The following is a 57,343-nucleotide window of genomic DNA, read 5'->3' on the forward strand; positions in this document are numbered from 1 at the left end:
GGGTGTCACGCACTGGATCGCCGACGAATGCCCGGACCGGCTGGCCGAACTCCTGGCGGATTGGTTCGCGGCACACGACGACTGAGCCGCACGGCGGGTCTCAGATGGCCGCGACCACCTGATCGCCACCCAGTCGTTTCGCCTCGTACATCGCGTCGTCGGCGCGCTCGAGCAGCCCGTCGAGGTGACCGCCGGTGCCCGACTCGGCGGTCGCGACACCGACGCTGGCGGTGACGGACGGTTCGGTGGTGGTCGCGATGGCGTTGCGGATGCGTTCGGCGACCGTGCTGGCCTCGGGCCGGGCCAGCACATCCACGACGAGGAACTCCTCACCGCCGAGCCGGGCCACCACCGCCGCGGTGGCCACGCAGTCCCGGATGCACTGGGCGGTGCAGACCAGAACGGCGTCCCCGGCAAGATGGCCGTGGGTGTCATTGACCGTCTTGAACCCGTCCAGGTCGATCCACAGGGCGCTGAGGGGACCTGTCGAACCCCCGTCGGCGACCATCCGGCGCGCGACCTCGTCGAGCCCGCGCCGATTGGTCAGCCCGGTCAACGGATCACTCAGCGAATCGACGAAGCTGCGCTGCATGATCCAGAAGCCGTAGTGCAGCAGCGGCAGCAGTCCGATGCTCACCACCAGAGCGATGCCGCCCTTGCTCACGGCGAACCAGACGCCGTCGTGGCCCTGCTGGATCGCCAGCCACGTCGACAGCGCGGTGATGGTCGCGATCACCAACAGGATGTGCCAGACATGCACCTTCGGCGTGTGGAAGAACGCGATGTACGCGCCCATCATCGCGAACAGGGGCGCACCCGCGAGCCCGGCCAGCGGGTCGCTGTTGAGCAGGACACCCATGGCGATGCCGAGGTCGCCGGCCGCCACGAGCAGGATGGACACCCGCGCGGACGGCCAATCCCAGTACCACCACCTGATGGTCCAGGCCACGGCGAGCAGGATGACGACGACCAACAGCACCCGCGCCGCCGGGTCCGAGTGGACGCGGGGCCCGAGGGACATCGCGGCGGCCAGCGCCGCCAGGAACGCGCCGACCACTGCCACGATCCGCTTCATGGAGCCCGACAGGCCACGCGCTTCCATGAACGAGACCAGCCAGCCGTACTCACCGGGGTCACGCCACCACCGTTTCAACGACACCCCGCCCGTGCCCGACATGGACCAATGATGCCCGACGTCGTCGCCGGCATTCCAGGACGACCGTAGGATCGCGCAATGCCGCTAGCCAACGGCGCGATATTCGCCGGGTACCGGATCCTCGGGTTGCTGGGCGCCGGAGGCATGGGTGAGGTGTATCTGGCCGAACACCCGCGACTGCCCCGCCGGGACGCCCTGAAGGTGCTCCCCGTGGAACTGTCGGCGAACCGGGAGTTCCGCGACCGGTTCAACCGGGAGGCCGATCTGGTCGCGGCGCTGTATCACCCGCACATCATCGGGGTGCATGACCGCGGCGACACCGACGGTCAGCTCTGGATATCGATGGATTTCATCGACGGACCCGATTCCGGGCGGCTGATGCGGGAGCGGTACCCCGGGGGAATCCCTCGCGCGCAGGTCGTGGAGATCGTCGCCGCAGTGTCGGACGCGCTGGACTACGCGCACCGGCAGGGCCTGCTGCATCGTGACATCAAGCCCGCCAACATCCTGCTCACCGACCCGTCCTCGGGTACCCGGCGAATCCTGTTGGCGGACTTCGGTATTGCACGCGCCATCAATGAGACCAGCGGGCTGACGGCGACCAACGTGGTGCTCGGGACGGTGACCTATGCCGCACCCGAGCAGCTCACCGGGCAACCGCTGGACGGCCGGGCCGACCAGTACGCGCTCGCCGCGACGGCGTATGAGTTGCGCACGGGCGCGGCGTTGTTCGCCGACGCCAACCCGGCCGTGGTGATCGGCCGGCATCTGAGTTCGCCACCGCCGCCGCTGAGCGCCCGGCGGCCCGACCTGGCGGACCTGGACCCGGTCCTGGCGCGGGCGCTCGCCAAGAATCCCGCCGACCGGTTCCGCACCTGCGCGGAATTCGCCCGGGCGCTCGCCGATCCTGCTGTCCTACAACCTGTTTCGCACCCCACGATAGCGAGCCCGGTCGCCCGGCCCCCGTTGAACCCGACCGCACCGATGCCCGTGGAGCCGCCCCGGCCCAGCGCCGGGCCGCCGGCGGTGCCCGGCCCCGTGCGCGCCGAGCCGACCACCTCGAAGCGCTGGCTGATCTCGGCCGCCGTCCTGGCGGTGCTGCTGTTCCTCATCGCGTTCGTGGTGTATCAGCGTCCCTGGGATGCCGGCGACTCCGCGGCCCCCGGACCCGTGACCACCTCGGCGGCCCCGACGACGACTACTACCTCTACGACGTCGACCTCGGTGCCGGCCGCGAACTTCGACGCGATGCGCGATCTGGTGCTGGCGGTGTACGGCGCCCTGCCCGGCGACCCGATGCTGGCCTGGAACATTTTCGATCCGAACTATCAGAACCGGGCCGGTCTGCAGGACTTCCTGGGCTTCTGGTCGACGGTGCGGTCGGTCACGGTGCTGGCGGTGACGCCGCGCGACGACCACAGCGTCACGGTGCGCCTGCGCTATGTGATGAACGACGGACGCGTGGACACCGAGGACCGGTGGCTCAGCGTGGTGCCGGCCGACGGCCGGCTGCGCGTGTACGACTCGGAGCGCATCGGCCCGGCCTGAGCCGGCGCGCGAAAAGATTTCCCAGAATCCGCTCGGGCAACGCTGCGCGCGGGGTTAGGGTCGGCCCCGGGGCAGCTGATCCGCGGTTCGGGGTGGAGGAGCGAGACGATGGTGTCTTCCCGGTACAGAGGATGTTCGCGATACATCGGGCATGTCGGCGCACTGGCGGTGGCCCTGGGTCTCGGTGGCGCGGTGATCACCGGCACCGGCGTCGCCTGGGCCTCCGAGGGCTCACCGGATGGCGCAGCTACCTCAGCGTCGGCGTCGGGGTCCTCGGCGGGGGCGCCGACGGCCCAGCCGGACAAGGCCGCACCGGCCGCGTCGCAGCAGTCCGAATCCGCCGACGACCCAGGGGCCGAACCCGCTGCCGACGATCCGGTCGATACGTCGAAATCCCAAGCGGCGCAGGAGGATAACGATCCGGCCGAGGGTGGCGGCCAGGAGAGCGGGCCGCTCACGAGGCCGGACCACAAGTGGTCCCGGGTGACGGCGGCCGACGAGCCCGATACCGATGAGCCGGCCAGCGAGATCCAGAAAGCCGGAGCCGCGGCCACACCGGCCGTCGAGAGGGCCGCGCCCCGGACCGCCGCCGTCGACCTCGTCGTCGACACCGTCAAGGATCTGGCCGATCCGTTCTCCGGCGGCACCCCCGCCACTCCGGCGGACTCACCGGCCCAGTGGGCCGAAGCGGCCGCGGCGCGGCGCGAAGTGGGCGACCCGTCGACCGGTCCGGTCACCACCGATGTGACGGTGACCCTCACCCAGCAGGTGATCACCGGCGCCGTCAACGCCAAGGACGTCAACCCGCAGAACACGCTGAGCTATGAGGTGGTCGGCAATCCCGACGTCGGCGGCAAGGTCGCCCTGGACCCGATCACGGGCACCTTCACGTTCCTGCCCGACGAGTCGGTGGTCAAGCAGCGCGGGACGGAGACCTTCCAGGTCAAGGTGTCCGAGCTGACCCCGATCGTCGCCGCTCTGCAGGCCCTGCCGGTGGTCGGCGACTGGGTCCAGCCGACGGTGGTGTTCCTGCGTGGGGTGCCCATTGTCGGGCAGCTGCTGGCACCGATCATCGGTGTGCAGATCGTGGTCCCCGTCGCGGTCAACATCCGCCACGTGGTGCCCTGGAACACCCCGGTCGCGTTCACCACCATGGTGAAGTCACCGGTCGACGGCGCCCTCATCAGCACGAACTTCTTCCCGGCCCTGGGCCTCACGAAGGGCCAGAAGGCGCCCACCATCTTCGACGGGCCGGGACTGTCACAGGCCGGGGACACCGATCCGTTCAGCACCGACGGCAACCGGGCGTACGACATCGCGACGTTCCGGGCCGCGGGCTACAACGTGGTCACCTGGGATCCGCGCGGTGAGCACGCCTCCGGGGGTGTGCTGAAGCTCGACAGCCCCGACTACGAGGCCCGGGACATGTCCGGGATCATCACGTGGCTGTCCCACCGCCCCGAGGCGCTGCTCGACGGTTGGAACGATCCGCGGATGGGCATGGTCGGCTTCTCCTACGGCGGCGGTATCCAATTGGTCACGGCCGCAACGGATCACCGCGTCGACGCGATCGTCCCGGGCATCGCCTGGCACACCCTCAACGAGTCGCTGTACCGGGACAACGCGTTCCGGACGGGCTATGCGGTCCTGCTGATGCTGGATCTGGTGGCCAGCGGCGCACGCGTCGACCCCGAGATCTATCCCGCGATCATCAGCGGCGCCCTGACCGGCACCCTGACCGCCGAACAGCAGGCCATCCTGTCCAGCAGCGGGCCGGGCGATCTGGTCAAGGACATCAAGGCGCCCACCCTGCTGTTGCAGGGCACCGTCGACGTCCTGTTCCCGTTGCAGCAGGCCATGATCAACGCCCAGCTGCTCGAGGCCGCGAATGTTCCGGTGAAGATGGTGTGGTTCTGCGGCGGCCACGGGGACTGCGAGACCCCGAACGACGACAACGCCGCCATTCTGGCCGCCACGATGGAATGGCTGGACCGGTGGGTCATGAAGAAGACCACCGTGGACACCGGGCCGAAGTTCGAGTGGATCGACCAGAACGGCCAGTACTGGTCGTCGGAGGTGCTGCCGACCGACACGACCTTCCACGGTGATTCGATTCCGCTGAGCGGCAGCGGCGGTGTGCTGCCGATCATCCCGCTGGTCGGGTCCGGTCCGTCCACCCACGTGGAATTCCCGTACTCGATCGGTGACGGCGAAGTGGCCAGCGTCGCCGTCAACGTCCCGATCGAGCCCGGTGTCGCCGCGCAGATCGTCGGCTCACCGACCCTGACGTTCAGCTACTCCGGTCTGGGCACCGCGACCCACATCTACGCGCAGCTGATCGACAACAACACCGGACTGGTGGTCGGCAATCTCGTCACGCCGGTCCCGGTCACCCTGGACGGCAAGCAGAACCGCGCGACGGTGTCGCTGGAGGCCATCGCCCAGACGATGTCCGCCACCGATTCGCTGACCCTGCAGCTGGTCGGATCCGCGACGGCCTACGCGAACCTGACCAGTTTCGGGGTCATCACCATCTCGGATGTCGAACTGTCGTTGCCGACGGTCGCGGCCGGCGTGGCTTCGCAGATGGGTGTGACGAGCACCCTGGCAGCCTACTCGGCCGCGTAGTCAGGAGCCCCGCGCAGCCCCGAGAGGGCGCGCATTCCGTGGTACACCAGGAGCGCCGCGATCGACCCCAGAGCGATGCCGGTGAACGTGAGATCGCCGATGTGCCAAGTGAAGTCGGCGATCCCGATGATCAGCGCCACGGCGGCGGTCATCTGGTTGACCGGCAGGGCGAAGTCGACGTTGTTGGTCATCCAGATCCGTACTCCCAGGATGCCGACCAGGCCGTAGAGCACGATCGTCGCACCGCCGAGCACGCCGTGCGGGATGGCCGAGATCGCGGCTCCGACCTTGGGGCACAACGACAATGCGATCGCGACGATGCCGGCCACCCAGTACGCGGCCGTCGAGTAGACCCGGGTGGCGGCCATGACACCGATGTTCTCGCCGTAGGTGGTCGTCGCCGAACCGCCGCCCAGTCCCGCCAGCACGGTGGCCACCCCGTCGGCCGCCAGCGCGCGGCCGGTCAGCGGATCGGTGTCGGTCCCGGTCATCTGCCCCACCGACTTGACGTGCCCGATGTTCTCGGCGACCAGGGCGATCACGGCCGGCAGGAACATCGGCAGCACGGCCAGGTCGAAGGTCGGGGTCTGGAAGTGTGGCAGCCCGACCCAGGCTGCCGACGCGATCCCGGAGGTGTCGACCTCACCGAGGATCAGTGCCAGCAGATAGCCCAGCACCACGGCCAGGAAGATCGCCAACCGGCCGAGCAACCCCCGGAAGAATGCCAGCGCGCCGACCAACAGCAGCAGTGTCACGAACCCGGCCAGTGGGCCCTGCTCGAAGTTGTTCTTGGCCGCCGGTGCCAGGTTGAAACCGATCAGGGCCACGATGGCGCCCGTCACCACCGGCGGCAGCACGAGGTCGATCCAGTGGGTGCCCACCAGATGTACGACGACACCGATGAGGATCAGGACGACGCCGACGGCCACCAGCCCGCCGAGCGCGCTACCGGCGCCGGCCGACGCGCTGGCCGCGAGCACCGGTGCGATCACCGCGAAACTGGACCCCAGGTAACTGGGCAGCCGATTGCCGGTGATGACCAGGAAGAGCAGCGTGCCGACACCGGAGAACAACAGCGTGGTGGCCGGCGGGAACCCGGTCAGCACGGGCACCAGGAACGTCGCCCCGAACATCGCGACCACGTGCTGGGCGCCCAGGCCGACGGTCCGGGGCCAGCTCAGCCGTTCGTGGGGAGCGACGACGGTATCGGCGCCGGCGTTGTTCGCGACCGGCGTCCAGTTCAGTGGGATCACGTCTGCGACTACACACCATGTCGGGCCCTCGCGCACGCGCAACGGCCGTGCCCTTTTCACCGGCGAGCGGCCGGGTCTGTACGCAACACGCCGTGTCGGTGCGTACCAACCCGGACGCTCGCCAGCTGATCAGGCGTCTAGTTCGCCGGTACTCCGTTGACCGCGACGATCGCGTCGACGACGGCCCGCGGATTGTCCAGTGCCACGAAGGTTCGCGCGCCGGACACTTCGGTGAAGGTGGCGTCGGGGAACAGGTCGGCCACGCGGCGGCCCAGTGCCGGGGTGAAGCAGCGGTCCGCGGTGCCCCACGCCAGGCGAACGGGTTTGGTGAATCGGCCCAGTCGGGGCGCCACGTCGGTGAGGTCGGTGCCGCCGATGCTGCGGGCCAGCGCGGCGAAGTCGCCGGCGATGCGGGAATCGGTACTGGCCGGCTGGATCCAGGACGCCGTGAGGGCCGGGTCCAGATTGTTCGCCAACAGACCGTAGCCCACCGGCGAATGGCGTAAAGCTCTGGGCGCCATCATCTTTCCCAGCAAGCGCACCACCGGGCCGGTTCGCATCAGCGCGAAGACGGCATTGAACGGGAAGGGCGGGAACTTGTCGAAGGCGTCGCAGTTGGTGAGCACCAGCCGGCCGATCCGGTCCGGTCGGGCGTCGATCAGGAACTGGCAGAGGCCGCCGCCGGTGTCATTGCCGACGAGCGTGACGTTGTCGAGGTTCAGTGCCGCGAGGAATTCGTCGATCAGGTCGGCCACCCGCTGCGGGGACAGAATGGCCCGGTCGTCGACCGGGATACGGTGCGCGCCCAGTGGCAGGTTCGGCAGGACGCAGCGGAATCCCTGGGCGGCGAGGGACTCCGCGACACCCGACCACAGCCGGGAGTCGACGAGCGCGCCGTGCACGAAGACCACCGGTGGGTGGGCGGAATCGGCGGGTCCGGACTCGCGGTACTCGATGGTCGCTCCTGGGAGCGCAATCTGCGGCATGTCGGATATCCTCTCGGCAGGACACTTACAAACACTCGGTATGAAAGTTACGTACACACTGCATGAAAGTCAACCCTCCGGCTCGACGCACCCAGGCCGAACGCACCCGGGCGACCCGCACCCAGCTGCTGTCGGCCGCCCGGAAGTTGTTCGCGGACAAGGGCTTCAGTGAGGTCTCCACGCAACAGATCGTGGCCGAGGCGGGCGTGACGCGCGGCGCGCTCTACCACCAGTTCGCCGACAAGGCGGACCTGTTCGCCGCGGTCTACGAGCAGGTCGAGGAGGAGTTGGCGGCCGACGTCGTCACCGCCATCGCCGCCGAGGATCCCGCCGGAACGCTGGAGGCGATGCAGACCGGGGCCCGGCTGTTCCTGGATCACTGCTCGGCGCCCGGCGTCGCGCAGATCGTACTGATCGACGCGCCCTCGGTGCTCGGCTGGGAACGCTGGCGCGAGGTCGGCATCCGCTACGGCCTCGGCATCATCGAGGGCATGCTCACCCAGGCCGTCGCGGAGGGAGTGATCCCGGCGCAGCCGCTGCGCGCCACCGCGCACGTCCTGTTGAGTTCACTCGATGAGGCGGCGCTCTACATCTCCCGGGCCGCCGACCCGGACACCGCACGCCAGGACATGTATACGGTGTGCGATCGGCTCATCTCGGGTTTGACCGCATAGGACTGCTCCGGCCGACCGTGCACCCTTGTGTATTTTCGTTGGCGCGGAGTGCACAAGGGTGCACGCTCGCCGTGGAGTTGCGGCTCAGATGAGCGCCTTGCCGCGCCGCACCCGACGGCGGATGTCGTAGAGCAGCAGGTAACTGCCGCCCTGCCGGATGAATTGCGGCAGAAAGCGATTCACCAGCGCGACGAACAGGAAGAGCCACTCGAACAGGCGCTGCCGCGCCGGTGACCACGTCAGTCCGAGCGCGTCGCGGAAAACCGGCGCGAGAAATCCCGCGGTCAGGAACTTCAGCAACATCCGGTGACCCGGCCGCAGCAACGGGGTGATCATCTTCAGGTTGATCAGGTCGGTGAGGTAGCCACGCACGGTGTCATCCATCGACACCCGCGCACAGGCGGTGTTCCAGTAGTTGTCGAACTCCGCGCGGGTCGGCGGCCATTGGTCCTCGGTGACCTGCAGCGTGGTACCCAGGGTGAAGCCCGAACGGTAGAACTCCTCGGCATGTTCGGGGGCGAGTTCGCCGCGCAGGAGTTGATAGGTGTCCTCGAGGCCCACGAACAGGCAAGCGGCGACCCACATCTGGAGATCGCGATCGAAGGCGTTGTACTTGACCGGGCTCGCCGGTGTCGACCGGACCTGCCGGTGCGCACCGTCGACGGCGGCCCGGTAGGCGGCCTTGTCCGCGTCGGTGCCCAGGATGGCCACCGCCAGATAACTGAACGTCGTGCGCGCCCGCTTCCACGGGTGATGCAGCAGGCTGCCGGAGGTCACCGTGCTTTCGGCCACGCCGTGCCCGACGGGTGGCAGCGCCAGTTGCATCACCACGTTGGCCGCCCCGGCGGCGAACGACCAGAAGTCGATGGCGTCGGCGACGGTCGCGGGCCGGTGGTCCCAGCGCGAGGTGCGCCGGCCGATCTGGATCCGGGTGTCGGCGGTGGTGAGCGGTCCCGCGCCGGTGCTCACGTCATGCACACATTCGCGAACAACAGGACCGGCCACGACACGATGGAACCGAGGAAGGACACCACCAGGTCCAGGCCGTGCATGTTGCGCAGATGATCGGTGTGGGTGAACGACCAGACGGCGCCGACGAGCAGATACGGAGCGGCCAGCATCAGGGCCAGACCGATCAGTTCGGCGATGGTGAACTCATAGGCCAGGAGCTGGCGAACCTTGGTCGGCATGCCAGCTATGTTAATCGCGATTCTGCGACTCAGCGGCCATTTCGGACGGCGTTGGCACCCAGATAGGCCCCGTAGGCCAGGACGCCGCCCAGCGCAGCCCGGCGGGTCCGGCGGCTGAGCAGACCGAGTCCGAGCGCAGTCTCGATCCCGCCGTTGGTGTAGACGTGGCGGCGGGTGTCGTTCGGGAACGCCGGCTTGGTCAGCGGCTCCCAGAGCTGCGGCTTGACCAGGTGCGTCAGCCCGGTGACGGCGACGGCAAGTGCGGCCACCCGGGCCGGCCGGGATCCACGGGTTGTCTCAGCGGACATTGGAAGATGTTGCCTCTCAGTCGATCTGGTAATCCGACAGCGGGAATTCCGAAGCCTCGGCCAGCGCGTCGCGCAGCGACATCGGCCGCAGCAGCGTGGCTTCGCCGGCCGGGTTGAAATAGTACGACCGGGCCGAGGCGCAGTTACCGGCGTTGAACACCGTGTCGCCCAGCAGGTCCGTCATCCGGTCCCGGTAGGCGGTGTTGGCGTCGTCGGTGATCTCGAACGTCGAGGCCCCGCGCCGGCGTACCTCGCCGAACAGCCGGTCCATGTGCCGCATCTGATACTCCATCGTGTTGAAGAAGTTCAGGCCGAGGAAGGCGAACGGGCTGGCCAGGCTCAGGAAGTTCGGGAACCCCGGCATGCTGACGCCCTGATACGCCTGGAACCGGGTCTCCCGCCACCACTTGCCGAGGTTGCGGCCCTCGCGTCCGATGACCTCGATGGCCGGGAAATTGGCGTCCCACAGGTCGAAACCGGTGGCCAGCACCAGGGTGTCGATCGCGGTGGTGGTGCCGTCCTTGTTGACGATGCCGTCGGCGGTGACGTGGTCGATGCCGTCGGTCTGCAGGTGCACATTCGGGCGGGTGAACGTGCGGTAGTAACTGTTCGAGAACGTCGGCCGCTTGCAGCCGAAGTCGTAATCCGGGGTGAGCCGGGCCCGCAACTCCTTGTCGCGGATCGAGACGAACCGGTGCATCTTCGACAGGTCCGACGCCGAGATGTTGCCCCGGCCGCCGAACTTCTTGTAGTGCACGACCCCGATGTAGACCATGAACTCGTAGACCGCGTCGGTCACGGCGCGGAACGCGCGCTGCGACGCCGGTATCCGCGCGAACAGCTGGCGCACCCCCGTGGGAAAGGGGAGGTCGATCTTGGGCACTACCCAGATCGGGGTGCGCTGGTAGACGGTGAGGTCGCCGGCCTTCTTGGCCAGCTCCGGGATCAGCTGAACCGCGGTGGCTCCGGTGCCGATGACGGCGATGCGATGCCCGGCCGGGTCGAAGTCGTCATCCCAGTCGGTGGTGTGGATGACCTTGCCCTCGAAGTCGTGGATACCCGGGATGTCGGGGGTGTGTGGCTGGGACAGGAACCCGGTGGCCGTGATCAGGTACTGGGCGCTCAGGGTGCTGCCGTCGGCCAGGCTGACCTGCCAGCGCTTGGTCTCCTCGTCCCAGCGGGCGCTCTCGACGGAGACGTTGAACCGCATGTGCCGGCGCACGTCGTACTTGTCGGCCACGCCGTCGGCGTACTTCTTGATCTCCGGGCCGGGGGTGAACATCCGCGACCAGTTCGGATTCGGCTCGAAGAAGTACGAGTACGTGGTGGTGGGGACGTCGACGGCCAGGCCGGGATAGTGATTGACGTGCCAGGTGCCACCCAGGTCGTCCTCGCGGTCCAGGATCACGAAGTTCTGGTAGCCCAAACGCTTCAGTTGAATCGCCGCGCCGATGCCGCCGAACCCGGCACCCACGATCACGACGTCGAATTGCTCCGCAGTCATGCGCTACACGATACCGGTGGTACCGGATGACGCGGAGGCCCGACCGGCCCCGGTTCCGGGGACCAACGACCCCGCTCTGGCGACGAGCGGGGTCGTTGGTGTCAACCGGTGTTCAACGACCGGTTCAGCTGTGGACAACCTCGACCAGCGCGCCGTGTAGTCCATGCTCTCTCGGCTGAACGCATTCATCTCGCCCATCACCACGATTCGGGTGATTTTCCCGTCCGGGGAGAAGAAATAGGGCAGGGCGGATTTGAACAATGGCGACTTGAAAGCCTGACTCGGTATGAAGAAGGACGCACTCGGGTCACCGCTGGAGAAACTGTCCGCCACTTCCTTGGAGAACTCGGCGATTTCGGCCACCTGGGGGCCCAATCCCTCGAGCAGGCCACGCAGGGGCGCGAGCGTCTGCTGCATGTCGTCGAGGAATGCGCCCAATGTGTGGATCTGGGCCCCGAGCTGTGGCAGGGACGACGAGGCGACCTGGACCCCGTCCAGCAGGTCCTGGAACTTGTGCTCGTCGAACTGGTTGAGGTTGTCGAGCAGCGAGAGGCCCGTGGCCGCGGCACTGCAGTACTGGATGGCGCTGCAGTTGGGAATCGTGTTCAGGAGCTGGTCCGCGGATTGGGTCAGCGGCTGGGCATCGTCGCGGATCGACCGGGCCTTGGTGACGACGTCGACGAGCTGCTTCTGGAGGTCCTGGCCGCTGTGGATGGAACGGTCGAAACCTCCCTGGGCGGTATCGAGGGCGCTCTGCAGACCTTGGACCACGGTGGAGAGCTGCCCGATCCGGTCCGACAGCGCGGCCACCTGCTGTAGCCGCGCGGAAGCGACCTTCGTGGTCTGGATGATCCGTTCGCCGATGTATCCGGCCTGATAGGTCAACGTGCCCTGGGGCAGTGGGGCGATGAGCGGACGGGTGATGCCCTGCACCGCTCGGACGCCGTCGACCGAGAAGACAGCATTCGTCAACTTCGCGAGCGCGATCAGGTCGGCGGGGTTGCGCATGTCGTGGTCGGATTCGACGAACAACAGGCTCGGGTTCAGGATGTCCGGCGGCAGATGGCGATCCGCGGCCACCAGACCCAGATTCGCCTCGGTATTGCGCGGTTGGGCCGCCCGCTCGTCATAGCTGACGACGTAGGCCGGCAGGGCCAGGGTTGCGACCGCCAGTACCGCGATGCTGGCGGCGAGTACCGGGCCCGGCCACCGAACCACCCGCGTGGCGATCCGGCGCCAACGCCTCGTCGAGTACTGCCCGCGCGGTTCGTACAGACCGAACCTGCTCGCGAGCGCGAGCATCGCCGGACCCAGGGTCAACGCCGCCGCGAGCGTCGTGAGGACGCCGATCGTGCAGGGCAGGCCGGAACTGGAGAAGATGGCCAACCGGGTGAACGCCAGACATGCCGTCGCGCTGGCGACGGTCAGTCCGGACGCCACCACGACGTGTTGCACACCGGTCAGCGCGGTGTAGTACGCCGTGGTCGGGTCCTCACCCGCCCGCCGTGCTTCCTGGTATCTCCCCAACAGGAAGATCCCGTAGTTGGTGCCCGCGCCGAGGACCACACCCGCGAGCAGGCTGGACGCGAAGCCGGAGACACCGATGATCTGGTGGCCACTGAGGAGCGCGACGATCTGCCGGGCCGACAGCAGGGCGATGACGACGACGATCAGCGGACCGCCGCCGGTGATCGGTGAGCGGTAGGTGACGAACATGATCAGGGTGACGAGCAGCGCGCACGCGAGGATGACGCGCATGGTCGACTGGTTGATCGCGACCAGTTCGTCGTTGACGACCGCAGCCGGCCCGGTGAGATACACCTTGACGCCCGCGGGAGGCGGCGAGGACGCGATGATGTCGCGGACGACGCGGGTGGACTGCATCCCCTCGGCGCTGCCGATGTTGCCGCTGAGGTAGAGGTAGAGGAAGGACGCCTTCTTGTCGGCGCTCTCCGCCGCCGGCGCCAGTGGCGGGTTCAGCCACACGTCGATCAGGCCGACGACATGTTTCTTGTCCGCGTCGAACTTCGCCACCAGATCCCGGTAGTAGCGGCGACTTTCGTCACCGAGAGGGCTCTGACCTTCGAGCAGCACGGCGACCGCGTTGTTGGACCCGCCGTGGCCGAAGTGCTTGCTCATGTTCGACAGTGCCTGGACCGATGGCGCGTCGTCGGGCAGGAACGAGAGCGTGTTCAGCTCGACCACACGCTCGAGCTGAGGAACGAAAATGTTCAGCCCCGCGGCAAGTGCAACCCACAGGAAGCAGACCGGGATGGCGAGCCCGAACAGCAACCGGGCGTAGAGCGGTCGACCCTCCGCCCGGGCGTACGTGCTACGGCGCCAGGGCAGGAACACTTCGTTGCGCGCGCGCTGGACCAGATCCCGGACGCGTTCGGTGACCGAGCCGACTGTGCCTAACGACTGTGGCGCGTTGCCGTCCTGCCGCTCGCTCATGCGATCTGAACCCTGCAGCTCACCGTGCCGGCCTCGGACTTCGAGACCTGCTCGTCGCGGACGACGCCGTCCACGGTGATCCTGCAGCCGATGCGGCTGGTCGGAGACTGCACGATCAGCGCTGCCATGAACGCCCCCGCTGAGGTTTTCAACGACTGCGTCCACGGGAGAACGGCGGTGAGGTCGCGGGACCGAATGTCCTCACCCAGGTACGAAACGGTCACCGACGTCCCTTCGGGCCCGCTGGCCTCGTAGGAAATCTGCCGCGCGGCAGGATCGCCGAGTTTGGGAAGGGCCAGCACGTAGCCGGTTGTCTCGTCGGGAATCGGACTGGTCCGGACGGAGTAGATCAAGCCGCCCGCAGCAGCGACGACCGCGAGAACCACCAGGTACACCCAGCCGGTTTTCATGAAGTGCCCCTTGGGTTCCCGCGGCGGGATGGATCAGCGTGAATTCTTTGCCCCGAGGGCGCGACAGGCCCCCCGAGTGCGCAGTCGCTCATTCGGATCCAGGCACCGAACCACCCGGCAGGGTGGGAAGCCTTGCGGGCCAGAGCATTTCGACCGGCGTGTCCGCGGTCGAATTTCAACACCGAAATGATGTTGCTGGAATACCACTCAGCAATCACATTTTGGGCGATCTGCACAGGGGGGCTGAACACGCGGTCGATGCTAGGTGTTGGGCTCGCCTCGCACAACGGCAGTCCCTGCAAGGTTCGGTCGATAGCAAATGCGATGCCACGCGTCGCGGGCTTTGCGGACGCGCGTCCGGAGCGCCGACGGCTCGCCGGGTCCGCATTGCTATTTAGGTGTGCTTTTCGAGCTAAATCCTTGTTCCAGAGCAGTTTTCGCGAGATCGACTCTGGCCGACGGCCTTCGCTGCGACGGGGTTGGTCAGGTCGGCGATAGCCGCAGCGGTGAGTTCGGTCATATCGGATTCTGCTGGCGCCGACCCAGTGCGGTCAGCGGCCGGAACCGGGTACCTGCGATGCCGTCCACGTGGTCGAACCTGCATGAAGCGGGCCCGAAATGCCGAATATCCGACATCCACGGTTATATTCCGAAAATTTGCGGGCCTTACCGGAGGCGGTGGGTTGGGCGCCGAACGACGGGGAGTCCCGTACGCACGGGTATGTGGCGTTGGTCGCGTATCGCGGAGTCGAAGAATTCGGCGTCGCCACCGCAGCGGGAGTGCTCTGCTGTTGCCCGGCAGGCCAACTCGGCTCGGCTCATGACGACGCGGGGCCCGGTGTCGCGTTGCGAAGGTCGGGACGGTCGATCAGTGGCTGGTGAGCCAGGTCAGGGTGAACGTGCGGACCCGTCCGATGAGGTCGATGAGTTGGGCGGAGAAGAATGATTCGAGTTTCGTTGCGAGGAGCGGGACCTTGAGCTTCAGTTCGCCGGTGTACCGGATCCCCGAACCGCTACCGATCGGGACCATTTTCATATCGCCGCGCATATCCAGTGGTGTCCCAGGGATGCTCACGCTGTACCAACCGGTGGCGGTGCCGTTGAAGACGGGACCCCAATGCTCGTTGCGAAAGAGCGTGAGATCCGCGAAGCGGAACTTGGCCAGCGCCGGTGGCAGTTCATCGGTGGTGAGGCGATGGCTCGTGCGTACCGAGAACCAGTCCATCCCAACGTGTTCCCCGGGGCCGGGTCCGAATTCGACGGTTGCGTCCTCGCCGCTGATGGCCAGGACCCTGGCGGCCCAATAGTCCCGGTCGGTGAGCGCGCCATGTAGGCGCTCGACATCCACGGGGAACTCGGCGGTGTAGTCAATGGAGGTTGCCACGGCGTCACTGTAGCGCGCGTGCTGTTTGCTACCAGGACGGGCTCACATCAACCGGGGTGGGGCCACGGCGATGAACCCCCTGAACCCATTGGGCATTTGGGCGTCTCAGGTGCCGCCTCACCCACCGCGGCGCAGGGTCTATCCGGTTGCGGAGCAGGCCGTGGGCTCGACGGACGGCAGATGATCACGTGGCGGTTCGCAGCGGTAACGGCTCGGCACACCGTCGATCTTGCAGATCTTCCAGACCAGCTTCGCGACCGGGTTCATCAGGTCGACTTCTTCGCACAGCATCCGGACGTCGCCGAACATATCGCGCAGGATCTTGCGGGACTCGGGTGCGTTGAAGAACAGCTCCTTGCGGACCTTGCGGGGAATGTCGAATTCCTTCCAGAACGCGCGCGGCGGCACGATGAACGCCGAACACATGCTGCGCATGATGAATGGCACGAACAGGGACAGCAGCCAGCGGTGACGGCGGCGCAGGTTCGGCACTCGCCTACGCAGGTATTCGTGCGCGAACGAGATGTGACGGGCCTCCTCGGCCACGTGAATGGCCATGACCCGCTCCATCATCGGGTGCAGTGTCAGATTCTCACGCAGAATCGCCTTCTGAGCGTGGTCGATCGGCTCCTCCCCGGCCAGCACGCTGAAGAAGAACGGTATCGGCGTGGGGCCGGCCGCCAGCGGCAGCAGTGGCTGCAGCCATTGCAGTAGCCGTGGCACCCCCGGTACGTCATTGCCGAGGCGGTTGATCATCTCCTGGAACGTGAGGCTGTGGTAGGACTCCTCGATCACCTCGTGCAGGCAGTAGCGATACTCCGGCGAGCCGTTGGGCACCCAGAAGGAATATTGGATCAGCCCGCGGATCAAGATGTTCTCGAAGTGCTGGCCAGCCTTGGCCAGATTGGCCTGACGCCACATGCCGATCGCGATCTGCCGCTCGACCGGCTGCTCCTGGTACCAGGGATGGCCGCCGATGGGGTCGGTGCCCGGGAGGATCCAGCGTGGATCATCGGGCACGACGGCGAACTCCGGTGACTCCCAATCGATGTCCGTGTACGTATTGAAGTTGCGTCGCACCGACCCCTCGGACAGTGTGGTGAGCATCTCGACGTACTGGTGGTCGTCGGTGACGTCCATGTTCTCGCGCCAGCGCCTGACCATTCCGGTTCGAGCCATCTTGCCAATCTCTCCATCCGTCTGGGTGCTCTCGTGTGACGGGTGCGCTGCTACCCGAGAGTTCTTCTGCCACAACAAGCTGCGACGCCCAGCTCAGTCCGGCGCTGACGTGACACCAGTGCCCACGGCGCATAGTGTAAGCCCCGCCGACACCACCGGCGGTGGCGGATTTTTTTACGACACTGCGTCGCCCGAGGGGGCTACCCCCGGGCCAACATCCGCAGTGCCGCGTCGACGGCCAGTGCCGGCACATCCAGCGTCCTGGAGCCCAGATCATGCCGGGCACCGGTGATCTCGACGATCTCCACCGGCCCGCCGAACAAGCGGGCCGCGGCACGCAGTTCCTCGATGCTGCCGAATGGATCGGCGCTGCCGTGGGTGAACACCGTGGGCACGGTGATGTCCGGCAGGTGCTCGGTGCGGGCCCGCTCGGGCTTGCCTGGCGGGTGCAGGGGATAGGAGAACAGGGTCAGCACATCAACCGGGGTGCCTTCGGCGACGACGACGGACGTCATTCGTCCGCCGTACGAATGTCCGCCGGCGATCACCGGACCGATGTTCTGGGCGTGTGCCCAATCGATCGCCTCGACGATCCCGGCCTGATCGGCCTTGGCGGACCCCGACGGCGGCCCCTTGGGGCGGCGCCGTCGGTACGGCAGGTTGTAGCGGACCGCCAGCCAGCCACGGCGGGCCCACTCGTCGCAGACGCGGACCAGCATCGGGGACTCCCGGCTGCCGCCGGCCCCGTGGGTCACGACGACGATTCCGGTCGGGGTCCCCTCGGGTTCGTGAGCGATGCCCGCCAGGGCCTCAATCTCCATCGGCGAGCCTGAACAACGGATTCACCGGGCCGTGCCCGTGCCCCAGCGGGTAGGCGTTGCGGATGCATTCGGTGACCCACGACTTGGCGAAGGCCACCGCATCGGGGACCGAAAAGCCGTGCGCCAGAGCGCATGCGGTGGCCGCGGCCAGGGTGTCGCCGGCGCCGTGGTCGTGGCCGGTGTCGACCCGCGGGGCGTCGAACTCGAAGAAGTCGGTGCCGTTGTAGAGCAGATCCGGGCTGTCCTTCGACGTCCGCAGATGTCCACCCTTGACCAGGGCCCAACTCGGGCCCAGCGCATGCAGTTTGCGCGCCGCCTCGCGCTGGGTGTCGGCGTCCACCACGTCGACGTCGACCAGCAGGCGGACCTCGTCGAGGTTCGGGGTCACCAGGGTGGCCAGCGGAAACAACTCGGCACGAACGGCATTCAGTGCCGACGGGTGCAGCAGCGGGTCGCCGTGCATGGATGCGCACACCGGGTCGACCACCAGCGGCACCGTGCCGTGCAACCCGTGTGCCTGCCACGTCTCGGCGACCGTCGCGATGATCTCCGATGACGCCAGCATGCCGGTCTTGGCGGCCTGGATGCCGATGTCCTCGGTCACCGCGATGATCTGCCCGGCGATGACGTCCGGCGGGATCTCGTGGAAACCCTTGACGCCCAGCGAGTTCTGCACCGTCACCGCGGTGACCGCCACGCATCCGTGCACGCCGAGCATCGCAAAGGTCCGCATGTCGGCCTGGATGCCGGCGCCGCCGCCGGAATCGGACCCGGCGATGGTCATCACCCGCAGCGGGGTCCGGCCCGGCTGGGCCAGGGGGAGGTAACGAGGCTCGGTCACGACGTCAACGGTAGATAGACGCGGTTGCCGTGTTCGGCGAACTCGGCAGATTTCTCTGCCATCCCGGCCCGGATGGCCTCCCTGATGTCGCCGGTGATGCGCATGGAGCAGAACTTCGGACCGCACATCGAGCAGAAGTGCGCGGTCTTGGCGGGCGCGGCGGGCAGCGTCTCGTCATGGAACTCGCGGGCGGTGTCGGGGTCCAGCGAGAGGTTGAACTGATCCTCCCAGCGGAACTCGAAGCGGGCCCGCGACAGGGCGTCGTCGCGCAGCTGGGCACCCGGATGCCCCTTGGCCAGGTCGGCGGCATGCGCGGCGATCTTGTACGCGATCATCCCGTCCTTCACGTCCTTGCGGTTGGGCAGGCCCAGGTGTTCCTTGGGCGTCACGTAGCACAGCATCGCCGTGCCGGCCTGCGCGATGATCGCCGCGCCGATGGCCGAGGTGATGTGGTCGTAGGCCGGTGCGATGTCGGTGGCCAGCGGGCCCAGCGTGTAGAACGGGGCCTCGTCGCACCACTCCTCCTCGAGGCGGACGTTCTCGACGATCTTGTGCATCGGCACGTGTCCCGGTCCCTCGATCATCACCTGCACACCGTGGCCCTTGGCGACCTTCGTCAGCTCCCCGAGCGTCCGCAGTTCGGCGAACTGGGCCTCGTCGTTGGCGTCGGCGATGCTGCCGGGGCGCAGGCCGTCGCCGAGGGAGAACGTGACGTCATAGCGGGCCAGGATCTCGCAGAGTTCCTCGAAGTTGGTGTACAGGAAGGATTCCCGGTGGTGCGCCAGGCACCAGGCGGCCATGATCGACCCGCCCCGCGAGACGATGCCGGTAACCCGGTCGACGGTCAGTGGGATGTGGCGCAGCAGCACCCCGGCGTGCACGGTCATGTAGTCGACGCCCTGCTCGCACTGTTCGATCACGGTGTCGCGGTAGCACTCCCACGTCAGCGCCGTCGGTTCGCCGCCGACCTTCTCCAGCGCCTGGTACATCGGCACCGTCCCGACCGGCACCGGTGAGTTGCGCAGGATCCATTCCCGGGTCCGGTGGATGTCGCGGCCGGTCGACAGGTCCATGATCGTGTCGGCGCCCCACCGGGTGGCCCACACCATCTTGTCCACCTCCTCCTCGATCGACGAGCTGACCGCGGAGTTGCCGATGTTGGCATTGACCTTCACCGCGAAGCGCTTGCCGATGATCATCGGCTCTGCCTCGGGGTGGTTGTGGTTGGCCGGGATCACGGCGCGGCCGCGGGCGACCTCGTCGCGCACCAATTCCGTTGGCACACCTTCACGTTCGGCGATGAAGGTCATCTCGGCGGTGATCTCGCCGGCCCGGGCCCGCTGCAGCTGGGTGCCGCGGTCGCGGGTGACGGTGCGCCCGGGCAGCCCGATGGCCAGGTCGATGCCGGCGTCCGGGTCGGTGTAGGGCCCGGAGGTGTCGTACAGGTCGAGGTGCTCGCCGTTGCTCAGGTGCACCCGGCGAAACGGCACGCCGTTGCGGTAGACCTTGGTGCTGCCGCGGATCGGGCCCATTGCATCGGACACGGAAATAGTCATTGCCATCACTCCCTACGCCGGCATTACCCGGACAGGTTCATACGGTCGACGGCCCCAGCCGTCCTCTCAGCACGCTCGGTGCGCGCTCCCGTGGTTTACGCGTCCCAACCTAGCCCACGAACCCGATCTGTTCAGCGTCTGGTGCGGCATCGTGCGAGTGGACCTCGCACCGAGCGCTGACCAGATCGAGGGGGAATACGAATTGCCTGATGCTGATTTGTATAGCTAACATAAGTTTCTTGCTGAGAATGCTGACTGGATGACGAATGACGACTGAGATCGAAGCCGCCGAAGCCGCCACTGCCCGCCGCCGGGTCAAGATGGACCACGACCACCCCCGCTACAAGTGGGTGGTTCTGTCCAACACCACCCTGGGCATCCTGATGGCCAGCATCAACGCGTCGATCGTGTTGATCTCGCTGCCGGCGATCTTCCGGGGGATCGGACTGAACCCGCTGGAGCCGGCCAACGTCGGTTACCTGCTGTGGATGCTGATGGGCTACCTCGTGGTCACGGCGGTTCTGGTGGTCCCGTTCGGCCGCCTGGGCGACATGTTCGGCCGGGTACGCATCTACAACCTGGGCTTCATCGTCTTCACCGTCGCCGCGATCGCGCTGTCGTTCGATCCCTTCGCCCTCGGCGGCGGGGCGGTGTGGCTGATTGCCTGGCGGGTGATCCAGGGCATCGGCGGCGCCATGCTGATGGCGTCCTCCTCGGCGATCCTGACCGACGCGTTCCCCGCCAACCAGCGCGGCATGGCGCTGGGCACCAACATGGTTTCCGCCGTCGCCGGATCGTTCCTGGGCCTGCTCGTCGGCGGCGTGCTGTCCGAATGGCACTGGAAGGCCATCTTCTGGGTCGGGGTGCCGATCGGTGTCCTCGGGACGATCTGGAGCTACCGCTCGCTGCGCGAGCTCGGCGTGCGTACCGCGGGCCGGCTGGACTGGGCGGGCACCCTGACCTTCGGTCTGGGCCTGACGACCCTGCTGGTCGGAATCACCTATGGCATCCAGCCCTACGGTGACCACAGCACGGGATGGACCAATCCCGCGGTGCTCGGGGCGATCGCCGGGGGCCTGGTGCTGCTGGTGGTGTTCTGCTTGATCGAACTGCGGGTGGCGCAGCCGATGGTCGACATCCGGCTGTTCAGGTCGAAGTCGTTCGGGATGGGCAACCTGGCCGGGCTCATGTCTTCCATGGGCCGCGGTGGCCTGCAGTTCATGCTGATCATCTGGCTGCAGGGCATCTGGTTGCCGCTGCACGGGTACAGCTTCGAATCCACCCCGTTGTGGGCCGGCATCTATCTGCTGCCCGCCACGGTCGGCTTCCTGGTGGCCGGTCCGATCGCGGGCTCACTGTCCGACAAGTACGGGGCCCGGCCGTTCACCGTCGGCGGGATGCTGCTGATGGCGGTGACCTTCGTCGCGCTGCTGATGATTCCGGTGAACTTCGACTACTGGATGTTCGCGGTGCTGGTGTTCCTCAACGGGCTGGGCGGCGGCATCTTCACCGCGCCCAACACCGCGGCCATCATGTCCAGCGTCCCGGCCGATCAGCGGGGCGCGGCTTCCGGCGTGCGCTCGACGTTCTTCAACGGCGGGAACTCGCTCTCGATCGGGATCTTCTTCTCGTTGATGATCGTCGGCCTGGCCAACACCTTGCCCACGGCGATGAGCAACGGCCTTCAGGCACAAGGTGTTTCACCCACGGTGGCGCACGACGTGGCCAACCTGCCGCCGGTGGGCAGCCTGTTCGCGGCCTTCCTGGGCTACAACCCGATCGCCCAGCTGCTCGAACCCTCCGGGGCGCTGCATCAGCCCGGCGTCAACGCCGACGTGCTGACGGGTCAGACGTTCTTCCCCGAGCTCATCACCGGCCCGTTCCATTCGGGGTTGACGGTGGTGTTCGGTGCGGCGGCCGTGATGATGCTGATCGGTGCGGCGGCCTCGATGTTCAACCCGGGCCGCTACGGGACCGAAGCGGGCGCCGACAACGCCGCCTGACGCGGGCTGCTCTGTTGCCGAGCGTCCGCATTTGTACGTTCCGCACCGGCGTGTCGTGTACAGACCCGCACGCTCGGCGGGGGAGGGCTCAGCCCAACTCGATCAGCACCGGGGCGTGATCGCTGGGAGCCGTGGCGCCCTTCTTGGGCCGGCGCTCGTCCTTGACGATCTCGGCGCCGGTCACCCGCGCGGCCAGATCCGGTGACCCCAGGATGAAGTCGATACGCATGCCGCGCCGCTTCTGGAACGCCAGCTGGGTGTAGTCCCAGTACGTGTAGATACCCGGTCCGGGCGTGAAAGACCGCACCACGTCGACGAACCCGGCGTCGTTGATCGCCCGGAACGCGGCGCGCTCCGGCTCGGACACATGCGTGCTGTTGGCGAAGCTGGCCATGTCCCAGACATCCTCGTCATCGGGTGCGATGTTCCAGTCGCCCACCAGTGCAATGGGCGCATCCGGATCCGATGCCAGCCAGCCGGCGGCCGTATCCCGCAGCGCGGCAAGCCAATCCAGCTTGTAGGCATAGTGTGGATCGGCCAGGGTGCGGCCGTTGGGGATGTAGAGGCTCCACACCCGCGTCCCGCCGCAGGTCGCACCGAGCGCGCGGGCCTCCGCAGCGGCCTTGTCCTCCGGTTTGGCCGCCCAGGTGGGCTGTCCGTCGAACCCGACCTCGACGTCGGCCAGCCCCACCCGCGATGCGATCGCCACGCCGTTCCACTGGTTCAGTCCGACGTGGGCGACCTCGTAGCCGAGCGCGGCGAACGGCATCGTCGGGAATTGGTCGTCGGTGCACTTGGTCTCCTGCATCGCGAGGACATCGACGTCGGCGCGCTCGAGCCAGTCGACGACTCTGTCCACCCGTGTGCGAATCGAATTGACGTTCCAGGTGGCCAGGCGCATGGCCTAGATCGTATGCGGCAGCAACTCACCGGCTTCGACGTACCGGCCCTGGTGGTGCAGCTGGAATCCCATCGACGCGTAGAGCGAGTTCGCGCCGTCGTTGTCGGACAGCACCTGCACGTAGACCCGCGCCGCCCCCTGTTCGGCACCCCAGGCGCGCAGCGCGGCGCACACCCGGCGCGCATACCCCTGCCGGCGGAACTCCGGGGCGACCCGCACCGCGGCGATCCCCAGCCAGCGGGTTCCGTCCGGGGCGGTGGTGACCGCGCCCCGGCCGACCGCGACACCGCGCACCGAGGCGAAGACCACGTCGCCGTCGACGACGGAGCACAGCACGTCCGGCGGAACGTCACGTCGATGGACCGCCAACCAGTCGGCGTCGGGCACCGCGGCGAGCGTGACCTCGCCGGCGGGGCCGCCGGTCGATCCGTCGGCCACCAGCACCCGGGTCTGTTTCACCCCGGGCGTGCGAACGGCCAGCAGTCGCTCCGGCAACGCCAGCCACGGCGCCAGCCCACGGCCGCGGTACCAGTCGACGATCCCGGGCAGGGCACGCAGGTCGGCGGAAACATCCAGTGGCACAGCCGAGTTGGCGCGACTGGTGACGCCGTGGCCGGCCCGCAGCAGCCAGCCGTCCAACCACTGCTGTTCGACCCCGGGCCAGGCCAGCGCGGCCGCCTGCTCCAACGCGCGGATCTCGGAGGTCCGCACCGGCTTGTAGGAGATCTCGCGTGCGCTGACGATGTCCGCCGGGTCGATGTCGACGACGCCGTCGGACTTGGTGCGGATCCGCCACGACGGAACGACGGCCTCGAGGTGACCGATGACGTCGGTGTGCTCGGCGGCGCCCGAGCGGTACCGCAGCGAGATGCGGCTGCCGAGGACGAGCGGCGCGGTCACCGGAATGATTCCTTCGGCGGCGAAGGTGCAGCCATATGCATTTGCGTGCGCCGATTCTGCATATCGGTGCACGCTCGCGCTGAATTCCGCAGCGGCATCAGTGCCCGAACGGATCGGGTACGTCGCCGGGCATCCACGACAGGCCGGGGACGCCCCAGCCGTTCGCCTTGACCGCACGCTTGGCGGCGCGAGCGTGCCGGCCGATGAGCCGATCGACATAGAGGAAACCGTCGAGGTGCCCTGTCTCGTGCTGGAGCATCCGGGCGAACAGGCCGGTGCCCTCCAGGGTGACGGGATTGCCGTCGGCGTCCAGACCGGTGACGCGCGCCCAGGTGGCCCGGCCGGTGGGGAACGATTCGCCGGGCACCGACAGGCAGCCCTCGTCGTCGTCGTCGGGATCGGGCATCGTCTCGGGGACGTCGGAGGTCTCGAGCACCGGGTTGACCACCACGCCGCGGTGCCGCTCGCTGGAACCGCGCTCCATCGCGCAGTCGTAGACGAACACGCGCGAGGCAACCCCGATCTGGTTGGCCGCCAGGCCGACACCGTGCGCGGCATCCATCGTCTCGTACATGTCGGTGATCAACTCGGCCAGGTCGGCAGGCAGGGAACCGTCGTCGCCGACCGGCACCGGCACGGTCGGCGCGTGCAGGACGGGATCTCCCACGATCACAATTGGTCTGACAGCCATGATCGGCAAGTTTAAGTGAGCCGACGCGCGGACTCGGCTGCCGTCCCAGATGTTGCCGACGTGGTTGAATATCGCCGAACGACGCGAGCGATTTGGTTTGGCACAGGCCGGCGAAAGGGCCCAGTAGAGATATGGACGGCGCCATGGCACGGGCCGAGCGGGTGGAGGATGACGCCGCGGGCGCCGACGGGTTGACCCGGCGGGAGCACGACGTCCTCGCCTTCGAGCGGCAGTGGTGGAAGTACGCCGGGGCCAAGGAAGAGGCCATCAAGGAGCTCTTCGGCATGTCGGGTACCCGCTACTACCAGGTGCTCAACGCGCTCGTCGACCGTCCGGAGGCCCTGGCCGCCGACCCCATGCTGGTCAAGCGGCTCCGTCGGCAGCGCGCCAGCCGGCAGAAGGCCAAGGCCGCCCGCAGGCTCGGCTTTGAGGTCACCTGACCCGGCCCGATAGGCTCAGCGCGATGAACGATCGTGTTCCCCACTCCTCCCGGCTGCCGTTGCGCGCCATGGTCATGGTCCTGCTGTTCCTCGGCGTGGTCTTCCTGTTGGTGGCCCTGCAGGCCGTGGGCCACGACAACGCCGGTTCCGACAGCTCGCCGACCACGTCGGCGACCACCAGTGCGGCGCCCACCACCTCCGAAGCGCCGGCGCCGCGCGCCGAGGTCCGGGTGTTCAACATCTCCGAAGTGGCCGGTGCCGCGGATCGCACCGCCGGACGGCTCCGGGACGACGGCTGGACCGTCGCCGAGACCGGCAACCTGGCCGCACCGCCCGACGTCACCGCCACCACGGTGTACTTCGGTGAGGCGGAGGGCGAGAAGCAGTCCGCCGACGCGGTGGGCAAGCTGCTGAACGCCCCGGTGGCTCCGCGCATCCCCGAGCTCGCCGAGCAGCCGCCCGGCGTCGTCGTCCTGGTCACCGGGTGAGCCGGAATCGTCCCCGGCGGATCGGATAGTCGGCCACAGCCGATCGCGTGACATCCTCTAGGCTTTTCGACATGGTCACGCCGCTCGCGAAAACTGCCGCCGCCGTCCTGTTCGCCGCGCCCGTCGCGCTGCTCAGCGCGTGCGCGCCGCCCGGACAGGTTCCCGCGACGACGCCGGGCACCAATCCGCCGATCTGGACCGGTTCGCCGGCTCCCTCGACACCGGGCGCCACGGGCCATGAGCAGGAACACGCCACCGTCGAGACCGAGCAGGGTGCGCTCGAGATCCCGATGCTCAACGCGGCCGGCCAGGAGGTCGCCACGGCGAGCTTCGCCTTCAGTGACACCTACGCCACCGTCACGGTCAAGACGGCGGGCCCGGGGAAGCTGACGCCCGGTTTCCACGGCATGCACATCCACTCCGTGGGCAAGTGCGAGGCCAACTCCGTCGCTCCCTCCGGTGGCGCCCCCGGTGACTTCCTCTCCGCCGGTGCGCATTTCAACGCTCCCGGACACACCGGCACCGGCGCCCAGATGAGCGGGCAGCTGCCGCCGCTGCAGGTCCTGGCCGACGGGTCGGGCACCATGGTCACCACCACCGATGCCTTCACCGAGGATCAGCTGACGTCCGGCCAGAAGACGGCGATCATCATCCACGAGAAGGCCGACAACTTCGCGGAGATCCCGAGCGACCGTTACACGCAGGCCAACGGCGCTCCGGGTCCCGACGAGACCACCATGGCCACCGGTGACGCCGGTAAGCGGGTGGCGTGTGGTGTCATCACCGGCGGCTAGCCCGGCCCATATCGACTTCGCCGGTTCCTACCGGTCGACGCTCGGCGTCGAATGGGAGTTCGCTCTCGTCGACGCGGTCACCCGGGACCTGAGCAACGAGGCGCCCGCGGTGATCGCCGAACTGGGCGAACATCCGCACGTGCACAAGGAATTGCTGCGCAACACCATCGAGATCGTCACCGGGATCTGTGAGAACAGCGGGCAGGCGATGGACGACCTGTCGGGCACGTTGCGGACCGTCCGGCAGGTCGTCGAGGACCGCGGCATGGAACTGTTCTGCGCCGGCACGCATCCGTTCGCGAGGTGGTCCTCCGCCAAGCTGACCGACGCACCCCGTTACGCCGAGCTGATCAAGCGCACGCAGTGGTGGGGCCGCCAGATGCTGATCTGGGGTGTGCATGTGCACGTCGGGGTGTCATCGGCGCACAAGGTGATGCCGATCATCACCTCGATGCTGAACTACTACCCGCACCTGCTCGCGCTGTCGGCGTCGTCGCCGTGGTGGGAGGGTGAGGACACCGGGTACGCCAGCAACCGAGCCATGATGTTCCAGCAGCTGCCCACCGCGGGACTGCCGTTCCAGTTCCAGACCTGGTTGGAGTTCGAGGGCTTCGTGCACGACCAGAAGAAGACCGGCATCATCGACCACATCAACGAAGTACGTTGGGACATCAGGCCTTCTCCGCATCTGGGCACCATCGAGGTCCGCATCTTCGACGGCGTCTCGAACATCCGGGAGTTGTCCGCTCTGGTCGCGCTGACCCACTGCCTGATCGTGGACCTGGACCGCCGACTCGAAGCCGGTGAGTCGCTGCCCACCATGCCACCCTGGCACGTGCAGGAGAACAAGTGGCGCGCAGCGCGATACGGTCTGGATGCGGAGATCATCCTGGATGCCGACAGCAACGAGCGGCTGGTCACCGACGATCTCCTCGATGTGCTCAACCGGATGGAACCCGTTGCGCGGTCATTGAATTGCCTCGACGAGCTGGCCCAGGTCTCCGACATCCCGCGCCTGGGTGCGTCATATCAACGGCAGCGCCGGGTGGCCGAGGAGCACGACGGCGACCTGCGTTCCGTGGTCGACGCGCTGGTGGGCGAGCTCGTCCTCTAGACCGTCACGGGCTGCGGCGCGTAAATGGTCAGGCGGTTGTTCCCGGTGAGCAGGTAGATCGCTCCGTTCGGCGCGGTGACCGCCTGCGTGAAGGTGCCGGGCAACGAGTACGTCGCCACCACGGTCCCGATGCTGCGGTTCGGATCACCGGCATTGTGGACGTCGACGTCGATGATCTTCAGCTCGCCCGAGTCGGACAGGTAGAGCAGGGTGTGATCGCCTGGGGCCGTGGCGTATCCGGATGAGAAGTCGTTCAAGCCGAGCTGGTACCAGGTGCCCGCGGCGGTGATGCGGATGACGCTCTGCCCGGTGTTGGGGGAGAACGCCCACACGCCACTGTCGGTGGCCGGAAGCACGGTGAGGGCGTAGATCGGGCTGGTGCCGAAGGTGGTGGTGGCCACGATGGCACCGCCGCTGCGCGACACGGTGGTGACCTTGCGGGTCAGCGGATCGGTCACCCACACCGTGCCGTCATCGGCGACGGTGACCGAGGTGGGCCGACTGGATACGCCGGATGTCGTCAGCGCCGTGGTGGAGATGTAACCGGTGACGGTCGCGATGGTGTAAAACCGGCCATCGGTAGCGGTGCTCGGACCGGTGCGCTTGTCGGCCGCCGCGTACACGTAGGCGCCGTCGGAACTGATTGCCAGCGCGCCGATCTCGTAGCTCGGGCCCAGGCCGGGGCTCATGCCCACGACGGCGTAGGCGGTCGCGCTGGATTCGTCGACATCGATGGTCGCGATGTACGCGTTGCTGATCCCGCTGTAGCCGGGCACATTGGTGGATGTGCCCGCCACGTAGATGTGCTTACCGTCGGGAGCCACCACCACGGCGGTCGGGTTGTCGACCGGGATGGTGACGATGATGGTGCCCAGGCCGGGATCGGTGACGTCGGCGTTGATCACCTTGACCGAGCCTGTCGTCGTGTTCGTGACGTAGAGCCTTGTGCCATACGGTGATACGGCGAGCCAATGGCCGGTGTCGGTGGGGATCGCGAAGTCGCCCAGGTCGGTGAGCGTGGTCTTGGTGATGCTGATATCGGTGACGTTGACCTCGACGGCGGGGTTGGTGCCGTCGGTCACGCTGGCGGTGAATGCGTCGGTGGTGCCGGCGGTCGGCACCAGCCGGGACGCCGCGCTGGGGGTGTAGACGAAACTGCCATCGGTATCGACGACCACAGTGCCGCGCGATGGATTTCCAATGATGCTGTAGGACAGCACATCTGTGGTGTCCTGGTCGGTGACATTGATGGTGCCGTGCACCGCACCGGTCAGTGCGTCGACGTTGGTGATGGTGTAAGCGGGCGAGCCGACGACGGGGGCGTGGTTGGGCGCGGTTGGCGGGGTGGGGGTGATGGTCAGGTTGGTGACGGTGACGGTCACCGGTGCGTTCAGTCCGTCGCTGATGGTGATGACGGCGTTGTCGACAGCGGTTCCGGTGCCGGCGGCCAGGGCGTCGCGGGCGTCCTGGTGGGCGGTGTAGGTGAAGGTGCCGTCGGGGTTGACGGTGAGGTCGCCGTTGGTGGGGTTGGTGGTGACGGTGTAGGTCAGGGTGCGGGTGGCGCTGGTGACATGTACTGCGCCGGTTTGGATTCCGGTGGTGGTGTCGGCGGTGCCGAGACTGAAGGCGGGGGTGCCGATGACCGGTGCTGCCGCAGTGGGGGAGATGGGCGCGGTGACGGTGATGTCGATGGCAATCCCGGCGCTGGTGGCAGTGACCGTGAACGTGTCGTTCTGGGGTCCGGTGGTGGTGTTGGTGGTGCCGGCCGCCGTGCGGGCCTCGGCGCTCGGGGTGTAGGTGAACGCACCGGTGGCGGTGTCCAGGGTGACCGAGCCGTGGGACGGGTCGCCGGACAGCTCGTAGGTGACGGTGGCGCCGGTGGCATCCCAGGCGGTGACACCGCCGGTGACCCTGCCGGTGCCCGTATCGGTTCCGGTCAGCGTGTATCCCGGCGATCCGGCATGCGGACCGGCGCTGACATCGATCAGCGCGGGCACCAGGATGGTCAGCTTGTCGTTGGCCGTGATGACGTAGATGGCTCCGGTGGGGGCGGCGACGGTGGGCCCCATGTTCCCGATGTCGAAGGTGACGACGGTGCCGCCGAGCATGCGGCCGGGGTCGCTGCCGTTGTGGATGTCGAGGTCGATGACGTGCAGGCCGTCGGGGTACTTGACGTACAGCAGGGTGTGGTCGACGGGATTGGCGGCGTAGCGGCCGACGAATTCAGCGGTGCCGCTCTGCACGTAGGCGCCGGGCGTGGACAGTGTGAAGATGCCGTTGCTGATGCTGGGCGAGATCGCGTAGACGTTGTCGTCCAGACCGGTCAGAACGGTAGTGGCACCGCCGTTGCCGGGCAGGGTGGTGGTGCCGATGACCACGCCGCTGACGCTCAGGGTGGTGACCTTCTGGGTGAGCTGGTCGCTGACCCAGACGGTGCCGTTGTTGGCGACGGTGATCGAGGCGGGATAGCTGGGGGTGTCGTAGCCGCTGGCGGTCAGGGTGGCGGTAGTGACCGCGCCGGTGTTGGCGGCCGAGATGGTGAAGACCTCGCCGTTGGTGGGTCCTGTGGTGGGGATGCTCTGGTTCGACACACTCGCGATGCCGACCCGGCGGTATCCGGCGGCATAAAGCCTTGTCCCGTCGGCACTCTGGGTCATCGAGGTGATGATGTAGTCAATGGCGAACACCTGGGTGCCGACGATGGCGCCGTAGGTCCCGCTGCCCTCATCGACGTCGATGGTGGCGATGTAAGTGGCGGTTCGGCCGGGATAGTCGGGCATGGTGGTGCTGGTGGCCGCGACGTAGATGTGCTTTCCGTCGGGGGCCACGGTGACCGCGGTCGAATTCTGGATCGGGATCGTGGCGATGATGGTGCCGAGCCCGGGGTCGGTCACATCGGCGTTGAGGATCTTGACCGAGCCGGTGGTGGTGTTGGTGATGTAGAGCCGCTTGCCGTCGGCGGAGACCGCGAGCCAGTGCCCGGTGTCGTTCACGATGGCGAAATCGCCCGCGTTCACCAGGGTGGTCTTGGTGATGACCAGACCGTTGACGGCGACGGTGACCGGGGCCGCGGTGCCGTCGCTGACACTGACGGTGAACCCGTCCAAGGTTCCGGCGGCGGCCACCAGTCGCGACGCCATGCTCGGCGTATAGACGAAGCTGCCGTCGGCGTTGACCACGACGCTGCCGCGTCCGGGTGCCGCAGTCACGTTGTAGGACAACGTGTCCGAGTCGGCATCGGTGACGTTGAGCTGACCGTGGATCGCACCGGTCAGTGCGTCGACACCCGACACCGTGAACGCCGGTGTGCCCACCACCGGGGCGTGGTTGGGCGCGGTGGGTGGGGTCGGGGTGATGGTCAGGTTGGTGACGGTGATGGTGACCGGCGGGTTGAGCCCGTCGCTGACGGTGAGGGTGACGGTGTCGGTGGCCGGTCCGGTGCCGGCGGCGAGGTTGTCGCGGGCGTCCTGGTGGGGCGTGTAGGTGAAGGTGCCGTCGGGGTTGATGGCGAGGTCGCCGAATTGGGGTGCGGTGCTGATGTCGTAGGTCAGCGTGCGGCTGGCGCTGGTGACATGTACTGCGCCGGTTTGGATTCCGGTGGTGCTGTCGGCGGTGCCGAGACCGTAGGCGGGGGTGCCGACGACCGGTGGGGTCGCGGTCGGAGAGATCGGGGTGGTGATAGTGATGTCGACGGAGACACCGGCGCTGGTGGCGGTGATGGTGAACGTGTCGCTGGTGGGTCCGCCGGGATTGTTGGTGGTGCCGGCGGCGGTGCGGGCCTCGGCGGTGGGCGTGTAGGTGAATGCGCCGCTGTTGGGATCCAGGGTCACGATGCCGGTGCTGGGCCCGGACGCGGTGTTGTAGGTGACCTCGGCGCCGGTCAGGTCGGTGACGTCGAGGTGTCCGGTGACGGTGCCGGTGGTGGGCGCGGTGCCGGTCAAGGTGTAGCCGGGGGCCGGGGCGTACGGTCCGGCGGGGATGGTGACCGGTGTCGGGACGAGGATGGTGAGGGTGTTCTTGCTGGTCAGGTAGATGGTGCCGGAAGTGCTGGTGAGGATGGCGGTGTTGAGCTGATCGGCGGTGGTGGGCAGGGTGATCACGGGCAGTGCGGCGCCGACGTTGCGGTAGGGGTCCCCGGCATTGGGGGTGTCGATGTCGACCAGGCGGACGGTGTTGTTGTAGTTCGACATTGGGGTGTTGCCCAGGCCGTCCCACGTGTAGTCGCTGAAGAGGGCCAGGGTGCCGTCGGCGCTGGTGGTCGCGGAGGCGCGGGCGCCGGTGCCCAGGTACCCGAGTTGGGTGTAGCCGGTGTTGGTGGCGTTCAGTTCGAGTAGGGGTTGGCCGCTGGTGTTGGAGATGACCCAGACGTCGCTGCCGGCGCCGATGGCCACGCTGATCGGTTGCAGTTGGGTGCTGATGCTGGTCAGTTGGATGCCCAGGCTGTTGTAGGTAGTGATGGTGCCGCGGCTGGGGTCGGTGACATAGACGGTGCCGTCATGGCCGACGGCCACGGCGGTGGGGTGGCTGGCGTAGTAGCTGGCGTCGTATTGGTCGTCGATGGTGCCGGCCGGGATCTGGTAGGCGACGTGGATGTAGCCGGCGGTCAGGGGCAGGGTGAGCAGGATGCCGTCGGTGGCGATGGGGCCGGTGGCCACCGAGTCGGTGATGGTGTAGGCGGTGGCGTAGAGGCGGGTGCCGTCGTTGGCGATGGCCAGATCGCTGACGTGGTAGCCGGGTAGCGGGACGTCGGTGGTGGCCGTGACGCTGTAGGCGGTCGGGCTGGATTCGTCGATGTCGACGGTGGCGATGTAGGCCGTGGCGCTGCCCTGGCCGGCGACGTAGAGCTTCTTGCCGTCCGGGGAAACGACCAGGGCGGTCGAGTTGTCGATCGGGATGGTGACGATGATGGTGCCCAGTCCCGCGTCGGCGGCATCGGCGTTGATCACCTTGACCGAGCCGTGGCTGGGATTGGTGACGAAAAGCCTTGTGCCATCCGGACTCAACGCCAACACGTGGCCGTTGCTGTCATCGACAATGCCATAGGTGCCGGCCATCGTCAGGGTGGTGTGGGTGACCGGGACCGCGACCACATTCACGCTCACGGCCGGGTTGATGCCATCGGAGACCGCGATCGTGAACGAATCCGAGGTGACCGCATTGGGCGCCAACCGCGAGGCCATCGACGGCTGATAGATGAACGACCCGTCGGCGCCCATCACCACACTGCCGTAATGGCCACCCACGGAAACGTTGTAGGACAACCCATCCGAGGCATCCACATCGGACACGTGCACCTGGCCGTGCACCGCGCCGGTCAGGGTGTCGACGCTGGTGATGGTGTAGGCGGGGGTTCCGATCACCGGAGCGTGATTGATGACGGCGAGCGGTGCGATGGGCACCGTCACCACGACATCGATGCTGCCGCCGTGGCCGTCGGTGACCGTCACTGTCAGGGCATCGGAATCCCCACCCGGCTCGCCGGCGTTCGCGCGTGCTTCGGCGGTCGGGGTGTAGGTGAAGGTGCCGTCCGCATGCACCACCAACGTGCCCTTGCCGGTGGTCTTCTCGCCGGACAGGGCGTCGCTGTCGGGATCGGAGATCCCGAGTTCACCGGTGACAACCCCGTCGACGCCGGGCGTGCCGACGACGACATTGCCTGTGCTGCTGGGGTTTCCATTGGCCGGCGCGATATCGACCGTCAGGGGAAGGGACATGCTGCCGCCACGTCCGTCCGTGAGGACAATGGTCAGCGAATCCGTAGTGGGGCCCGTCCCGGCGGCGTCGTGCTGCGCCGCGGCGGTGGGAACATAGCTGTAGTCCAGCCGGCTGGTGGTCTCGTCGACGGACGAGATGGTGACGGTCAGTGTGCCCCGGCTGCTCGGGTCGGCCGACCAGGACAGCGCATTGCCGTCGGGGTCGACCAGGGTCATCGAACCGGTCACGCTGCCGTCGGCGTTGCTGTGTGGCCCCGAACTTTGCGTGACCTGCGGGGCGGTGTTCGGGATGGACAGGCTGATGGTGGCGGTCCGGGCGTGCAGCCCGCCCGGGGTGAACAGGCCGGCCAGGCCGTGCAGGTGGGCGGTGCCGTCGTCGACCGAGATGGTGAACGAGTCGGCGCCGGCGAACCCGGTGGGCGACGTGACGTACGTGAAGGTGCCGTCGTCGGCCACGGTGACGGTGCCGTGCTGGGCGCCCGCGGCGGTGAAGTGCAGGGCGTCGCCGTCGGCGTCGTCGGCGGCCAGGACGCCGGTCACCATCAGGCGACCGTCGGCCGTCAGGCTGGTGGACGTCACCGTCGCGGAACCGACTGTGGGAGTGGCGTTGTCGAACATCGACTCGATGCGGCGGTACACCGCCCAGACCATCGCGAGGATCGGGTTCGGTGGGTTGGCCGGATCGGGGGTGGCCTCGGGGTTGTAGCCGAAGAAGTCGAGGACCGCGACGACGAAGGTATGGATGGGCGACGGCGGCGTCACGACCTGCGCCGGCGTCACGGTGGTGACCTCGACCGTGGCGGTGGGCACATTCGACGCGGACGTCGGTGCGGCGGCCGGTGGATCCTCGGTAGCGCTGAGCGTCAGCATGCGGGCGGCGGGATGGACCACTGGTTCGGGGTCCGGTGCCATCGCGGCCGGCGGGGTGGTGTCGTGCACCGCAATCGCGGTGGTGGAAGGTTCGGGTTCCGGGGTGTGGGTGACGGGGGCCGGTGCGGGCACCTCCGTTGTCGGCTCGGGTATCTCGGAGGTCGGGCTGGACCCGGTGGTCTCGTCGCTCGGCTCCTTTGGGTCCTCGGCCGTGGTCGGGTCGGACGGTTCCGGGTCGGCGGTGGGATCCGGATCGTCGGCGTCCTCGGCCGGGTCCTCCGACTGGGTCGGATCGGCCTTCGGTGGCGTGGGGTCGGTCTCGGTGGTGTCCGACTCGGTGGTGTCCGACTGCGTAGGGTCCGACTTGGCGTCGGCCTTGTCCGCGGCGCTGTCGGCGGACGCGGTGCCGGTGTCCGAGGTGGCCGACGCCGGTGCGGTACCACTGATCGCCGCGAACCCGATGCCCAGCGCGGCGGCCAGCGTGCCGATCCGGCCGATGTAGCAGGCGTACTTCGACGTTTCCGGCATGCGGACAGAACCCATGAACAACCCCTGACCCGACGTTCGACCCCGCAAGAACCACCTCATCCTAGGGGCAACGAGGTACCCACCGCAGCGAATAGGTTTCGCAGGTCTTGGTGCTGGTCACACGTGTCGGGGAATCCCCGCTCGCGAACCCTGGTGCGTTATCGTGGCCGTGATGAGCGCGCCCACCCCGATGTTCCCGCTGCAGTCGGCTGTCCTGCCCGGTGAGGCGCTGCCCCTGCGGGTCTTCGAACCACGCTACGGAGCGCTGGTCGAGGACTGTCTGGCCACCGAGGATCCGGCGTTCGGAGTGGTGCTGATCGCCCGCGGTCGTGAGGTCGGAGGCGGCGACCAGCGCCACGACGTCGGCGCCCTGGCCCGCATCGTGGAGTTCGCCGGTCACGGTGCTGGCCGATACCAGCTGAAATGCATTGTGCAGGAACGTTTTCGGGTGATCGAGTGGCTGCCGGACGATCCGTATCCGCGAGCCCTGCTGCTGGACTGGCCCGATGAGCCCGGCGACGTCGCCGCGGCCGACGTCCGCGCACTCGAGGACGACGCGTGGGCGCTGCTCGAACTGATCGCCGGGGCCCGCGACATCCGGTTGCGTCCCCGCGACGAGATCTTCGGTGATCTGGCCGACGAGGCCGGCGACCGGTTGTACGGGTTGGCCGCCCGGGTGCCGATCGGCCCGGCCGACAAGTACGAGGTGCTCGCGGCGCCCGGACCGGCGCAACGGCTGGCGGCGTTACGTGAGGCGGTCGAGACCGTCACCGCCATGGTGCGGTTCCAGTTGTCCGACGGCTGAAGCCCGGTGCGCGTCGACCGCCGGCGCCACCCAGTCGTGTAGGAACCGCCGCAGCGCGGCCCCGCTGCGGGCCGGCCGGCCGGGATCGACGATCAGCGATTGCAGCATGCGCAGCATGATCTCGACGAGTTCGTCGAGCGTGTCGCCGGCGAATCCCGCTGCGGCCCAGTCGACATCGAATCGCTGCAGGATCGATCGACCGAATGCGATGGCGTCGTCGGACGTCACGCCGGCGGTGAAGGCGCTGGCCTTGCCCGGCTGCAGGACCAGGCTCAGGTATTGGTCGTGGGAGAGCTGTTCGAAGGTGTACGCGATGCCTTCGACCACCGCTTCGGTGGGCTCGGTGGTCGGACCGAGTCGGGCGGCCAGTCGATCGAGGAAGCCGTCGACCGCGGACATGGCGGTGGCGCCCAGTAATGCTTCGTGCGTCGGGAAGTAGCGGTAGACGGTCTGCCGGGTCACGCCCAGGCCCTGCGCCACCTCGGAGACGCTGACGGTCCCCCGCGCGTCGATGGCGCTGCGGGCCGCGGCGATGATCCGCGCGACGGCTTCCTGGTCGTCGGCCGGGATGTCACCCGACCAGCCATGGCGCCGCATGCGCCGATCGTCGCACAACCCCGCATCCCATCTTGACAATACAGTTCGTTTTGATTGTATGGTCTGCGTAGCGGCGACGAAGGAGACGACCATGACCGTCCGCGGTGACGACGAGTCCCTGACCGCGCGGGGCCTGCGCCACGCGCTGGACAGGACGACCGATCTGGCCGAGCGTGAACTGAAGGTGCCGCTGCACTACTACAGCGATCCGAAGATCACCGAGATCGAGGAATCACAGATCCTGCGCCGGGTTCCCCTCGCGGTCCTCCCGTCGGCACAGGTGGCCGGTACGAACGACTACGTCGTGCGCTCCGTGCTCGGCGACTCGCTGCTGATCACCCGCGACGGTCGCGGTGCTGCACACGTGTTCCTCAACTACTGCCGGCACCGCGGCGCGATGCCGGCGTGCGGATCCGGCACCGCCAGCCGCTTCGTGTGTCCGTACCACGCGTGGACGTACAAGAACACCGGTGAGCTGTTGACCATGCCCGGCCGGGCCGGGTTCGATTCGACGGACACCCGGGACTACGGCCTGGTGGAACTGCCGTCGCAGGAACGGCACGGGTTCATCTGGGCGGTGCTGACCGCCGGCGCGGCGATCGACCTCGACGCACACCTGGGCGACTTCGGTGCCGAACTGGCCATGTGGAACTACCAGAGCTACGGCTACCACGGTGAGCGTGAATTCGGCTCGGAGGTGTCCTGGAAGGGTGCCCTGGAGGCGTTCGCCGAGGGCTACCATTTCCCATTCGTCCACGGCGAGAGCCTGATCGGGCAGAACACCCTGGCCAACACGATGGTCTATGACGAGTTCGGCCGGCATCACCGCATCGGGTTCCCGTTCAACTGGATCACCAACGTCGCCACCGACGAGACGGCCTCGCGGGAACCGCTGGCCAACATGGGCGTCATCTACTGGATCTATCCCAACCTGATCCTGGCCAACAGCCCGGTGGGGGTGGAGATCATCGACATGCTCCCGGATGGGGAGCCGACCCGCTGCACGGTCCGGCACAGCTGGATGGCCCGGATGCCCGCCGTCGACGACGACATGCGGGCCGGCTACCAGATGATCTTCGACAGCGTTCACGCCGCCGTGCGCGACGAGGACTTCGCGATGCTGCCCCAGTGCGGCGAGGGTGTGCGCCGCGGCCAGCACGACCACATGCTGATCGGGCGCAACGAGATCGCGGTCCAGCACATGATCAAGGTGTTCGCCCAGGAGCTCGGTGTCGCCTTGGCCTAGGTGGTGCTATTCGGTTGGCGGGGAGCGCAATTCGTCGATGGCCAGTTGATCCTGCAGGTTCTGCTCGCGGTAGGCCAGCTGGCCCACCCGCTGGGCCACCACCGGCGCCGTGATGATGGTGAACATGCCCGTCAGGATGATCATTCCGACGTCGGGGTGTCCCCGCAGGCGGATGGCCGCGCCCGCGAGCACCAACAGCAGACCGAGCACCTGTGGCTTGGTCGCCGAGTGCATGCGCGACAGGGTGTCGGGAAAGCGGACCACGCCGATGGCCGCGGTGAGCGCGAGCGCGGAGCCGCCGAGAATCAGTACGGCGCAGACGATGTCGGCCCACTCCATCACGCGTCTCCGGTCCGGTCGATGTCACGGACCCGGAATCGGGCGATGCTCACCGATCCGACGAAGCTGATCAGCGCGAGCGCCACCAGGCTGTAGGTGACGGTGGTGTCCAGGCTGAAGGCCGCCCATGTGCCCACCCCGCACATGGTGACTGCGATCAGGGTGTCGAGAGCCACCAGGCGGTCCAGGGTGCTGGGGCCGGCCAGCAGCCGGAACATCGTGGTGCCGGCGGCCAGGACCAGCATGATGCTCGCCGCGATCCAGACGCCGCTCATGGTCGCCACCTTCGGCCATCGGGACGGCCACTCGCCACGTTGATCTGGGGCGAGTGTGCAGCGATATGCATTTGCAGACCATGGAATTGCATATGGGTGCACCCTCGCCGAGTTGTACTCATCCCCGTTCCGATTCCGTTCCGGCCGGTTGCCAGTCGGCGTCCCGCTCGAACGCGGCGATCAGCCGCCGCTCGACCTGGTGTACCTGATGGTAGAACTGCTTGACCGAGCGGTCGGAGCCGACATCGAGCTGGTGCACGTAGAGCATCCGGCGCACCTGGTCGATCTCCAGCACGATCGACCCGGGGATCAGGTTGATGATGTTGACCGCCAGCGCCAGCACCAGATCGGACTTGATGTTCAGGTGCGTCCGCAGCACCGCGGTCAGCGGCGGCGGACCGGGACGGATGGCCAGCCACGCCACCTGGAAACTGGACCACAGGAGATACCAGCCCACCAGGATTGCCAAGCGCGCCAGGGCAATCGGGTGCACGCGACCCTCGACCGGCACCGGCGGCAACGGCAACAGGAAGGTGATCACCAGGGCGACCGCCAACCCGCTCAGAATATTCGCGGCGGAGATGTTGCCCCACAACAGGATCCACACGAAGGTGAGCCAGATCGGCACCCAGATGCGCAGGGCGGACGCGCGACGGTTGCGGGTTCCCGTCCGTTGGGTCACGGTGCACCACCGCCCAGCACCGCGGCGATGTACTGGCCGCGGTCGAGCACTTCGGCGGCGGCCCGCTCGCTGTAGGCGAAGATGGGCCCGGCGGCCACCGTCAGCGCAAGACCGACGGCGATCAGCCCGAACGTCGGGATGAGCATGCCCGCCGGCATCCGGCCGACGTCGTCTCGGTCGGCGAAGGCGATGTCGCCGGCGTCCTCGAGCAGCGCGACCGGAGCCGCCGCGGACAGCTCGCCCTCGGGTGCGTCGACGCGGGCCCGCCAGAACGCCTTGGTCCACACCCGGGTCACGACGTACAACGTCAGCAGGCTGGTCATCACCGATCCCGCGACCAGGATCCAGGCCATCGCCGAGCCGTTCTGCGCGCCGGCCTCGAGCAGGGCGACCTTACCGATGAAGCCCGAGAACGGCGGAATGCCACCGAGATTGAGTGCCGGGACCACGAAGACGAACGCCAGGATCGGGCTGGCCCCCGCGAGGCCGCCGAGGCGGCGCAGCGTCGATGCGCCGGCCTGCCGCTCGATGAGACCGACCACCAGGAACAGGGTGGTCTGCACGATGATGTGGTGCGCGACGTAGTAGATGGCGCCCGACATTCCCAGCCGACTCGACAGCGCCACCCCGAACACCATGTAGCCGATATGGCTGACCAGGGTGAACGACAGCAGTCGCTTGATGTCGCTCTGGGCCATCGCGCCGAGGATGCCGATGATCATCGTCAGTACCCCGGCGACCATCAGCACGTTGTCCAGCGCGCCGCCCGGGAACAACAGCGAATGGGCCCGGATAATCGCGTAGACGCCGACCTTGGTCAAAAGCCCGGCGAACACCGCGGTGACGGGCGCCGGCGCGGTGGGATAGGAGTCGGGCAGCCACGTCGACAGCGGGAACACCGCGGCCTTGATACCGAACGCCACCAGCAGGACGGCGAACACCGCGGTGCGGGTGCCGGGGCTGACGGTGTCGATCCGGACCGCGATCTGGGCCATGTTCAGCGATCCGGTGGTCGCGTAGACCAGTGCGATGCCGAACAGGAAGATCAGCGACGAGACCATCGACACCATGACGTAGGCGATGCCGGCCCGGACCCGGTCCTGGCTGGCGCCCAGCGTCAGCAGCACGAAGCTGGCCGTCAACAGGATCTCGAAGCCGACGAACAGATTGAACAGATCGCCGGCCAGGAACGCATTGCACACGCCGGCCGACAGCACCAGATAGGTCGGCAGGAAGATCGACACCGGCTGGCGTTCGTCGCCGTCGCGGATGCCCTGCCCGATGGCGTAGAACACCACCGCCAGCAGCACCACCGCGGAAACCACCAGCATCAGCGCCGAAAGGCGGTCCACCACAAGGGTTATGCCGAGCGGACCGAAGCCGGGCCGGTCGGGTCCCCAGCCACCGACCTGGAGCGCGATCGTGCCGTGCCGGTCGGTCAGGTACAGCAGCACCGCGCACACGACGGTCACCGCGGTCAGCGCGGTCAGGGTCAGGAATCGCTGCAGGCGCGGCCGGCGGCCCGCGATCAACGTCAGGGCGGCGCCGATCAGCGGCACCAGCACCGGCAGCGGTGTGAGCACGTGGCCGAGTTCGACCGCCGACATCATCGTGACCCCTCCCGGCCGGGCAGGGCGTCCAGTTCGTCGGGCTCGTCGGTGTCGGGATGCGTTCCCGTGTCCCCGGATGCGTCGAGTTCCTCCACCGGAATCTCCTCGGCGACCCGCGCGTCCTCGACGTCGTCGTCGACCTCCTCGTCGGTGTTCAACCGGTACGAGCGGTAGGTCAGCGCCAGTACGAACGCGGCGACGCCCATGGTGATGACGATCGCCGTCAGGATCATCGCCTGGGCCAGCGGGTCGGCGATGGTGGTGTTGACGACGCCGGTGCGCCCGCGGATCGGGGGATTGCCCGACGGCCCGCCGACGGTGAGGATCAGCAGGTTGATGCCGTTGCCGATCAGCAACAGGCCCAACAACATTCGGGTCAGATTCCGTTCCAGGAGCAGATACACCCCGCAACTGACCAGCGCCCCGATCAGGATCAGGGGAACCAGTGGCACGGTGAGGTCGGCGGTCATCAGCGCTGCCCCGCCATCATCTCTTCGTCGAGGCGGGCGCCCAGGCTGCGCAGCACGTCGAGCACCAGACCGACCACGATGAGGTACACGCCCAGGTCGAAGAACAGCGCCGTCACGAACTTCACGTGCCCGAGGACGGGCACGTCGAGCTCGATCAACGCCGACGACAGCGCCGGCGCCCCGAGCAGTAGCGACGCGGTCGCCGTCGCCGCGGACAGCCCCAGACCCGCACCCAGGATCTTGCCGGCGTCCAGCGGCAGCGTTTCGCCCAGTTCGTAACGGCCGCCGGCGAGATAACGCAACACCAGGGCCAGCCCGGCGGTCAGCCCGCCCGCGAAACCGCCGCCGGGTGTGTTGTGTCCGGCGAAGAAGAAGTAGAAGGACAGCACCATGATCAACGGGAAGATGACGCGGGTGGCGACCTCGAGCACCAGGGACCGGTAGAGCGGATCGCGGTAATCGCTGCCACGCAGCCAGGTGATGTCACCGACGGCCGGGCTGTACGGCATGGTCGACGTGGTTTCCGGTTGTCTGCCGGCCTGCGGGATCCGTGGCGCCGAACCGAAGCGCCGGTGCCGGAACACCAGGGAGGCCACCCCGGTGGCGGCCACCACCAGTACCGAGATCTCGCCGAGGGTGTCCCAGGCGCGGATGTCCACCAGGATGACGTTGACGGTGTTGGCGCCATGACCCCGCAGGTAGGCCGCGTCGGGCAGCAGGCTCGAGATCGGGGTGGTGTTCCGGGCGGCCATCGCGAACGCGGCCAGGCCGGTGATGCTCATGCCCACCGCGACCGCCAGCAGGGCGCGGGGAAGCCGGGCCCGCCGCATGTTCGCGGCGTCGGCCTCGGCGGGCAGCACCCGCAGCACCAGCACGAAGAACACCAATGTCAGTGTCTCGACCAGGAACTGGGTCAGTGCCAGGTCCGGCGCGCCGTGCAGCGCGAAGATCGCCCCGCAGCCGTACCCGGTGACGCCCACCAGCAGCACCGCCGCCAGGCGGTTACGCATCACGGTGGCGCCCAGCGCCCCGCCGACCATCAGCAGCGCGATCACCGGTTGCAGCGGGGTCTCCCACAGCCGCAGCTCGGGCCGGTCCCTGGCTCCCAACGCCAGCATCGTCACCGGCAATGCGACCAGGGTCACCAGGATCGCCGACTGCGTGGCGGGCAGCGAACCGCGCTGCGTCACACCGGTCACCTTGAATGCGACGAACTCCAGGCCCCGCAGGGTGGCGTCGTAGATCCGGTCGGCGTTACCCAGCGGCAACCACCGGCCGCCCGCGCGCGGTAGCCGGGCCCGGGCCACGAACGACGCGGTGCCGACCAGCAGGACGACCGCCGACAGGAACAACGGCAGGTTGAGCCCGTGCCACAGCGCGAGGTGGTAATCCGCGCCGCCCGGCAGGGACTCCGCGTACGGATCCAGCAGCCGCTCCAGCAGGTTCGGCACGAGGCCGAAGAACAGGCCCGCCGCGGCCAGCACCGCGGGGGCGAACTGGAAGCTGATCGACGGCCGGTGCAGCTGCGCGACGCGTGCGCTCGGGCTACGTAAACCCTTGCGCGCGAAGGCACCCCACAGGAATCGCAGGCTGTAGATCGTGGTGAACACCGACGCCGCCACGACCCCGGCGAGCACCCATGGCGCCCACGGCCCCAGCGACGGGCTGTGCAGCAGTGTCTCGAAATCGGCCTCCTTGGCCACGAAGCCCAGGAACGGCGGCAGGGCGGCCATGCTCGCGGTTGCCCCGGCGGCGATCACGAACAGCGCCGGCATCCGGTGGCCGAGCCACGCCAGCCGGCGGATGTCCCGGGTGCCGGTTGCGTGGTCGACGATGCCGACGACCATGAACAGGGCGGCCTTGAACATCGCGTGCGCGCACAGCATGGTCAGCCCCGCGAGCATCAGGTCGCCGCCGCCCGAGCCGACCAGCACGGTGATCAGGCCGAGCTGACTGACCGTCCCGAACGCCAGGATCAGCTTCAGGTCGTACTCACGGACCGCGCGCCAGCCGGCCAGCAGCATGGTCAGGAGCCCGAGCCCGACGACGATCGGCCGCCACGGCGGCGCGTCGGCGAACCCCGGCGTCAGCCGGGCCACCAGGTACACGCCGGCCTTGACCATCGCGGCGGCGTGCAGGTAGGCGCTGACGGGGGTGGGTGCCGCCATGGCGCCGGGCAGCCAGAAGTGCATCGGCACGATCGCCGACTTGGACAGCGCCCCGATGAGGACGAGGACCAGTGCGACGTTGATCGCGGTGCCCGCCACTCCGTGCTCGGTGGCCTTCGCCACCAGCTCGGAGAGCAGGTAGGTGCCGCTGTAGTGGCCCAGGATCACGATGCCGACCAGCATCGCCAGGCCGCCGAGCGTGGTGACCATCAGTGCCTGGGTGGCGGCGCGGCGGCTGGTGGCCCGTTCGGCGTAGTGGCCGACGAGCAGGAAGGACAGCACCGACGTCAGTTCCCAGAAGACGTAGAGCACCAGCATGTTGTCACTGGTGACGAGGCCGAACATGGCGCCGGAGAACGCCACCATTTCGGCGGCGAAGCTGGGCAGCCGTTTCTCGGTGTGGCCGTCGTGGTGGTGGAAGTAATCGGCGCAGTAGAACAGGACCAGCGCGCCGACGCCGAGAACCAGGATGCTCATGATCGCGGCCAGGGTGTCGAAGCGCAGGTCGATGTCCATCGACAGCTGCGGCACCCAGTCGAGCCGGTACACGCGGGCATCGGATTGATCGGCCGGCCAATTGGTGGCCACCCAGTACAGCGATCCCAGGGGGACCAGTGCCAGGGGGTAGAACGCCCGTCGCCCCCACAGATGCACCAGCAGCGGGGCCACCGCGGTGGCGATCGCGTGGGCGATCAGGACGGCGAGCATCGGTTGGCAGTCTACGGGGAGGACGCCGGTCGGAACCCCGGGCCCAACACGCCCAAACGTACGTCTCGCTGGAGAACGTCGAGTGGCTCCCGCCAATTCGTTGATCTCGGTGACCCGCAGTGCGGTTAGCTGGACGCATGACCGAACCCCGGATCGTCAGCGCGAGCCGCGAGATCGCGGCGCCCGCGGCGGTGATCTTCGAACTGATCGCCGATCCCGCGCAGCAGACCCGCTGGGACGGCAACGACAATCTGGCCGAGGCCGCGCCGGGGCAGCGGGTGCGACGCGTCGGCGATGTGTTCACCATGACGCTCACCACCGGCGCCGACCGGATCAACCGCGTCGTCGAATTCGAGGAGGGCCGCCGGATCGCGTGGCTGCCGTCGGAGCCCGGCGGTGAACCTCCCGGGCACCTGTGGCGCTGGGAGCTCGCGCCGCGCGACGACGGGCGGACCCTGGTGACGCACACCTACGACTGGTCGGAGCTCGACGACCCCAACCGGTTGGAGCGGGCCCGTGCGACGACGTCGGAGTCGTTGGGCCGTTCCCTGGACCGGCTGGCCGCGATCGCCGAGACGCCGTGACCCCGATCGCCCTGTGACTCAGCCGCCGTGGTTGTCGGCGAAGGACCGCAGCGCCTCCACCTGCACCGGATCGAGCGACGGGCGCACCGTCTCGCGGGCGGCCGCCACATCCGCGGCGGTCACATCGGCGGCGTCGATGGAGCGGCGCATCGCCGTCAGCGCGGCCTCGCGCAGCAGCGCGACGCAGTCGGCGGCGCTGTAACCGTCCAATTCGCCTGCCAGACTGTCCAGGTCGACGTCGGGAGCCAGTGGCACGGACTTGGCCGCCGAGCGCAGGATGTCCCGGCGCGCATCGGCATCGGGCGGTTCGACGAACACCAGCTTCTCCAGTCGGCCGGGCCGCAACAGGGCCGGGTCGATGAGATCCGGCCGGTTGGTGGCGCCGAGCACCACCACATCGCGCAGCGGCTCGATGCCGTCGAGTTCGGTCAGCAGGGCGGCCACCACGCGGTCGGTGACACCGGAGTCGAAACTCTGGCCGCGCCGCGGCGCCAGCGCGTCGATCTCGTCCAGGAAGACCAGCGACGGAGCCGAATCGCGGGCCCGCCGAAACAGTTCGCGCACAGCCTTTTCCGACGACCCGACCCACTTGTCCATCAACTCGGCGCCCTTGACCGCGTGCACCGAGAGCCGACCCGAGGACGCCAGTGCCCGCACCACGAAGGTCTTCCCGCAGCCCGGCGGCCCGTACAGCAGCACCCCGCGCGGCGGGTCGACGCCCAGGCGCTCGAACGTGTCCGGATGTTGTAGCGGCCACAGCACGGCTTCGGTCAGGGCCTGCCTGGTGGCGACCATGTCGCCGACGTCGTCCAGCGTCACCGACCCCACCGAGACCTCCTCGGTGGCCGACCGGGACAGCGGCCGGATCACCGACAGCGCGCCGACGAGATCCTGCTGGCCGAGTTTCGGGTCGCCGCCCTCACTGCTGGCGCGCGACGCCGCCCGCAGCGCCGCCTCGCGGACCAGCGCCTGCAGGTCGGCCACCACGAATCCCGGTGTACGTCCGGCGATTTCGTCCAGCTCCAGGCCGTCCGACGGCACACCGCGCAGCAGCACCTCCAGCAACTGCTTGCGGGTGGTGCCGTCGGGCAGGGTGAGCCCGAGTTCGCGGTCGCACAGATCGGGTGCGCGCAACCGCGCGTCCAGCGCATCGGGCAACGCCGACGTCGCGATGAACGCCACCCCGGCGGTGGCGACGGCGGTGCGCAGCTCGGCCAGGATCAGCGAGGCCACCGGTTCGGGGGTGGCCGGCAGCAGCGCGTCGATGTCGGCGATCAACAGAACCCCGCCGCCGTCGGACACGGTGGCTACCGCACTCTTGACGATGCGCAGCCGGTCGTCGGCGGCCAGGGCGCCGATCTCGGGTCCGTCGAGTTCGACCAGTCGGCGGTGGGTGCACACCACGCGGACCATGGTGGCCTTGCCGACCCCGAGCGGGCCGGTGATGAGGACTCCCAGATTGGCCGTCGCGCCAAGCGTTTTCAGCAGTTGCGGCTCGTCGAGGGACAGCTTGAGCCACTCCGTGAGCTTGCCGGCCTGCACGTGGCTGCCCTTGAGATCGTCGTAGGTGATCGTCGATTGACCGGATTCGGTCACGGCGGTGGCCGGAGCGTCGCGGGGCTGTGCCGGGGATACCGTCGGTGCCGGCGCGGGCACCGGCGTGTCCGTGCCGTTGGCCCAGCCGACCGCCGAATTCGGTTGCACGCTCACGGGTCCGGCCGGGTCGACGGCGGTGACGGTGAGCAGCTCCGAGGTCCAGGTGATGCCGACCGCGGTGGCCAGCGCGGAGCTGGCCTGCGACGTCGACGTGCCCGGGCCGAGGTCGCGCGGCAGCAGTGACACGGTGTCGCCGACCGTCAGCACCTTGCCGAGCAGCGCCTGGCGCAGCGTCACCGGGGGCACCGAGCGCGACGCCAGGTTCGATCCCGTCACGCTGACCGAACGGGCGCCGTACACCGTCACGGGCGCCACGATCACCGTGGTGTCCTCCCGCAGCCCGGCGTTCGACAGCGTCACGTCGTCGAGCAGGGCGGTGCCCGCCGGCGTGTCCGGGCCCGCCACGCCCACCACCGCGGCGGTGGTCCGCGATCCCGTCAGCGATACCGCGTCCCATTCGCGGATACCAAGGGCGGCAATGGCTTCCGGATGCAACCGGACCACACCGCGACGTGAGTCGAGCGCCGAGGTGTTCAGTCGGGCAGTCAGCGTCAGCTGGCTCACCCGTCGCCCCCCGGGCGGCGCAGCCGCAGCCGGGCCGAGCGTCGTGCGGCGGCCCCGCGCCGGGACGGCTGCGCGCGCCGGATCGCGCGACGAGCCTGCCGTTGCTGCTTGGGCTGGTCCTCCCAGACCTCGGGATGCGCGGCCAGCCACGCCTTGCTGCGTACCGCGAACGGGATGTGCAGGACGTAGGCGACGATGATCACCAGGATGGTCAGGTACGGGAACACGAACGCGCCGGCTGCCACGATGGCCACCGCGGCCAGCAGCGGGGCGACCAGTCGCGGCGGCACCGCGAACGTGTGGATCTTGCGCATCGGGATGCGGCTGACGACCAGCAGCGACAACAGGATCAGGTACAGCGACACGAACCACCATGAGGTCCACCAGCCGTCGCCCCACTGCATCCGCGCGGCCAGCGGGCCGATCGCGCCGATGGCGCCGGCCGGCGCGGGCATGCCGACGAAGTACTGCTTGGTGTAGGCGGGCAGGTCCTCGTCGAGCAGGGCGTTGTAGCGCGCCAGCCGCAGCACGATGCACACGGCGTAGAGCAGCACCACGATCCAGCCAACCCGGGTGCCCTCCAGCAGCAGCGCCCAGATGATGAACGCCGGTGCCACCCCGAAGTTGATCGCGTCGGCCAGCGAGTCGATCTCCTCGCCCATCTTCGACGTCGCGTTGAGCATCCGGGCGGCCCGACCGTCGAGCGCGTCGAGAATGGCGGCCGCGGCGATCAGCGCCATCGCTTCGGTCGGGCGGTGTTCGAGGGCGTACTTCATGGCCGTCAGGCCCAGGCAGATCGCCAGCACCGTCATCGCGCTGGGGACGAACCGCAACGGTCCGTCGGGAGCATCCCGTCTCATGGCAGCTCGGCCAGGACGGATTCGCCGGCGATCGCCCGCTGTCCCAGCGACACCAGCAGCTGCGAACCCTCCGGGAGGTAGGTGTCCAGGCGTGAGCCGAAGCGGATGAGGCCGTAGGTGTCGCCGATGCCGAGCTTGTCGCCGGCCCGGACGTCGCAGACGATGCGCCGGGCGATGAGGCCGGCGATCTGGACGGCGACGACGTCGTGGCCCTCCGGGGTGCGGATGACCACACTGTTGCGCTCGTTGGCGGAACTGGCCTCCGGCAGGTCGGCGCTGAGGAACCGGCCGCGCTGGTGCACCGCGGCGACCACCTCGCCGCCGACCGGTGCCCGCTGCACATGCGCGTCCAGCACGGAGAGGAAGATGCTGACCCGGGGCCGCGGGGTGGCACCCAGGCCCAGCTCGGGTGGCGGCGCGGCGTTCTCGATGAGGCAGATCTGACCGTCGGCCGGGGCGACGACGACACCGGGCCGCGTCGGTGGGACGCGCGGCGGATGCCGGAAGAAACCGGCGTTGACGGCGGCCGCCGCCAGACCGGCCGTCCAGGCCCAGCGGTGCCGGCGGCCCAGGGCGGCCAGGGCAAGGCTGCCGCCGACGAACGGCAGGCCCGCCGGGTGCATCGGCGGTATCTGGGAGCGGACCAGTTGGGCGACGTGTCTGGCGTCGAGGGGTGGAGCGTCGGACGTGCGGGGGCGTCGGGCCACCGCGCCATTCTATGTAGACAGGTCCCACACCTGTACGGCCGTTCCGGCCTCGATCTGTGTGACGTCCTCGGGGATCTCCAACAGGCAGTTGGCCGATGCCAGCCAGCGCAGGTGGTGGGAGGCCGGCGGCCCGTAGCTGACCACGTGATCGTCCTCGAGCACCCCACGGCGGAACTGGCGCTTTCCGGCCGGTGAGGTCAGCGGCTCAGTGAGCGTCGCAGGCCGTCTCGGCCGGTCCGGCACCGGCAGTCCCATGGCGGCGCGCAGCGGTGCGCGCAGGAACACCTCGAAGGACACCAGTGCGCTGACGGGATTGCCGGGCAGGGTGATGATGGGGGTTCCGTCGACCCGGCCGGCACCCTGCGGCATTCCGGGCTGCATCGCCACCTTGACGAATTCGACCTCTCCGCCCAATGAATCTTTGACCACCTCGTAGGCACCGGCGCTCACACCGCCGGTGGTGATGATCAGATCCGCCTGCCCCCGGTGACGGTCCAGGGCGGCGCGGAACTCGGCGACGTCGTCACCACACATCGGGGCGGCCACCACCTCGCCGCCGGCGTCGCGGACCGCCGCGGCGAGCATCACGGCATTGGATTCGTAGATCTGGCCCGGCTGTAGCGGCGTGCCGGGTGCGACGAGTTCGGTGCCCGTCGACATCACCAGCACCCGCTGGCGCGGATGGACCGTCAACTCGGCGATGCCCAGGGCGGCCACCAGACCCAGTGCGGCCGGGGTGACGACCTGGCCCGCGCGCAACACCGTCGTCCCGGCCGTGACGTCCTCGCCGGCGCGCCGGATGTGCTGGCCGGGCCGGGCGTCCGCGGAGATGGTCACGGTTTCGGTGCCGCCATCGGTGCGTTCCACCGGGACGACGGCAGTGGCGCCCGCCGGCAGCATCGCACCGGTCATGATCCGGTGCGCGGTACCCGGGGCGAGTGTCAGCGCATCGGTGCGCCCGGCCGGAATATCTTCGGCGACAGGAAGTTTCACCGGTGTTTCGGGACCCGCGCCGGCAACGTCAGCGGCCAGCACGGCGTAGCCGTCCATGGCCGAGTTGTCGAAACCCGGCAACGAGAGCGGGGCGATGACGTCGGCCGCCAGCACCAGTCCCTCGGCGGACGTCAACGCCACGGTGATCGCCGGACGCGCGGTGATCAGGCCCGCGACGACGCGCTGATGTTCCTCGACGGTGCGCACAGCTACACCGGGTAGGTGACGCCGGTGAGTTCCTCCGACACCGTCCACAGCCGGGTCTGCAGCTCCCGGTCGCGGGACGTGGCGTTGGACTGCACCAGCTTCGGGTAACCGCGCACTTCGCGGAAGCCGTCCGGGCCGTAGTACTGCCCGCCGGTGACCGCCGGATCGGTCGCGGCGCGCAGCGTCGCCAGGGCACCCTTCTGCGCGCTGTTCACCACCAGGTCGGCCACCAGGCCGAGGCCGGGCAGGCCGGAACCGGGGAGGTGGCGGATCAACTCGGTGTTCGAGACGCCGGGATGGGCGGCCACGGCGATGGTCGGTTCGCCCTGGGCGGCCAGGCGGCGTTGCAGTTCGTAGCTGAACAGCAGATTGGACAGCTTGGACGCGCCGTAGGAGCCGGAGCGGTCGTAGCGGCGGTGTTCCCACTGCAGGTCGTCGAAGTCGAGCTTGGCCGCGGTGTGCGCGATGCTGGCCACGGTCACCACGCGGGAGCCTTCGACCGGCAGCAGGTTGTTCAGCAGCAGTCCGGTGAACGCGAAGTGGCCCAGGTGATTGGTGCCGAACTGCAGCTCGAACCCGTCGGCCGTGGTGCTCTTGGGCGGGTACATCACGCCGGCGTTGTTGACCAGCAGATCGATCCGCGGGTACTGCGCGGCCAGTTCGCCGGCCGCCGTGCGCACCGAGTCCAGCGAGCCCAGATCCAGTTCGTGCACCTGCACGCTGGCCTTCGGCGCGGCCTTGGTGATGCGGCCGGCCGCGGCCGTGCCCTTGGTGGTGTCCCGGACGGCCACGACGACGTGCGCGCCGTGTTCGGCCAGGGCGCGGGCGGTTTCGAAACCCAGCCCGGTATTGGCGCCGGTGACGATCGCGATGCGGCCGGTCTGGTCCGGGATGTCGGCCTCGGTCCATCTACTCATGGTTCCGAACATACGTGGCCCGGTTTCGCGGCGTCGCGGCCGCGCGCGTAGCAACCTGGACCCCATGCACAAGTTGCTCGCCGCCGTGATGACCGTCCTGCTGCTGCTGCCGGGCTGCTCGACCCGGCACGACACCGACGCCGCGCCGCAGGATCCGCTGCCGTCCTGGAACGACACGGCGGCCCGACGCAGCATCGTCGATTTCGTACAGCGGGTGACCACGCCCGGCGGCCCGGACTTCGTTCCCGACGTCGACCGAATCGCCGCTTTCGACAACGACGGCACCCTGTGGCCCGAGGCGCCGGTCCCATTCCAGGTCGCATTCGCGCTCGATGAAGTAACGGAACGGGCCCGGACCGATCCACAGCTGGCGGCCGATCCGATGGTGCAGGCCGCGACGAACGGGGACTTCGCCCAGCTGCTGGCCGGGGACCGGGATGCCGGCCTGATGCACGTCCTCGGGCTGACCCACACCGGTATGACCACCGACCAGTTCGACAAGCAGGTCGGTGACTGGCTGGCGACCGCCGAGCACCCCAGGTTCGGCCGGCCGTACGACCAGCTGACCTACCAGCCGCAGCAGGAGCTATTGAAGTACTTGCGCGCCAACGGGTTTCGCACATACATCGTGTCCGGCGGAGGTGCGGACTTCATGCGGGTGTTCTCCGATCGGGTGTACGGCATCCCGCCCGAGCAGGTCGTGGGCTCGACGGCCACGGTGCGCTTCGAGATGCGCGACGGCAAGCCGGTCCTGATCAAGACCGCCGACTACGTTTTCGTCGACGACAAGGCCGGAAAGCCCGCGGGCATCCACGAGTTCATCGCTCGGCGCCCGATCCTGGCGGTCGGCAACAGCGACGGCGACCAGGCGATGCTGGAGTACACGACGATCGCCAACCCACGCCCCAGCCTGGGTGTTCTGATCCACCACACCGACGCGGAGCGCGAATACGCCTACGACGCCAACCCACCTGCATCGGGCCAGCTGGTGACGGCGCTGCAGGAAGCTCCGACGGCGGGCTGGACCGTGGTCGACATGAAGAACGATTGGAACACCGTCTTCGCAACGCCCTGAGCCCGCGCTTCGAGTTGCACGCACCGCAACTGCGTTTACTGTCGCACCATGGCGGTAGGTGGCGTCCTCTTCGACATCGACGGGGTACTGGTGACCTCGTGGATGCCGATCGAGGGCGCCGCCGCGACGTTGCGAACGTTGGCCGAGCACCAGATCGCCCGGTCGTATCTGACCAACACCACCACCCGCACCCGGGGGCAGATCGCGCAGCTGCTGACCGACGCGGGCATGGCGGTGGCGCCGGACGAGGTGATCACCGCGGCCGTCCTGACCGCCGACTTCGTCCGGGACCGGTATCCGGATGCGCGCTGTTTCCTGGTCAACAGCGGCGACATCGCCGCCGACATGCCCGGGCTCGACATCGTCTCCTCCGTCGACACCCACGGCGGGCCCACCCCGGACGTCCCCGATGTCGTCATCCTCGGCGGCGCCGGCCCGGAGTACGACCATGTGACCCTGAGCTGGGTGTACGACTGGATGGCCCAGGGGGTGCCGGTGGTGGCCATGCACCGCAGCACGGCGTGGACCACCACCGACGGTCTGCGCATCGACACCGGGATGTACCTGCTGGGGATGGAGGCGGTGTCCGGTCGGCAGGCCACCGCCGTCGGCAAGCCGGCCCCGGCCGGTTTCCTGGCGTCGGCGGTGCGCCTGGGGGTCGAACCGGACGAGATGTACATGGTGGGCGACGATCTCAACAACGATGTCATCGCCGGCCAGGTGGTCGGGATGACCGGCGTGTTGGTGCGCACCGGCAAGTTCCGGCAGGACACGTTGGATCGTTGGGCCGCAGACGAATTCGCGATGCAGCCCAATCACGTCATCGACTCGATCGCCGACCTCCCGGAGTTGCTGGGCCTGTAGGGTCAGGCCATGACGACGACACAGCTGACACTGCTTGTCGTCGTCGGCGTTCTGTTGCTGGCGGCCATCGTTGCGTTGGCCGTGTTGCTGATCGTGGCCCGCCGGCACCTGCGCGACGTCCGCGGTGAGCTCGAATCGCTGCGTGAGCAGCAGGGCCGGCGCCGCCGGCGGCTCGGTGTCGCGCCGCTGGCGATCCGGACGGTATGGCAGACGGCCGACTCGCTGCTGAACAAGGGCTTCGGGGCCACGGTGCGCAACTCGATCGAGGACCTCGCCGGCTGGGCGCGGGTGGAGCGGCCGGATCTGGCCCGGCTGACCGCTGACGGCGACGTGGTGATCGCGTTCTCCGACATCGAGGGCTCCACCCAGCTCAACGAGGAACTGGGCGACCGGGAATGGGTCAAGGTTCTCGAGCGCCACACCAAGCTGGTCGACGATCTGGTCACCGCGCACGGCGGGCACGTGGTCAAGCACCAGGGCGACGGATTCATGATCGCGTTCGCCGACGCGGGCCGAGCGGTGTTGTGCTGCATCGGAATTCAGCAAGGACTCGACGACGGAGGCGGCCGGCGGCCGCCCATCCGGGTGCGCATCGGCATGCACCTGGGCAGCTCGGTGCGCCGCGGCGACGACCTGTTCGGCCGCAACGTCGCCATCGCCGCGCGCGTCGCCGACCAGGCCGCCGGCGGGGAGATCCTGATCACCGAACCGGTGCGCCGGGCCGTCCGGGACGTCCCCGGGATCGAGCTCGGAACTGCCCGCGAGGTCGACCTCAAGGGTGTGCGGGACAGTCCCGATCTGTACCCGGTGTTGATGCCGGTCGATGCCTGATGGGTGGATGATCACTGCATGCTGACCGTGCCCGCGTTCGTCTGGCGAGGGGGCTTTTTCTACCGGGCGGTGCTGACGGGCGGGGCCGTCGGTGTCGCCCTCGGAGCACTGTCCTGGCTGGACTCCGGTTTCTGGCTCTCGGGCCTAGGCGTGCTGGTGATCCTCGGGGTCCTCATGGGCATCGTGACGGCGCGCCGGATGGATCGGCTCTGGCCGGAGGCGGCGAACATCAGCGGCGCTGACCGGGTGGCCGTCGTGCGGGCGGCGCGCCGGGGCGAGCGCGTCGGCGACCCCCGGCTGGCGACGGCGGTCGCCACGTACCGTCGGGCGTTGCACGCCGCAGCCGACAGCGCGCGAATGATCCGCTGGCTGCTGGTGGTGGTGCTGATCGTCGCGCTCGCAACGGCGTTGTGGGACAGCGTATCCGGCTCCGTCAACAACACCGTCGCCTCCGTCATCTACCTGGTGCTGGCGTTGCTGGAGCTGTTCTGGTGGCCGCGATGGGTCCGCACGCTGCTGGTCAACGCCGACCGTTCCACCGCGATTTCGGTGCAATAGCCGTCGCTGACCGACGGGAAATGCACCGAAATCACTCAGAGTTCGCGGTGCAGCAGCCGGATCGCTTCGATGCGCTCGGCCAATTGGTCCCGCGTCGCCGCGGCCACCGGCGGACCGCCGCAGCGGCGTCTCAGCTCGTTGTGGATCCAGCCGTGCGGCTTTCCGGACTTGTGGTGTGTCGCCGACACCAGAGCGTTGAGCTCCCTGCGCAATTCGCGCAACTGCCCATGCGTCGACGGCGGCGGCACCTCGCCGGAGGCGGTGCGTCTCTGCAGCTGCTCGTCCTGCCGGCGTGAGAGCAGATCCCGCATCTGACCGGCATCCAGCAGCCCCGGGATGCCCAGGTAGTCGGCCTCCTCGTCGCTGCCGACCGCGGCAGCGGTGCCGAACGACGAGCCGTCGAAGATCACCTGATCCAGTTCGGCCTGTGCGCCGAGTGATTCGAAGCCGTTATCCAGCTCGCCGGGTTCGTCGCGGCGCTGCTCGCGCAGTTCCTCGTCGAGCGGGTCCTCCTCGGACACCCGATGCGGTTTGCCCAGCACGTGGTTGCGCTGCTCCTCGAGCTCGCTGGCCAGCTGCAGTAGGTTGGGCACCGAGGGCAGGAAGATGCTGGCCGTCTCGCCGGGCCGGCGGGACCGCACGAACCGGCCGATCGCCTGCGCGAAGAACAGCGGGGTGGACGCGCTGGTGGCGTACACACCGACCGCCAGCCGCGGCACGTCGACACCCTCGGAGACCATGCGCACCGCGACCAGCCACCGCGAGGACGCCACCGAGAATTCCGAAATCCGTTGTGAGGAACCGGGATCGTCGGACAGCACCACGGTCGGTGCCTCACCGGCGATTTCCCGGAGCAACTCGGCGTAGGCCCGCGCCGCCGTCTGATCGGAGGCGATGATCATGCCGCCGGCATCGGGTACGTGCTCGCGCAACTGCCGCAGGCGGGTGTCGGCCGCGGCGATCACCGCGGGCATCCACTCGCCGGCTGGATTCAAGACGGTGCGCCAGGCCCGAGCGGTCTGCTCGGCGCTCAGCGGTTCGCCCAGCCGTGCTTCGTGTTCCTCGCCGGCGCTATCGCGCCAGCGGGCCTCGCCGGAGTACGCCATGAACACCACGGGCCGCACGACGCCGTCGGCCAGCGCCTCGGCGTAGCCGTAGGTGTGGTCGGCCTGTGATCGCTGGAAGCCGGCGGCGTCGGTTTCGTAGGTGACGAACGGGATCGGGCTGTCGTCGGACCGGAACGGCGTCCCCGTCAGCGCCAGGCGCCGGGTGGCGTCGTCGAATGCCTCCCGGATCGCCTCGCCCCAGCTCTTGGCATCGCCGCCATGGTGGATCTCGTCGAAGATCACCAGCGTCCGGCGGTTCTCGGTGCGCACCCGGTGCCGTGTCGGGTGGCTGGCCACCTGGGCGTAGGTGACGACGACGCCGTGATATTCCGAGGAGGTCTGGGCGTTGGAGTTGGAGAACTTGGGGTCCAGCGCGATGCCGGCCCGGGCGGCCGCCTGCGCCCACTGAATCTTGAGGTGCTCGGTGGGTACCACAACGGTGACCTGTTCGACGGCGTTCTCGGCCAGCAGTTCGGCGGCGATGCGCAGGGCGAAGGTGGTCTTGCCGGATCCCGGAGTGGCGACCGCGAGGAAATCCCGTGGCTTGGCGGCCAGGTATTTCACCAGCGCCCGCCGCTGCCAGCCCCGCAAAGCCTGGGTGCTGGGCGCTGCGTCAGCCCGCACCCTGTGACTCCTCCCGGCCTCGGGCCGTCTTTGCGCGGCGTGGCCGGAAAGGACTCTACGTGAACGGATTCCGGGAACGCATTTCGTCGCGGCGTGTCTTGCGTGGACCGGTTCCGTGTTGCGGCCGGCTCCCAGGAAGCGGCCAGCGAACGCGGCTAATCTTCATCCGTGGCGACGCGCCGGATGTTTCTCACCGCCCTGGCCGGCGCCACTGCCGCAAGTGCTCTGGGGGCGCCTCGGGCGTTCGCCGGTCCGCTGGTGGACCCGGCCCAGGCCGCCCAGCGCTACGCCGGACGCGCGCCCACTCGGTGGGGCATGTCGATGCCAGGTGTTGTGTCGACGTTCCCGGCCGATGGCCGCCAGCTCGCGTTGACCCTCGACGCGTGTGACGGCGCGTGCGACGACGCCCTCCTGGCCACGCTGCGGCGCTACCGGGTGCCCGCGGTCCTGTTCGTCTGCTCGAAGTGGATCGACGCGAACCCGGGCCGGGTCGAACGGCTGGCGGCCTCGCCGCTCCTCGAGATCGGTAACCACGGGACGCGCCACGTGCCGTTGTCGGTGACCGGGCGGCGCGCCTACGGCATCACGGGCACGCGGTCGGCGGCCGATGTGGTGGCCGAGGTCTGGACCAATCAGCAGCGTCTTGTCGGGCTGACTGGGCGGGCGCCCGTCTGGTTCCGGGCCGCCACCGCCCACTACGACGACGTTGCGGTGCAGATCGTGCGCGGCCTCGGCCTGACGCCGCTGGGTTTCACCGTCAACGCCGACAACGGGGCGACGGCGCCGCCGGCCGCGGTCCGATCCGCGACCGGCCGGGCCCTGCCCGGATCGGTGGTGATCGCGCACCTGAATCACCCGCGTTCGGGCACCGCGGCGGGCCTCGGTGCCGCGATCCCCGCCATGCTCGACGGCGGTTGGGAGTTCGTGCTCCCGCCCCCGCCCGGGGCTGTGGCCCGGCACTGATTGCATCCCAATCTGGGATCACGCTGATACGATCGACATATGAGCACGCAGATCGCCGTCAGACTCTCCGATTCTCTGGTGGTGGCGCTCGATCGGGTGGTCGCCTGCGGTCGTGCGCGTAGTCGGGCGTCCCTCGTCGAGGCCGCCCTCGAGCGGGAACTGCGGCGACTGGCGGCCGAGGCCGACGCCGAGACTCTGCGTGGCGTCGGCCCGGGGGACGATCTCGACGCCGTGGTCCGATGGACCGCTGCCAACGCCAGCGTTGATGAATGAGTCCGCGCCCCATCTGCCTTGCCAAGCTCGACAAGACCCGGCCCGTCGTGGTCCTGACCCGCGCACTCGCGCGTCCGGCGATGACGAAGGTCACGGTCGCACCGATCACGTCGACCGTGAAGGGGTTGAGTAGCGAAGTGCCCGTCGGGCCCGAGAACGGACTCGATGCGTCAGGTGCGATCTCGCTGGACAACGTCGTCACCATTCCGGCGGCCAACCTCGGTAAGACCGTTGGTCAGCTTTCCACCGCCCAGGAGCGACAGCTGGCGGTCGCTCTGGTGCTGGCGTTCGATCTGGATATTCCGCTCCGCACGGAATGAGCGCGGCTCGAAAGGCCATCGATTCCGACGAAGTCCGGACCAGGTGTCGAGGGCTGTGCGAGGCTCGACACACGCCCACCGGGTCGAGTTTCCTGCGACACCGCGGGCGCTCGGGGAGGGCAGTGGGATGAATGGTTGGTACCGGCGACTGATCCCAGCGATCATCGCGATCTGCTTGCTGCTGGGCACCGGAACGGTTGCACACGCGGTCAGCGACGAGGAAGCGGTGCTGATCCCCGGAGCAATGCCCTTCAAGTACATCAACCCGTTCTATCTGCCGAACAAGCTCTGGCTCTATCCGAATATCGGCATCAATTTTCGTGGCGAAGACGACGCGCAGGTCATCGACTATTCGCAGAACCCGCTGGCCTCGAACTGGGCCATTCGTCAAGGGGTCGAGCGGGCGACCGCCGCTGTTCGCGCGATCGACGGAAAAGTGGTGGTGATCGGCGAGTCGATGGGGAGCATGGTCGCCGCCAGAGTTGCCGCGGAGCTGGCGGACAGCTCTCATCCTCCGTCGGTCGACGACGTCCGGGTCATCTTGATGGCCCCGCCGGAAGCAGGTGCCGCGAGGTACTTCACAGTGGGCACCTACATACCGATCCTCAACTACCGGGTCAGCCGCATTCCAGAGTCCCCGTACCCCACGACCATCGTGATCGGCGAGTACGACTTCTGGTCCGATCCCCCCGATCGTCCGTGGAATCTGGTGTCGCTGCTCAACGCGGCGCTGGGCGCCGCGCTCTTCGTGCACGGCCAGACGTCGCTGGCCGATCCGGCCGACGTCCCCCCCGAGAACATCACCGTTGCAAAGAATTCGCGGGGTGCATTGGTGACCACCTACTTCGTGCCGACCAAGAATCTTCCGCTGACGCAGCTGCTTCGTCTGGTCGTGCCCGGTCCACTCGTCGACGTCCTCGACGGGGTGCTTCGCCCGGTCGTCGATGCCGGATATCACCGTCACGACGCGCCGGGCGACCCTCGTCCGTACCTGTCCGACGGGCGG

Annotated in this window: 51 protein-coding genes and 1 riboswitch (2 of these 52 cut by a window edge); of the genes, 20 read left to right on the plus strand and 31 right to left on the minus strand. The window is 68.3% G+C overall.

The window, feature by feature from the left end; translation table 11 throughout:
- Nucleotides 1-85 carry the 3' portion of an alpha/beta fold hydrolase gene (locus U0R18_RS11890; RefSeq protein WP_526368508.1) on the plus strand. Its footprint begins 758 nt before the window's first position, so only the last 85 of its 843 coding nucleotides appear in the window; its start codon lies beyond the left edge, outside the window; its stop codon occupies nt 83-85.
- A gap of 15 nt (nt 86-100) precedes the next feature.
- On the opposite strand, the gene U0R18_RS11895 is transcribed toward U0R18_RS11890, so the two are convergent.
- Complete coding sequence (locus tag U0R18_RS11895) at nt 101-1,177, minus strand: GGDEF domain-containing protein (protein ID WP_526368510.1); 1,077 nt, start codon at nt 1,175-1,177, stop codon at nt 101-103.
- A 57-nt stretch (nt 1,178-1,234) separates the two neighbouring features.
- Here U0R18_RS11895 and U0R18_RS11900 point away from each other — a divergent pair, with 57 nt between their 5' ends.
- Together U0R18_RS11900 and U0R18_RS11905 are read left to right on the plus strand one after the other, a co-directional pair.
- Complete coding sequence (locus tag U0R18_RS11900; RefSeq protein ID WP_526368512.1) at nt 1,235-2,704, plus strand: serine/threonine-protein kinase; 1,470 nt, start codon at nt 1,235-1,237, stop codon at nt 2,702-2,704.
- A 108-nt stretch (nt 2,705-2,812) separates the two neighbouring features.
- The gene (locus U0R18_RS11905; RefSeq protein WP_526368514.1) at nt 2,813-5,332 is read left to right on the plus strand and encodes an alpha/beta hydrolase family protein; all 2,520 of its coding nucleotides are present in this window, start codon (nt 2,813-2,815) and stop codon (nt 5,330-5,332) included.
- Here the strand turns inward: U0R18_RS11905 and U0R18_RS11910 are convergent.
- Both U0R18_RS11910 and U0R18_RS11915 read right to left on the minus strand, forming a co-directional pair.
- Nucleotides 5,317-6,585 (minus strand): uracil-xanthine permease family protein, encoded by a 1,269-nt coding sequence (locus U0R18_RS11910; RefSeq protein ID WP_526368517.1) that lies wholly within the window; start codon nt 6,583-6,585, stop codon nt 5,317-5,319. The two genes, U0R18_RS11905 and U0R18_RS11910, sit on opposite strands and share 16 nt — an antisense overlap.
- A 137-nt stretch (nt 6,586-6,722) precedes the next feature.
- A complete protein-coding gene (locus U0R18_RS11915) occupies nt 6,723-7,571 on the minus strand; it encodes an alpha/beta fold hydrolase (protein ID WP_526368519.1) in 849 nt (282 codons plus the stop codon).
- Nucleotides 7,572-7,633: 62 nt separating this feature from the next.
- Here U0R18_RS11915 and U0R18_RS11920 point away from each other — a divergent pair, with 62 nt between their 5' ends.
- Nucleotides 7,634-8,245 carry a TetR/AcrR family transcriptional regulator gene (locus U0R18_RS11920; RefSeq protein WP_526368521.1) on the plus strand — a complete coding sequence of 204 codons (612 nt, stop codon included), beginning with the start codon at nt 7,634-7,636 and terminating at the stop codon, nt 8,243-8,245.
- 84 nt (nt 8,246-8,329) lie between these two features.
- Here the strand turns inward: U0R18_RS11920 and U0R18_RS11925 are convergent, their stop codons facing one another.
- From U0R18_RS11925 to thiC, 11 genes are all read right to left on the minus strand, one after another.
- Entirely contained in the window at nt 8,330-9,214 is an 885-nt protein-coding gene (locus U0R18_RS11925) for an oxygenase MpaB family protein (RefSeq protein ID WP_526368523.1), read from the minus strand.
- Nucleotides 9,211-9,435, minus strand: a complete 225-nt coding sequence (locus tag U0R18_RS11930; RefSeq protein WP_526368525.1) for a hypothetical protein — start codon at nt 9,433-9,435, stop codon at nt 9,211-9,213. Before U0R18_RS11930 ends, U0R18_RS11925 begins: the two co-directional genes overlap by 4 nt.
- 29 nt (nt 9,436-9,464) lie before the next feature.
- Complete coding sequence (locus U0R18_RS11935; RefSeq protein WP_526368527.1) at nt 9,465-9,743, minus strand: DoxX-related protein; 279 nt, start codon at nt 9,741-9,743, stop codon at nt 9,465-9,467.
- Between the two features lie 16 nt (nt 9,744-9,759).
- Nucleotides 9,760-11,247 (minus strand): flavin-containing monooxygenase, encoded by a 1,488-nt coding sequence (locus U0R18_RS11940; RefSeq protein WP_526368529.1) that lies wholly within the window; start codon nt 11,245-11,247, stop codon nt 9,760-9,762.
- Nucleotides 11,248-11,250: 3 nt separating this feature from the next.
- Entirely contained in the window at nt 11,251-13,701 is a 2,451-nt protein-coding gene (locus U0R18_RS11945; RefSeq protein WP_526368531.1) for an MMPL family transporter, read from the minus strand.
- Complete coding sequence (locus U0R18_RS11950) at nt 13,698-14,111, minus strand: MmpS family transport accessory protein (protein WP_526368533.1); 414 nt, start codon at nt 14,109-14,111, stop codon at nt 13,698-13,700. The genes U0R18_RS11945 and U0R18_RS11950 overlap by 4 nt, the downstream gene beginning before the upstream one ends.
- An 868-nt stretch (nt 14,112-14,979) precedes the next feature.
- Complete coding sequence (locus U0R18_RS11955; protein ID WP_526368535.1) at nt 14,980-15,495, minus strand: DUF2505 family protein; 516 nt, start codon at nt 15,493-15,495, stop codon at nt 14,980-14,982.
- 138 nt (nt 15,496-15,633) lie between these two features.
- Nucleotides 15,634-16,674 (minus strand): diiron oxygenase, encoded by a 1,041-nt coding sequence (locus U0R18_RS11960; RefSeq protein ID WP_526368537.1) that lies wholly within the window; start codon nt 16,672-16,674, stop codon nt 15,634-15,636.
- A gap of 200 nt (nt 16,675-16,874) precedes the next feature.
- Entirely contained in the window at nt 16,875-17,495 is a 621-nt protein-coding gene (locus U0R18_RS11965) for an alpha/beta hydrolase family protein (protein ID WP_526368539.1), read from the minus strand.
- Nucleotides 17,485-18,279 carry a bifunctional hydroxymethylpyrimidine kinase/phosphomethylpyrimidine kinase gene (gene thiD / locus U0R18_RS11970; RefSeq protein ID WP_526369485.1) on the minus strand — a complete coding sequence of 265 codons (795 nt, stop codon included), beginning with the start codon at nt 18,277-18,279 and terminating at the stop codon, nt 17,485-17,487. Before thiD ends, U0R18_RS11965 begins: the two co-directional genes overlap by 11 nt.
- 53 nt (nt 18,280-18,332) lie before the next feature.
- Entirely contained in the window at nt 18,333-19,892 is a 1,560-nt protein-coding gene (thiC, locus tag U0R18_RS11975) for a phosphomethylpyrimidine synthase ThiC (protein ID WP_526368541.1), read from the minus strand.
- Nucleotides 19,884-19,994: riboswitch (TPP riboswitch) on the minus strand. Its footprint overlaps the gene before it by 9 nt.
- Nucleotides 19,995-20,158: 164 nt before the next feature.
- Between thiC and U0R18_RS11980 the strand changes: the two genes are divergently transcribed.
- Nucleotides 20,159-21,895, plus strand: coding sequence for an MFS transporter (locus U0R18_RS11980; protein WP_526368543.1), 1,737 nt, complete (start codon nt 20,159-20,161; stop codon nt 21,893-21,895).
- Between the two features lie 88 nt (nt 21,896-21,983).
- On the opposite strand, the gene U0R18_RS11985 is transcribed toward U0R18_RS11980, so the two are convergent.
- The 3 genes from U0R18_RS11985 to U0R18_RS11995 all read right to left on the minus strand — a co-directional run bounded on the left by U0R18_RS11985 (nt 21,984) and on the right by U0R18_RS11995 (nt 24,387).
- Nucleotides 21,984-22,796: an exodeoxyribonuclease III gene (locus U0R18_RS11985; protein WP_526368545.1), complete on the minus strand. Its 813-nt coding sequence runs from the start codon at nt 22,794-22,796 to the stop codon at nt 21,984-21,986.
- A 3-nt stretch (nt 22,797-22,799) separates the two neighbouring features.
- On the minus strand, nt 22,800-23,696 hold the full coding sequence (locus tag U0R18_RS11990) for an N-acetylglutamate synthase, CG3035 family (protein ID WP_526368547.1): 897 nt from the start codon (nt 23,694-23,696) through the stop codon (nt 22,800-22,802).
- Between the two features lie 97 nt (nt 23,697-23,793).
- A complete protein-coding gene (locus U0R18_RS11995; protein ID WP_526368550.1) occupies nt 23,794-24,387 on the minus strand; it encodes a peptide deformylase in 594 nt (197 codons plus the stop codon).
- 131 nt (nt 24,388-24,518) lie between these two features.
- Between U0R18_RS11995 and napA the strand changes: the two genes are divergently transcribed.
- The 4 genes from napA (at nt 24,519) to U0R18_RS12015 (ending at nt 27,223) form a co-directional block, all read left to right on the plus strand.
- Nucleotides 24,519-24,827, plus strand: coding sequence for a nucleoid-associated protein NapA (gene napA, locus U0R18_RS12000; protein WP_526368552.1), 309 nt, complete (start codon nt 24,519-24,521; stop codon nt 24,825-24,827).
- Nucleotides 24,828-24,850: 23 nt separating this feature from the next.
- Nucleotides 24,851-25,315 (plus strand): LytR C-terminal domain-containing protein, encoded by a 465-nt coding sequence (locus U0R18_RS12005; RefSeq protein WP_526368554.1) that lies wholly within the window; start codon nt 24,851-24,853, stop codon nt 25,313-25,315.
- A gap of 71 nt (nt 25,316-25,386) precedes the next feature.
- On the plus strand, nt 25,387-26,109 hold the full coding sequence (sodC, locus tag U0R18_RS12010; RefSeq protein ID WP_526368556.1) for a superoxide dismutase[Cu-Zn]: 723 nt from the start codon (nt 25,387-25,389) through the stop codon (nt 26,107-26,109).
- The gene (locus U0R18_RS12015) at nt 26,087-27,223 is read left to right on the plus strand and encodes a glutamate--cysteine ligase (RefSeq protein ID WP_526368558.1); all 1,137 of its coding nucleotides are present in this window, start codon (nt 26,087-26,089) and stop codon (nt 27,221-27,223) included. Before sodC ends, U0R18_RS12015 begins: the two co-directional genes overlap by 23 nt.
- On the opposite strand, the gene U0R18_RS12020 is transcribed toward U0R18_RS12015, so the two are convergent.
- Nucleotides 27,220-34,350 (minus strand): cadherin-like domain-containing protein, encoded by a 7,131-nt coding sequence (locus tag U0R18_RS12020; protein WP_526368560.1) that lies wholly within the window; start codon nt 34,348-34,350, stop codon nt 27,220-27,222. The two genes, U0R18_RS12015 and U0R18_RS12020, sit on opposite strands and share 4 nt — an antisense overlap.
- Before the next feature lie 157 nt (nt 34,351-34,507).
- Here U0R18_RS12020 and U0R18_RS12025 point away from each other — a divergent pair, with 157 nt between their 5' ends.
- Complete coding sequence (locus tag U0R18_RS12025) at nt 34,508-35,140, plus strand: LON peptidase substrate-binding domain-containing protein (protein WP_526368562.1); 633 nt, start codon at nt 34,508-34,510, stop codon at nt 35,138-35,140.
- On the opposite strand, the gene U0R18_RS12030 is transcribed toward U0R18_RS12025, so the two are convergent.
- The gene (locus U0R18_RS12030; protein ID WP_526368564.1) at nt 35,081-35,737 is read right to left on the minus strand and encodes a TetR/AcrR family transcriptional regulator; all 657 of its coding nucleotides are present in this window, start codon (nt 35,735-35,737) and stop codon (nt 35,081-35,083) included. The two genes, U0R18_RS12025 and U0R18_RS12030, sit on opposite strands and share 60 nt — an antisense overlap.
- Before the next feature lie 91 nt (nt 35,738-35,828).
- On the opposite strand from U0R18_RS12030, the gene U0R18_RS12035 reads away from it, so the two are divergent.
- Nucleotides 35,829-36,983: an aromatic ring-hydroxylating oxygenase subunit alpha gene (locus tag U0R18_RS12035; protein WP_526368566.1), complete on the plus strand. Its 1,155-nt coding sequence runs from the start codon at nt 35,829-35,831 to the stop codon at nt 36,981-36,983.
- Nucleotides 36,984-36,989: 6 nt separating this feature from the next.
- Here the strand turns inward: U0R18_RS12035 and mnhG are convergent, their stop codons facing one another.
- The 6 genes from mnhG to U0R18_RS12065 all read right to left on the minus strand — a co-directional run bounded on the left by mnhG (nt 36,990) and on the right by U0R18_RS12065 (nt 43,235).
- Nucleotides 36,990-37,322 (minus strand): monovalent cation/H(+) antiporter subunit G, encoded by a 333-nt coding sequence (gene mnhG, locus U0R18_RS12040; protein ID WP_526368568.1) that lies wholly within the window; start codon nt 37,320-37,322, stop codon nt 36,990-36,992.
- On the minus strand, nt 37,322-37,597 hold the full coding sequence (locus U0R18_RS12045) for a monovalent cation/H+ antiporter complex subunit F (RefSeq protein ID WP_526368570.1): 276 nt from the start codon (nt 37,595-37,597) through the stop codon (nt 37,322-37,324). Before U0R18_RS12045 ends, mnhG begins: the two co-directional genes overlap by 1 nt.
- Before the next feature lie 118 nt (nt 37,598-37,715).
- Complete coding sequence (locus U0R18_RS12050; protein ID WP_526368572.1) at nt 37,716-38,279, minus strand: Na+/H+ antiporter subunit E; 564 nt, start codon at nt 38,277-38,279, stop codon at nt 37,716-37,718.
- The gene (locus U0R18_RS12055; RefSeq protein WP_526369487.1) at nt 38,276-39,886 is read right to left on the minus strand and encodes a Na+/H+ antiporter subunit D; all 1,611 of its coding nucleotides are present in this window, start codon (nt 39,884-39,886) and stop codon (nt 38,276-38,278) included. Before U0R18_RS12055 ends, U0R18_RS12050 begins: the two co-directional genes overlap by 4 nt.
- Nucleotides 39,886-40,359 carry a Na(+)/H(+) antiporter subunit C gene (locus U0R18_RS12060; RefSeq protein WP_526368574.1) on the minus strand — a complete coding sequence of 158 codons (474 nt, stop codon included), beginning with the start codon at nt 40,357-40,359 and terminating at the stop codon, nt 39,886-39,888. The genes U0R18_RS12055 and U0R18_RS12060 overlap by 1 nt, the downstream gene beginning before the upstream one ends.
- On the minus strand, nt 40,359-43,235 hold the full coding sequence (locus U0R18_RS12065) for a Na+/H+ antiporter subunit A (RefSeq protein WP_526368577.1): 2,877 nt from the start codon (nt 43,233-43,235) through the stop codon (nt 40,359-40,361). The genes U0R18_RS12060 and U0R18_RS12065 overlap by 1 nt, the downstream gene beginning before the upstream one ends.
- 137 nt (nt 43,236-43,372) lie before the next feature.
- On the opposite strand from U0R18_RS12065, the gene U0R18_RS12070 reads away from it, so the two are divergent.
- On the plus strand, nt 43,373-43,819 hold the full coding sequence (locus tag U0R18_RS12070) for an SRPBCC family protein (RefSeq protein WP_526368579.1): 447 nt from the start codon (nt 43,373-43,375) through the stop codon (nt 43,817-43,819).
- Nucleotides 43,820-43,837: 18 nt separating this feature from the next.
- Here U0R18_RS12070 and U0R18_RS12075 read toward each other — a convergent pair whose 3' ends face one another.
- The 5 genes from U0R18_RS12075 to U0R18_RS12095 are packed head-to-tail and all read right to left on the minus strand — an operon-like array spanning nt 43,838 to nt 49,723.
- Entirely contained in the window at nt 43,838-46,039 is a 2,202-nt protein-coding gene (locus U0R18_RS12075; protein WP_526368581.1) for an AAA family ATPase, read from the minus strand.
- Nucleotides 46,036-46,899 (minus strand): CDP-diacylglycerol--serine O-phosphatidyltransferase, encoded by an 864-nt coding sequence (pssA, locus tag U0R18_RS12080; protein WP_526368583.1) that lies wholly within the window; start codon nt 46,897-46,899, stop codon nt 46,036-46,038. The genes U0R18_RS12075 and pssA overlap by 4 nt, the downstream gene beginning before the upstream one ends.
- Nucleotides 46,896-47,606 carry a phosphatidylserine decarboxylase gene (locus U0R18_RS12085; protein ID WP_526368585.1) on the minus strand — a complete coding sequence of 237 codons (711 nt, stop codon included), beginning with the start codon at nt 47,604-47,606 and terminating at the stop codon, nt 46,896-46,898. Before U0R18_RS12085 ends, pssA begins: the two co-directional genes overlap by 4 nt.
- Nucleotides 47,607-47,615: 9 nt before the next feature.
- Nucleotides 47,616-48,806: a molybdopterin molybdotransferase MoeA gene (gene moeA / locus U0R18_RS12090; RefSeq protein ID WP_526368587.1), complete on the minus strand. Its 1,191-nt coding sequence runs from the start codon at nt 48,804-48,806 to the stop codon at nt 47,616-47,618.
- Between the two features lie 2 nt (nt 48,807-48,808).
- Nucleotides 48,809-49,723, minus strand: a complete 915-nt coding sequence (locus U0R18_RS12095; RefSeq protein WP_526368589.1) for an SDR family oxidoreductase — start codon at nt 49,721-49,723, stop codon at nt 48,809-48,811.
- A gap of 64 nt (nt 49,724-49,787) precedes the next feature.
- Between U0R18_RS12095 and U0R18_RS12100 the strand changes: the two genes are divergently transcribed.
- From U0R18_RS12100 to U0R18_RS12115, 4 genes are read left to right on the plus strand one after another with little or no spacing between them, the layout of a single operon-like run.
- Entirely contained in the window at nt 49,788-50,798 is a 1,011-nt protein-coding gene (locus tag U0R18_RS12100) for an HAD family hydrolase (RefSeq protein ID WP_526368591.1), read from the plus strand.
- 48 nt (nt 50,799-50,846) lie between these two features.
- Nucleotides 50,847-51,662, plus strand: a complete 816-nt coding sequence (locus tag U0R18_RS12105; RefSeq protein WP_526368593.1) for an HAD-IIA family hydrolase — start codon at nt 50,847-50,849, stop codon at nt 51,660-51,662.
- Between the two features lie 9 nt (nt 51,663-51,671).
- The gene (locus tag U0R18_RS12110) at nt 51,672-52,493 is read left to right on the plus strand and encodes an adenylate/guanylate cyclase domain-containing protein (protein ID WP_526368595.1); all 822 of its coding nucleotides are present in this window, start codon (nt 51,672-51,674) and stop codon (nt 52,491-52,493) included.
- Nucleotides 52,494-52,511: 18 nt separating this feature from the next.
- A complete protein-coding gene (locus U0R18_RS12115; RefSeq protein ID WP_526368597.1) occupies nt 52,512-53,051 on the plus strand; it encodes a hypothetical protein in 540 nt (179 codons plus the stop codon).
- Between the two features lie 35 nt (nt 53,052-53,086).
- On the opposite strand, the gene U0R18_RS12120 is transcribed toward U0R18_RS12115, so the two are convergent.
- The gene (locus U0R18_RS12120; RefSeq protein ID WP_526368599.1) at nt 53,087-54,781 is read right to left on the minus strand and encodes a DEAD/DEAH box helicase; all 1,695 of its coding nucleotides are present in this window, start codon (nt 54,779-54,781) and stop codon (nt 53,087-53,089) included.
- 168 nt (nt 54,782-54,949) lie between these two features.
- Here U0R18_RS12120 and U0R18_RS12125 point away from each other — a divergent pair, with 168 nt between their 5' ends.
- The 4 genes from U0R18_RS12125 to U0R18_RS12140 all read left to right on the plus strand — a co-directional run.
- Nucleotides 54,950-55,744, plus strand: coding sequence for a polysaccharide deacetylase family protein (locus U0R18_RS12125; protein WP_526368601.1), 795 nt, complete (start codon nt 54,950-54,952; stop codon nt 55,742-55,744).
- A gap of 39 nt (nt 55,745-55,783) precedes the next feature.
- On the plus strand, nt 55,784-56,017 hold the full coding sequence (locus tag U0R18_RS12130) for a hypothetical protein (protein WP_526368603.1): 234 nt from the start codon (nt 55,784-55,786) through the stop codon (nt 56,015-56,017).
- Nucleotides 56,014-56,337: a type II toxin-antitoxin system PemK/MazF family toxin gene (locus U0R18_RS12135; RefSeq protein WP_526368605.1), complete on the plus strand. Its 324-nt coding sequence runs from the start codon at nt 56,014-56,016 to the stop codon at nt 56,335-56,337. The genes U0R18_RS12130 and U0R18_RS12135 overlap by 4 nt, the downstream gene beginning before the upstream one ends.
- A gap of 175 nt (nt 56,338-56,512) precedes the next feature.
- Nucleotides 56,513-57,343: the 5' portion of a PE-PPE domain-containing protein gene (locus U0R18_RS12140; RefSeq protein ID WP_526368607.1), read on the plus strand. Its footprint extends 462 nt past the window's final position; the window shows 831 of its 1,293 coding nt (coding positions 1-831); it begins with the start codon at nt 56,513-56,515; its stop codon lies off the right edge, out of view.

Source organism: Mycobacterium sp., assembly GCF_046330795.1.
GTDB lineage: Bacteria > Actinomycetota > Actinomycetes > Mycobacteriales > Mycobacteriaceae > Mycobacterium.

Excerpts from the sequence above, each read along its gene's own strand:
- U0R18_RS11960 (WP_526368537.1), bottom strand. The coding sequence starts at position 16,674 with ATGGCTCGAACCGGAATGGTCAGGCGCTGGCGCGAGAACATGGACGTC.
- U0R18_RS12115 (WP_526368597.1), top strand. The coding sequence starts at position 52,512 with ATGCTGACCGTGCCCGCGTTCGTCTGGCGAGGGGGCTTTTTCTACCGG.
- U0R18_RS12020 (WP_526368560.1), bottom strand. The coding sequence starts at position 34,350 with ATGGGTTCTGTCCGCATGCCGGAAACGTCGAAGTACGCCTGCTACATC.
- pssA (WP_526368583.1), bottom strand. The coding sequence starts at position 46,899 with ATGAGACGGGATGCTCCCGACGGACCGTTGCGGTTCGTCCCCAGCGCG.
- U0R18_RS12045 (WP_526368570.1), bottom strand. The coding sequence starts at position 37,597 with ATGAGCGGCGTCTGGATCGCGGCGAGCATCATGCTGGTCCTGGCCGCC.
- U0R18_RS12110 (WP_526368595.1), top strand. The coding sequence starts at position 51,672 with ATGACGACGACACAGCTGACACTGCTTGTCGTCGTCGGCGTTCTGTTG.
- U0R18_RS11995 (WP_526368550.1), bottom strand. The coding sequence starts at position 24,387 with ATGGCTGTCAGACCAATTGTGATCGTGGGAGATCCCGTCCTGCACGCG.
- U0R18_RS11980 (WP_526368543.1), top strand. The coding sequence starts at position 20,159 with ATGACGACTGAGATCGAAGCCGCCGAAGCCGCCACTGCCCGCCGCCGG.
- U0R18_RS11940 (WP_526368529.1), bottom strand. The coding sequence starts at position 11,247 with ATGACTGCGGAGCAATTCGACGTCGTGATCGTGGGTGCCGGGTTCGGC.
- sodC (WP_526368556.1), top strand. The coding sequence starts at position 25,387 with ATGGTCACGCCGCTCGCGAAAACTGCCGCCGCCGTCCTGTTCGCCGCG.
- U0R18_RS11945 (WP_526368531.1), bottom strand. The coding sequence starts at position 13,701 with ATGAGCGAGCGGCAGGACGGCAACGCGCCACAGTCGTTAGGCACAGTC.
- U0R18_RS12030 (WP_526368564.1), bottom strand. The coding sequence starts at position 35,737 with ATGCGGCGCCATGGCTGGTCGGGTGACATCCCGGCCGACGACCAGGAA.
- napA (WP_526368552.1), top strand. The coding sequence starts at position 24,519 with ATGGACGGCGCCATGGCACGGGCCGAGCGGGTGGAGGATGACGCCGCG.
- U0R18_RS11950 (WP_526368533.1), bottom strand. The coding sequence starts at position 14,111 with ATGAAAACCGGCTGGGTGTACCTGGTGGTTCTCGCGGTCGTCGCTGCT.
- thiD (WP_526369485.1), bottom strand. The coding sequence starts at position 18,279 with ATGACCATCGCCGGGTCCGATTCCGGCGGCGGCGCCGGCATCCAGGCC.
- U0R18_RS11930 (WP_526368525.1), bottom strand. The coding sequence starts at position 9,435 with ATGCCGACCAAGGTTCGCCAGCTCCTGGCCTATGAGTTCACCATCGCC.
- U0R18_RS12035 (WP_526368566.1), top strand. The coding sequence starts at position 35,829 with ATGACCGTCCGCGGTGACGACGAGTCCCTGACCGCGCGGGGCCTGCGC.
- U0R18_RS12065 (WP_526368577.1), bottom strand. The coding sequence starts at position 43,235 with ATGCTCGCCGTCCTGATCGCCCACGCGATCGCCACCGCGGTGGCCCCG.
- U0R18_RS12025 (WP_526368562.1), top strand. The coding sequence starts at position 34,508 with ATGAGCGCGCCCACCCCGATGTTCCCGCTGCAGTCGGCTGTCCTGCCC.
- U0R18_RS11985 (WP_526368545.1), bottom strand. The coding sequence starts at position 22,796 with ATGCGCCTGGCCACCTGGAACGTCAATTCGATTCGCACACGGGTGGAC.
- U0R18_RS11965 (WP_526368539.1), bottom strand. The coding sequence starts at position 17,495 with ATGGAGATTGAGGCCCTGGCGGGCATCGCTCACGAACCCGAGGGGACC.
- U0R18_RS12060 (WP_526368574.1), bottom strand. The coding sequence starts at position 40,359 with ATGACCGCCGACCTCACCGTGCCACTGGTTCCCCTGATCCTGATCGGG.
- U0R18_RS11905 (WP_526368514.1), top strand. The coding sequence starts at position 2,813 with ATGGTGTCTTCCCGGTACAGAGGATGTTCGCGATACATCGGGCATGTC.
- U0R18_RS11900 (WP_526368512.1), top strand. The coding sequence starts at position 1,235 with ATGCCGCTAGCCAACGGCGCGATATTCGCCGGGTACCGGATCCTCGGG.
- U0R18_RS12105 (WP_526368593.1), top strand. The coding sequence starts at position 50,847 with ATGGCGGTAGGTGGCGTCCTCTTCGACATCGACGGGGTACTGGTGACC.
- U0R18_RS11920 (WP_526368521.1), top strand. The coding sequence starts at position 7,634 with ATGAAAGTCAACCCTCCGGCTCGACGCACCCAGGCCGAACGCACCCGG.
- U0R18_RS12100 (WP_526368591.1), top strand. The coding sequence starts at position 49,788 with ATGCACAAGTTGCTCGCCGCCGTGATGACCGTCCTGCTGCTGCTGCCG.
- U0R18_RS11895 (WP_526368510.1), bottom strand. The coding sequence starts at position 1,177 with ATGTCGGGCACGGGCGGGGTGTCGTTGAAACGGTGGTGGCGTGACCCC.
- U0R18_RS11915 (WP_526368519.1), bottom strand. The coding sequence starts at position 7,571 with ATGCCGCAGATTGCGCTCCCAGGAGCGACCATCGAGTACCGCGAGTCC.
- U0R18_RS12070 (WP_526368579.1), top strand. The coding sequence starts at position 43,373 with ATGACCGAACCCCGGATCGTCAGCGCGAGCCGCGAGATCGCGGCGCCC.
- U0R18_RS12135 (WP_526368605.1), top strand. The coding sequence starts at position 56,014 with ATGAGTCCGCGCCCCATCTGCCTTGCCAAGCTCGACAAGACCCGGCCC.
- thiC (WP_526368541.1), bottom strand. The coding sequence starts at position 19,892 with ATGACTATTTCCGTGTCCGATGCAATGGGCCCGATCCGCGGCAGCACC.
- U0R18_RS11935 (WP_526368527.1), bottom strand. The coding sequence starts at position 9,743 with ATGTCCGCTGAGACAACCCGTGGATCCCGGCCGGCCCGGGTGGCCGCA.
- U0R18_RS12130 (WP_526368603.1), top strand. The coding sequence starts at position 55,784 with ATGAGCACGCAGATCGCCGTCAGACTCTCCGATTCTCTGGTGGTGGCG.
- mnhG (WP_526368568.1), bottom strand. The coding sequence starts at position 37,322 with ATGGAGTGGGCCGACATCGTCTGCGCCGTACTGATTCTCGGCGGCTCC.
- U0R18_RS12095 (WP_526368589.1), bottom strand. The coding sequence starts at position 49,723 with ATGAGTAGATGGACCGAGGCCGACATCCCGGACCAGACCGGCCGCATC.
- U0R18_RS12055 (WP_526369487.1), bottom strand. The coding sequence starts at position 39,886 with ATGTCGGCGGTCGAACTCGGCCACGTGCTCACACCGCTGCCGGTGCTG.
- U0R18_RS12005 (WP_526368554.1), top strand. The coding sequence starts at position 24,851 with ATGAACGATCGTGTTCCCCACTCCTCCCGGCTGCCGTTGCGCGCCATG.